55 protein-coding genes (2 of these 55 only partly in view) are annotated in these 56,359 nt (G+C 66.2%); 38 read left to right on the top strand and 17 right to left on the bottom strand.

Annotation, left to right across the window (positions count from 1 at the left end; genetic code table 11):
- The 3 genes in view from AB4Y75_RS14645 to AB4Y75_RS14635 are tightly spaced (at most 57 nt apart) and all read left to right on the top strand, a layout consistent with a single transcriptional unit that may run on beyond the window.
- On the top strand, window positions 1-196 hold the 3' end of the coding sequence (locus tag AB4Y75_RS14645) for an SDR family NAD(P)-dependent oxidoreductase (RefSeq protein WP_441436609.1). 539 nt of this gene lie to the left of the window's left edge; only the last 196 of its 735 coding nucleotides appear in the window; its start codon lies beyond the left edge, outside the window; it ends in the stop codon at window positions 194-196.
- Window positions 197-253: 57 nt separating this feature from the next.
- Window positions 254-1,078 carry an aldo/keto reductase gene (locus tag AB4Y75_RS14640; RefSeq protein WP_441436608.1) on the top strand — a complete coding sequence of 275 codons (825 nt, stop codon included), beginning with the start codon at window positions 254-256 and terminating at the stop codon, window positions 1,076-1,078.
- A 46-nt stretch (window positions 1,079-1,124) separates the two neighbouring features.
- A complete protein-coding gene (locus AB4Y75_RS14635) occupies window positions 1,125-1,892 on the top strand; it encodes a glucose 1-dehydrogenase (RefSeq protein WP_441436607.1) in 768 nt (255 codons plus the stop codon).
- Between the two features lie 71 nt (window positions 1,893-1,963).
- Here AB4Y75_RS14635 and AB4Y75_RS14630 read toward each other — a convergent pair whose 3' ends face one another.
- Window positions 1,964-4,126 carry a beta-glucosidase gene (locus AB4Y75_RS14630; RefSeq protein ID WP_441436606.1) on the bottom strand — a complete coding sequence of 721 codons (2,163 nt, stop codon included), beginning with the start codon at window positions 4,124-4,126 and terminating at the stop codon, window positions 1,964-1,966.
- 306 nt (window positions 4,127-4,432) lie between these two features.
- Here AB4Y75_RS14630 and AB4Y75_RS14625 point away from each other — a divergent pair, with 306 nt between their 5' ends.
- The 6 genes from AB4Y75_RS14625 to AB4Y75_RS14600 all read left to right on the top strand — a co-directional run bounded on the left by AB4Y75_RS14625 (window position 4,433) and on the right by AB4Y75_RS14600 (window position 10,414).
- Window positions 4,433-5,701: an extracellular solute-binding protein gene (locus tag AB4Y75_RS14625; protein ID WP_441436605.1), complete on the top strand. Its 1,269-nt coding sequence runs from the start codon at window positions 4,433-4,435 to the stop codon at window positions 5,699-5,701.
- A 5-nt stretch (window positions 5,702-5,706) separates the two neighbouring features.
- A complete protein-coding gene (locus AB4Y75_RS14620; RefSeq protein WP_441436654.1) occupies window positions 5,707-6,651 on the top strand; it encodes a carbohydrate ABC transporter permease in 945 nt (314 codons plus the stop codon).
- Window positions 6,652-6,654: 3 nt separating this feature from the next.
- On the top strand, window positions 6,655-7,503 hold the full coding sequence (locus AB4Y75_RS14615; protein ID WP_441436604.1) for a carbohydrate ABC transporter permease: 849 nt from the start codon (window positions 6,655-6,657) through the stop codon (window positions 7,501-7,503).
- Window positions 7,504-7,609: 106 nt separating this feature from the next.
- On the top strand, window positions 7,610-8,665 hold the full coding sequence (locus AB4Y75_RS14610; RefSeq protein ID WP_441436603.1) for a LacI family DNA-binding transcriptional regulator: 1,056 nt from the start codon (window positions 7,610-7,612) through the stop codon (window positions 8,663-8,665).
- 349 nt (window positions 8,666-9,014) lie between these two features.
- Window positions 9,015-9,914: an ROK family protein gene (locus AB4Y75_RS14605; RefSeq protein ID WP_441436602.1), complete on the top strand. Its 900-nt coding sequence runs from the start codon at window positions 9,015-9,017 to the stop codon at window positions 9,912-9,914.
- On the top strand, window positions 9,911-10,414 hold the full coding sequence (locus AB4Y75_RS14600) for a hypothetical protein (protein ID WP_441436601.1): 504 nt from the start codon (window positions 9,911-9,913) through the stop codon (window positions 10,412-10,414). The genes AB4Y75_RS14605 and AB4Y75_RS14600 overlap by 4 nt, the downstream gene beginning before the upstream one ends.
- A gap of 471 nt (window positions 10,415-10,885) precedes the next feature.
- On the opposite strand, the gene AB4Y75_RS14595 is transcribed toward AB4Y75_RS14600, so the two are convergent.
- Window positions 10,886-11,824 (bottom strand): hypothetical protein, encoded by a 939-nt coding sequence (locus AB4Y75_RS14595; RefSeq protein ID WP_441436600.1) that lies wholly within the window; start codon window positions 11,822-11,824, stop codon window positions 10,886-10,888.
- A 509-nt stretch (window positions 11,825-12,333) separates the two neighbouring features.
- Here AB4Y75_RS14595 and AB4Y75_RS14590 point away from each other — a divergent pair.
- Both AB4Y75_RS14590 and AB4Y75_RS14585 read left to right on the top strand, forming a co-directional pair.
- Window positions 12,334-13,377 (top strand): helix-turn-helix domain-containing protein, encoded by a 1,044-nt coding sequence (locus AB4Y75_RS14590; protein WP_441436599.1) that lies wholly within the window; start codon window positions 12,334-12,336, stop codon window positions 13,375-13,377.
- On the top strand, window positions 13,374-14,507 hold the full coding sequence (locus AB4Y75_RS14585) for a hypothetical protein (protein WP_441436598.1): 1,134 nt from the start codon (window positions 13,374-13,376) through the stop codon (window positions 14,505-14,507). Before AB4Y75_RS14590 ends, AB4Y75_RS14585 begins: the two co-directional genes overlap by 4 nt.
- 6 nt (window positions 14,508-14,513) lie before the next feature.
- On the opposite strand, the gene AB4Y75_RS14580 is transcribed toward AB4Y75_RS14585, so the two are convergent.
- The 3 genes from AB4Y75_RS14580 to AB4Y75_RS14570 all read right to left on the bottom strand — a co-directional run bounded on the left by AB4Y75_RS14580 (window position 14,514) and on the right by AB4Y75_RS14570 (window position 16,423).
- Complete coding sequence (locus AB4Y75_RS14580) at window positions 14,514-15,128, bottom strand: hypothetical protein (protein ID WP_441436597.1); 615 nt, start codon at window positions 15,126-15,128, stop codon at window positions 14,514-14,516.
- Window positions 15,125-15,400 carry a helix-turn-helix domain-containing protein gene (locus AB4Y75_RS14575; RefSeq protein WP_441436653.1) on the bottom strand — a complete coding sequence of 92 codons (276 nt, stop codon included), beginning with the start codon at window positions 15,398-15,400 and terminating at the stop codon, window positions 15,125-15,127. Before AB4Y75_RS14575 ends, AB4Y75_RS14580 begins: the two co-directional genes overlap by 4 nt.
- A 492-nt stretch (window positions 15,401-15,892) precedes the next feature.
- Window positions 15,893-16,423: a hypothetical protein gene (locus AB4Y75_RS14570; protein WP_441436596.1), complete on the bottom strand. Its 531-nt coding sequence runs from the start codon at window positions 16,421-16,423 to the stop codon at window positions 15,893-15,895.
- Window positions 16,424-16,519: 96 nt separating this feature from the next.
- On the opposite strand from AB4Y75_RS14570, the gene AB4Y75_RS14565 reads away from it, so the two are divergent.
- Window positions 16,520-16,921: a hypothetical protein gene (locus AB4Y75_RS14565; RefSeq protein ID WP_441436595.1), complete on the top strand. Its 402-nt coding sequence runs from the start codon at window positions 16,520-16,522 to the stop codon at window positions 16,919-16,921.
- 53 nt (window positions 16,922-16,974) lie between these two features.
- On the top strand, window positions 16,975-18,444 hold the full coding sequence (locus AB4Y75_RS14560; protein WP_441436594.1) for a DUF222 domain-containing protein: 1,470 nt from the start codon (window positions 16,975-16,977) through the stop codon (window positions 18,442-18,444).
- Window positions 18,445-18,699: 255 nt separating this feature from the next.
- Here the strand turns inward: AB4Y75_RS14560 and AB4Y75_RS14555 are convergent, their stop codons facing one another.
- Complete coding sequence (locus tag AB4Y75_RS14555; RefSeq protein ID WP_441436593.1) at window positions 18,700-18,909, bottom strand: hypothetical protein; 210 nt, start codon at window positions 18,907-18,909, stop codon at window positions 18,700-18,702.
- Between the two features lie 34 nt (window positions 18,910-18,943).
- Between AB4Y75_RS14555 and AB4Y75_RS14550 the strand changes: the two genes are divergently transcribed.
- From AB4Y75_RS14550 to AB4Y75_RS14525, 6 genes are all read left to right on the top strand, one after another.
- Window positions 18,944-19,288 carry a hypothetical protein gene (locus AB4Y75_RS14550; RefSeq protein WP_441436592.1) on the top strand — a complete coding sequence of 115 codons (345 nt, stop codon included), beginning with the start codon at window positions 18,944-18,946 and terminating at the stop codon, window positions 19,286-19,288.
- Between the two features lie 131 nt (window positions 19,289-19,419).
- Window positions 19,420-20,214, top strand: a complete 795-nt coding sequence (locus AB4Y75_RS14545; RefSeq protein ID WP_441436591.1) for a helix-turn-helix domain-containing protein — start codon at window positions 19,420-19,422, stop codon at window positions 20,212-20,214.
- Window positions 20,215-20,295: 81 nt separating this feature from the next.
- Complete coding sequence (locus AB4Y75_RS14540; protein WP_441436590.1) at window positions 20,296-21,306, top strand: proline dehydrogenase family protein; 1,011 nt, start codon at window positions 20,296-20,298, stop codon at window positions 21,304-21,306.
- A 178-nt stretch (window positions 21,307-21,484) separates the two neighbouring features.
- Window positions 21,485-22,348: a hypothetical protein gene (locus AB4Y75_RS14535; RefSeq protein ID WP_441436589.1), complete on the top strand. Its 864-nt coding sequence runs from the start codon at window positions 21,485-21,487 to the stop codon at window positions 22,346-22,348.
- A gap of 46 nt (window positions 22,349-22,394) precedes the next feature.
- Window positions 22,395-23,426, top strand: coding sequence for an exonuclease domain-containing protein (locus AB4Y75_RS14530; RefSeq protein ID WP_441436588.1), 1,032 nt, complete (start codon window positions 22,395-22,397; stop codon window positions 23,424-23,426).
- 115 nt (window positions 23,427-23,541) lie between these two features.
- Window positions 23,542-24,834, top strand: a complete 1,293-nt coding sequence (locus AB4Y75_RS14525; RefSeq protein WP_441436587.1) for a lytic transglycosylase domain-containing protein — start codon at window positions 23,542-23,544, stop codon at window positions 24,832-24,834.
- A gap of 38 nt (window positions 24,835-24,872) precedes the next feature.
- Here the strand turns inward: AB4Y75_RS14525 and AB4Y75_RS14520 are convergent, their stop codons facing one another.
- Window positions 24,873-25,721: a LysR family transcriptional regulator gene (locus tag AB4Y75_RS14520; protein ID WP_441436586.1), complete on the bottom strand. Its 849-nt coding sequence runs from the start codon at window positions 25,719-25,721 to the stop codon at window positions 24,873-24,875.
- Between the two features lie 167 nt (window positions 25,722-25,888).
- Between AB4Y75_RS14520 and AB4Y75_RS14515 the strand changes: the two genes are divergently transcribed.
- Both AB4Y75_RS14515 and AB4Y75_RS14510 read left to right on the top strand, forming a co-directional pair.
- Complete coding sequence (locus AB4Y75_RS14515; RefSeq protein ID WP_441436585.1) at window positions 25,889-27,223, top strand: MFS transporter; 1,335 nt, start codon at window positions 25,889-25,891, stop codon at window positions 27,221-27,223.
- 78 nt (window positions 27,224-27,301) lie between these two features.
- Window positions 27,302-27,556: a hypothetical protein gene (locus AB4Y75_RS14510; protein ID WP_441436584.1), complete on the top strand. Its 255-nt coding sequence runs from the start codon at window positions 27,302-27,304 to the stop codon at window positions 27,554-27,556.
- A gap of 34 nt (window positions 27,557-27,590) precedes the next feature.
- Here AB4Y75_RS14510 and AB4Y75_RS14505 read toward each other — a convergent pair whose 3' ends face one another.
- Window positions 27,591-28,727: a transglycosylase domain-containing protein gene (locus tag AB4Y75_RS14505; RefSeq protein WP_441436583.1), complete on the bottom strand. Its 1,137-nt coding sequence runs from the start codon at window positions 28,725-28,727 to the stop codon at window positions 27,591-27,593.
- A gap of 108 nt (window positions 28,728-28,835) precedes the next feature.
- On the bottom strand, window positions 28,836-29,093 hold the full coding sequence (locus tag AB4Y75_RS14500) for a mycoredoxin (RefSeq protein WP_066212886.1): 258 nt from the start codon (window positions 29,091-29,093) through the stop codon (window positions 28,836-28,838).
- 133 nt (window positions 29,094-29,226) lie between these two features.
- Between AB4Y75_RS14500 and AB4Y75_RS14495 the strand changes: the two genes are divergently transcribed.
- The 7 genes from AB4Y75_RS14495 to rpsA all read left to right on the top strand — a co-directional run bounded on the left by AB4Y75_RS14495 (window position 29,227) and on the right by rpsA (window position 36,188).
- Window positions 29,227-29,994, top strand: a complete 768-nt coding sequence (locus AB4Y75_RS14495) for an alpha/beta fold hydrolase (RefSeq protein ID WP_441436582.1) — start codon at window positions 29,227-29,229, stop codon at window positions 29,992-29,994.
- Between the two features lie 79 nt (window positions 29,995-30,073).
- The gene (locus AB4Y75_RS14490; protein WP_441436581.1) at window positions 30,074-30,577 is read left to right on the top strand and encodes a DedA family protein; all 504 of its coding nucleotides are present in this window, start codon (window positions 30,074-30,076) and stop codon (window positions 30,575-30,577) included.
- Between the two features lie 54 nt (window positions 30,578-30,631).
- On the top strand, window positions 30,632-31,447 hold the full coding sequence (locus tag AB4Y75_RS14485) for a thioesterase family protein (RefSeq protein ID WP_441436580.1): 816 nt from the start codon (window positions 30,632-30,634) through the stop codon (window positions 31,445-31,447).
- Window positions 31,444-32,199 carry a lipoate--protein ligase family protein gene (locus AB4Y75_RS14480; RefSeq protein ID WP_441436579.1) on the top strand — a complete coding sequence of 252 codons (756 nt, stop codon included), beginning with the start codon at window positions 31,444-31,446 and terminating at the stop codon, window positions 32,197-32,199. The genes AB4Y75_RS14485 and AB4Y75_RS14480 overlap by 4 nt, the downstream gene beginning before the upstream one ends.
- 90 nt (window positions 32,200-32,289) lie before the next feature.
- The gene (locus tag AB4Y75_RS14475; RefSeq protein WP_441436578.1) at window positions 32,290-33,597 is read left to right on the top strand and encodes a GNAT family N-acetyltransferase; all 1,308 of its coding nucleotides are present in this window, start codon (window positions 32,290-32,292) and stop codon (window positions 33,595-33,597) included.
- A 26-nt stretch (window positions 33,598-33,623) separates the two neighbouring features.
- Window positions 33,624-34,589, top strand: coding sequence for a polysaccharide deacetylase family protein (locus AB4Y75_RS14470; RefSeq protein WP_441436577.1), 966 nt, complete (start codon window positions 33,624-33,626; stop codon window positions 34,587-34,589).
- Between the two features lie 129 nt (window positions 34,590-34,718).
- Complete coding sequence (rpsA, locus tag AB4Y75_RS14465) at window positions 34,719-36,188, top strand: 30S ribosomal protein S1 (RefSeq protein ID WP_441436576.1); 1,470 nt, start codon at window positions 34,719-34,721, stop codon at window positions 36,186-36,188.
- Between the two features lie 91 nt (window positions 36,189-36,279).
- Here the strand turns inward: rpsA and AB4Y75_RS14460 are convergent, their stop codons facing one another.
- Window positions 36,280-37,074 carry an MBL fold metallo-hydrolase gene (locus tag AB4Y75_RS14460; protein ID WP_441436575.1) on the bottom strand — a complete coding sequence of 265 codons (795 nt, stop codon included), beginning with the start codon at window positions 37,072-37,074 and terminating at the stop codon, window positions 36,280-36,282.
- Between the two features lie 120 nt (window positions 37,075-37,194).
- Here AB4Y75_RS14460 and AB4Y75_RS14455 point away from each other — a divergent pair, with 120 nt between their 5' ends.
- A complete protein-coding gene (locus AB4Y75_RS14455) occupies window positions 37,195-37,593 on the top strand; it encodes a hypothetical protein (protein ID WP_441436574.1) in 399 nt (132 codons plus the stop codon).
- Between the two features lie 37 nt (window positions 37,594-37,630).
- Here AB4Y75_RS14455 and AB4Y75_RS14450 read toward each other — a convergent pair whose 3' ends face one another.
- The 6 genes from AB4Y75_RS14450 to AB4Y75_RS14425 all read right to left on the bottom strand — a co-directional run bounded on the left by AB4Y75_RS14450 (window position 37,631) and on the right by AB4Y75_RS14425 (window position 43,266).
- Window positions 37,631-38,029, bottom strand: coding sequence for a RidA family protein (locus AB4Y75_RS14450; RefSeq protein ID WP_441436573.1), 399 nt, complete (start codon window positions 38,027-38,029; stop codon window positions 37,631-37,633).
- Between the two features lie 99 nt (window positions 38,030-38,128).
- On the bottom strand, window positions 38,129-38,989 hold the full coding sequence (locus AB4Y75_RS14445; protein WP_441436572.1) for a S8 family peptidase: 861 nt from the start codon (window positions 38,987-38,989) through the stop codon (window positions 38,129-38,131).
- Complete coding sequence (locus AB4Y75_RS14440; RefSeq protein ID WP_441436571.1) at window positions 38,986-39,633, bottom strand: hypothetical protein; 648 nt, start codon at window positions 39,631-39,633, stop codon at window positions 38,986-38,988. Before AB4Y75_RS14440 ends, AB4Y75_RS14445 begins: the two co-directional genes overlap by 4 nt.
- Before the next feature lie 156 nt (window positions 39,634-39,789).
- Window positions 39,790-40,485 carry an IMPACT family protein gene (locus AB4Y75_RS14435; protein ID WP_441436570.1) on the bottom strand — a complete coding sequence of 232 codons (696 nt, stop codon included), beginning with the start codon at window positions 40,483-40,485 and terminating at the stop codon, window positions 39,790-39,792.
- A 131-nt stretch (window positions 40,486-40,616) separates the two neighbouring features.
- Window positions 40,617-42,044: a carboxyl transferase domain-containing protein gene (locus tag AB4Y75_RS14430; RefSeq protein ID WP_441436569.1), complete on the bottom strand. Its 1,428-nt coding sequence runs from the start codon at window positions 42,042-42,044 to the stop codon at window positions 40,617-40,619.
- Entirely contained in the window at window positions 42,037-43,266 is a 1,230-nt protein-coding gene (locus tag AB4Y75_RS14425) for a CaiB/BaiF CoA transferase family protein (RefSeq protein ID WP_441436568.1), read from the bottom strand. The genes AB4Y75_RS14430 and AB4Y75_RS14425 overlap by 8 nt, the downstream gene beginning before the upstream one ends.
- A gap of 65 nt (window positions 43,267-43,331) precedes the next feature.
- Here AB4Y75_RS14425 and AB4Y75_RS14420 point away from each other — a divergent pair, with 65 nt between their 5' ends.
- The 3 genes from AB4Y75_RS14420 (at window position 43,332) to AB4Y75_RS14410 (ending at window position 46,888) form a co-directional block, all read left to right on the top strand.
- Window positions 43,332-44,024, top strand: coding sequence for a FadR/GntR family transcriptional regulator (locus AB4Y75_RS14420; protein ID WP_441436567.1), 693 nt, complete (start codon window positions 43,332-43,334; stop codon window positions 44,022-44,024).
- A 151-nt stretch (window positions 44,025-44,175) separates the two neighbouring features.
- Window positions 44,176-45,582 carry a TIGR00366 family protein gene (locus tag AB4Y75_RS14415; RefSeq protein ID WP_441436566.1) on the top strand — a complete coding sequence of 469 codons (1,407 nt, stop codon included), beginning with the start codon at window positions 44,176-44,178 and terminating at the stop codon, window positions 45,580-45,582.
- Complete coding sequence (locus tag AB4Y75_RS14410) at window positions 45,572-46,888, top strand: amidase (protein ID WP_441436565.1); 1,317 nt, start codon at window positions 45,572-45,574, stop codon at window positions 46,886-46,888. Before AB4Y75_RS14415 ends, AB4Y75_RS14410 begins: the two co-directional genes overlap by 11 nt.
- Here AB4Y75_RS14410 and AB4Y75_RS14405 read toward each other — a convergent pair whose 3' ends face one another.
- Window positions 46,889-47,809, bottom strand: coding sequence for a LysR family transcriptional regulator (locus AB4Y75_RS14405; protein WP_441436564.1), 921 nt, complete (start codon window positions 47,807-47,809; stop codon window positions 46,889-46,891).
- Between the two features lie 126 nt (window positions 47,810-47,935).
- Between AB4Y75_RS14405 and AB4Y75_RS14400 the strand changes: the two genes are divergently transcribed.
- The 6 genes from AB4Y75_RS14400 to uvrB all read left to right on the top strand — a co-directional run.
- Window positions 47,936-49,363, top strand: a complete 1,428-nt coding sequence (locus AB4Y75_RS14400) for a M20/M25/M40 family metallo-hydrolase (RefSeq protein WP_441436563.1) — start codon at window positions 47,936-47,938, stop codon at window positions 49,361-49,363.
- 25 nt (window positions 49,364-49,388) lie between these two features.
- The gene (locus tag AB4Y75_RS14395) at window positions 49,389-50,699 is read left to right on the top strand and encodes an MFS transporter (RefSeq protein ID WP_441436562.1); all 1,311 of its coding nucleotides are present in this window, start codon (window positions 49,389-49,391) and stop codon (window positions 50,697-50,699) included.
- Window positions 50,700-50,856: 157 nt separating this feature from the next.
- Window positions 50,857-52,347, top strand: coding sequence for an NAD-dependent succinate-semialdehyde dehydrogenase (locus tag AB4Y75_RS14390; RefSeq protein WP_441436561.1), 1,491 nt, complete (start codon window positions 50,857-50,859; stop codon window positions 52,345-52,347).
- Window positions 52,348-52,600: 253 nt separating this feature from the next.
- Window positions 52,601-53,908: an MFS transporter gene (locus AB4Y75_RS14385; protein ID WP_441436560.1), complete on the top strand. Its 1,308-nt coding sequence runs from the start codon at window positions 52,601-52,603 to the stop codon at window positions 53,906-53,908.
- A 46-nt stretch (window positions 53,909-53,954) separates the two neighbouring features.
- The gene (gene coaE, locus AB4Y75_RS14380; protein WP_441436559.1) at window positions 53,955-54,551 is read left to right on the top strand and encodes a dephospho-CoA kinase; all 597 of its coding nucleotides are present in this window, start codon (window positions 53,955-53,957) and stop codon (window positions 54,549-54,551) included.
- A 20-nt stretch (window positions 54,552-54,571) separates the two neighbouring features.
- Window positions 54,572-56,359, top strand: the 5' portion of a protein-coding gene (uvrB, locus tag AB4Y75_RS14375) for an excinuclease ABC subunit UvrB (protein ID WP_441436558.1). 309 nt of this gene lie beyond the right edge of the window; 1,788 of the gene's 2,097 nt are visible here — the first part of the coding sequence; it begins with the start codon at window positions 54,572-54,574; its stop codon lies beyond the right edge, outside the window.

Genomic DNA, 56,359 nt, shown 5'->3' with positions numbered 1-56,359 from the left:
CGACGACCTGGCCCTCGGCCACGTGACCCAAGCCTGGCTCGCCTCATCCGCAGAACTGGAGGCGACCGTCTCGGGGGAGTACTGGCATCACGGTCGCACTGAGAAGCCGCACCGCGCCGTGCACGACGAGGCGTTCCAGGATGCATTGCTGTCGGCGCTGGCCGAGCACACAGAAGTCGAACTTTCACGGCGCTGAAATCCATGCCTGCCACTCCCGTGACATTCGGGATCCAACGAAGAATCGAGTACGGCCATGATCCTGAACGAGAGATACACGCTGGAGAACGGCGTCGAGGTCCCCAAGCTTGGCCTGGGCACCTGGTGCATCGATGACGAGCACGTCGCCGACGTCGTCCGGGCCGGGATCGAGATCGGATACCGCAGCATCGACTCTGCCCAGGCCTACGCGAACGAGCGCGGAGTTGGCGAAGGTATCCGCACCTCTGGCGTGCCGCGCGAGCAACTCTTCGTGACCACCAAGCTTGCCGCTGAGATCAAGGACTATCACCAAGCCGTTGTGGCAATCGAAGAGTCCGCAAAAACTCTGGATCTCGAGTACATCGACCTGATGCTCATCCACGCTCCGCAGCCATGGCATGACTTCCGTGGTGGGGACTACGCCGAGGGCAATCGTCTGGCGTGGAGAGCACTGGAGGAGGCCTACCGTGCTGGCACGGTTCGCGCCATTGGAGTATCCAATTTCCTGCAGGAAGACGTGGAGAACATCCTGGAGTCCTGCACGGTCAGGCCGATGGTGAATCAAATCCTGGTCCACTCTGGCAACACCCCGACCGAGTTGATCGAATACTGCAAGAGCCAGCGGCTCCTCATCGAAGCGTACTCGCCCATCGCGCATGGCCAGATCCTCACCAACGGCGACATCGTCTCCATGGCCGCCTGGTACGGGGTATCGGTGGCGCAGCTATGCATCCGATACACCCTCCAGCTCGGCGCAGTCTCACTCCCGAAAACCACCAGTCCCGAACACATGCGCAGCAATTCCGAACTCGATTTCGAGATCTCGACCGAAGACATGGCTGCGCTGCGCGGACTGCGCATCACCCCGACGCGTTCTTGATCCGCACGATCTTTCACCTCAAAATGCCAGAAGGAGCAACCCCGCCATGAGCATCACCTATGATTTCACCGGTAAGACCGCTTTCGTCACCGGCGGGAGCGCCGGAATGGGCGCGGCCACCGTCGTAGCCTTCGCCGAGTCCGGAGCCAATGTCGCGATCGTGGACAGGGACGCCGAAGCTGCGCGAGGGCTCGCAGCAGAACTCACCGAGCGCGGGCTCTCAGCGCTGGCCGTACCGTGCGATGTTTCCGTCGAAGAGCAGGTGGCCGCTGCAGTCGCGGCCACGGTGGATGCGTTCGGGAGTCTTGACATGGCATTCAACAACGCCGGTATCATGCTCCCGCCGGTCGACTCGGCCGTCGAGACTGCTGAAGCTTTCGACAGGATCGTGGGGGTCAACCTCCGCGGCGTCTGGGCGTCGATGAAGCACGAACTGGTACAGATGCGAAAGCAGGGTTCCGGTGCCATCGTGAACTGCTCCTCTCTGGGCGGCCTTGTCGGCGGGGACGGACGCGCCACGTACCACGCAACCAAACACGGTGTGATCGGTCAGACGAAGAGCGTTGCCCTGCAGTACGGCCGGCACGGCGTTCGGGTGAACGCTGTGTGCCCGGGAACCATCGCAACTCCGATGGTTGAGCGTATGGCCGCCGGGGGCGAGTTCGACCCCGAGGCCGCTGCTGCGGGAGTGGCGTTGGGCCGCATCGGCAGGCCTGAAGAAATCGCGGCCGCCGTGCTCTGGCTCTGCAGCGATGCTGCCAGCTACGTCACGGGGGTGGCTCTGCCCGTCGACGCCGGCTACACCGCGCAGTAGTTCCTCCGAACAAGCCCGAAGCCCCGATGACGCCGGTCGACGCCATCGGGGCTTCGCGTTCACCCGAAGTATCAAGAACGCGAGGTGCGTTCCTTCCACGCATCATGGACCCGGTGGACGGAGTCAAAGTCAAGACTGACCCCGGTGAACGTGCTCAGAGTGACCAGTGGCATGCTGGCCAGCACCTCACCGACCTCAGGATCGAGAATCGTTCCCGGCTGCCCATCAGCCACTTCACGCTCGATCAGGGAACGGCCAAGAGGATCGGTCAGCCATTCACCGAGCGTCGACGTCGGAGTCAACGGCTCAGCCAGGGGTGGGGCCGTCACCGTGACGGTCTGAACCAATGGCAGATTGCGCGAGTGGTTTCCCGCTTCGATAGTGAACTCGCCGGCTTCCACCACCCAACGGGCGCATCGCTGGGACCAGTACGAGAAGGCCCGCTGATCCAGCCGGATGCTGACATCTTTCGACGCGCCGGCGGGGAGGAACACCTTCTGGAAGCCCTTGAGTTCGCGCGGCGGCCGAGCCACACTCGCGTCCGGATCCCCGACATAGATCTGCACGACCTCTGCCCCGTCCAGGTCGCCGGTGTTGGTGACCGTGACGGTGATTGCGGCGTTTAGCGTTCCATCCTCGACGGCTCCGGAAAGCTGCACACGCAGGTCGGACATCTGGAAGGTCGTGTACGACAAGCCGAACCCGAAGGGGAACGCCACATCCTGAGAGGCGGCGTCGTACCCGCGGTACCCGATGAAGACGCCCTCGCCGTAACGCACGATCAGGTCTTCACCCGGGAAGTTCAGGTAAGAGGAGTTGTCTTCGAGCCTGACCGGGAACGTCTCGGCCAGTCGTCCGGAAGGGTTGACCTTTCCGGTGAGAACGTCCGCGATCGCGCCGCCGGCAGCCTGCCCTCCGAGCCATGCCTCGACCAGGGCATTGGCGTGCGGGGTGACTTCGTCGAGCTCGACTGCGGAGCCATTGACGAGGACCACGACGACATCCGGGTTCGCCTCAGCGACCCGGCGCAGGAGCGCGATCTGGTCGGCGGGCAATCGCATGTGCTGTCGATCGAATCCCTCGGATTCGAAGGAGCCGGGCAGCCCCAGGACGACCACTGCCGTGTCCACCGTCCGGGCGAGTTCGACAGCTTCATGCATGAGCAGTTCGGAAGAGCATCCGTCCAGGGTGTAGCCCGGCGCAAAAGCCACATCTCCCATGACGGCTTCCAGTTCCTCAACCATGATCTCGACCTGGGTTGCGTGGACCTGAGAGGAACCGGCCCCCTGATAACGCGGGCTCCGAGCAAATTCGCCGATGACGCCGACGCTGCGCATCGTGGCAAGTGGCAACAGGTCTTCATTCTTCAGCAGGACGATCGATTCTGCGGCTGCTTCCCGCGCGAGGGCATGGTGTTCCTCAGAACTGTAGGACTCGTCGAGTTCGAGGACGTGCATCCCTCTGGACACCAGTTCGAGCACTCGCCGGACCCGTTCGTCCAGTATGGACATGGGCACTTCGCCGTTCTGAACAGCAATGATGATCGCCTGGGCGCTGCGTCCCTGCGTCGGAGGCATCTCGAGATCCGTTCCAGCCTGCAGCGCCGCGACCGGATCGTAGACAGCACCCCAGTCCGAGACGACCACACCCTCGAACCCGAACTCCTCGCGGAGCACCTTGGTCAGCAGATAGTGGTTCTGGGACACCGAAGTGCCGTTGACTTTGTTGTACGAGCACATGACTGTCCATGGCTGGGATGCGCCGATGACGCGCTCGAAGGCGGGCAGATAGATCTCCCGCAGGGTGCGTTCATCGATCTGAACATCGATGCGAAGCCGCTCGGTCTCCTGATTGTTCGCGACGTAGTGCTTCAACGAGGTGCCGATGCCGCGCTCCTGGACGCCATCGACCATGCCGCGAGCCATCTCGCCTGCCAGGAAAGGGTCCTCGGAGTAGTACTCGAAGTTCCTCCCGCCCAGAGGGGAGCGCTTCATATTGATCCCCGGCCCGAGGACCACGGATATCCCGGCAGCCCTGGCCTCCTGGCCCAGGGCACGGCCGATCCGATGCAGCAGTTCAGGATTCCAGGTCGATGCCACTGCAGCGGCTGTCGGGTACGCCGTCGCCGGCGTCGAATCGCCCACTCCGACATGATCGGTCACCTCTCCCGGCTGCGGCCGGAGACCGTGGGGCCCGTCGGAGAGCATCAGTTTCGGGATGCCCAGCCGCTCCACAGGCTGGGTGTACCAGAACGAGGACCCGCTGAGCAGGGAAGCTTTCTCCTGCAACGTCAGCTGGCCCATCAGGCCGTCAATATCGAGCATGTCTCCTCTTTTCAGTGGCAATGGGGCAGATGTCCAGGGCCGGATTCTGACCAGCCGACCCGAGCACCCGGATCGGCTCGCCGGAGGGTGCCGACGGCGCTGGGCTTGAGAAATGAACTGTTGCGCGGATCACATCTATGCGCATAAACTTCAATCCAAGCGCAAGTCTATGCGCATAGATTGCCTTCGGGCAATGCACGATTCGAGGAGGAAAACGTGAAGTTGAGCAGAAGGTCTTTCAGCGCGATGGCGCTCTCCGGGGCGGCCGCCATCGCCCTGAGTGCCTGCGGGCGCAGCACCACCCCGGAGCAGGGTGCGAGCAAGGCGGTGGCGCTGGACGGTAGCCCGGCCACTGGCCAGCTCACCGTATGGGTCATGGGCGTGGAGGGCGAGACCCTGCCCGGTTTCGTCCAGGACTTCAAGAAGCAGAATCCCGGTGTCGACGTCGCAGTCACCGCGGTGCCGTGGGAGGCCGCGTACAACAAGTTCCAGACTGCGATCGCCGGCGGGACGACACCGGACGTAGCCATGCTGGGTTCAACCTGGATGGCCGACTTCGGCGATGCTCTTGCGACTGTGCCTGACCAGATCGAGATGAAGGACTTCTTCCCGGGTTCTCTGAGTGCGGCCCGTATCGGCGACCGCGTCGCCGGGGTGCCCTGGTACGTCGAGACCCGTGTTCTGCACTACCGCACCGACATCGCCAAGCAGGCCGGGTGGGACAAGGCTCCGGCGACTTGGGACGAGCTGAAGAAGATGGCCTCCGACATGCAGAAGGTGCCGGGGGTCAAGTGGGGCCTCCGCCTGCCTGTCGGAGCCGATTCGTTCCAGAGCGCACTGTGGATGCCGTGGTCCGCCGGTGCAGAAGTAACGGACGGAAAGTCTTGGACGCTGGATACTCCGGAGATGAAGAAGGGATTCGACTACTACCGGAGCTTCTTCGCCGACGGCATCGCGGATCCGAGCGCCTCCACCGCGGCGGGCGCCGTCGAGGCGGAATTCGTGGCTGGAACGACGCCGATGTCCATTGAGGGACCGTACCTTCGCGGCCAGCTGGCCAAGCTGGGCGGCAAGGATTTCGAGAAGAAGTACACCACAGCCGTGCTGCCGACCGACAAGGCCTCGATCGCGCTCAGTGGCGGCTCCAATCTGGTTGTATTCAGCAAGAGCCGCAACGTTGAATCCGCCTGGAAGCTCGTCAAGTGGCTCAGCCAGCCTGAGACCCAGGGATCGTTCTTCGCGCGAGCTGGTGACCTGCCTGCCTCGGTGTCGGCGTGGAAGAACCCTGCCTTCGCCAACGACCCGAGCCTGACAACGTTCCGCAAGCAGCTGGACACCGCCAAGGCACCACCCGTGTCGACCCGCTGGACTCGTGTCGTGTCTGAAGGTGACAAGGTGCTGGAGCAGATCCGCCGCGGCACGGTCAGTGTGACCGACGGGTTGTCCAAACTCCAGTCCCAGGCCAGCAGCATCGGGATGGGGTGACAAGCATGTCGCATGCTACTCAGGAGGTGGTCGTGGCCCGCACCGGGCCCGGCCGCCGCCCGGGCGCGATCCAGCGTGGACAGCGTCGCCAGACGATGGTTGCCTGGGCATTCTGCCTGCCGTTCATCGCAGTGTTCTCGGTGTTCATGCTGTTCCCCATCGTGGGATCGTTCGCGATGTCGTTCACCGACTTCACGGCCCGGGACATCGAGAATCCGTTCTCCGTTGGCTTCGTTGGGCTTCAGCAGTACTTCGCACTTTTCGCCGACGCCCAGTTCCTGTCTTCACTGCGCGTCACGGCCATCTTCGTCGTCGTGGGCATTCCCCTGACGATGGCCATAGCACTTGCCCTGGCGTTTGCCCTCAACAGCGGCAAAGGCCGATTCGTCTCCTTCTTCCGCGTCGGGTTCTACGCACCAGTCGTGACCAGCATCGTGGCCGTGTCAGTCGTTTGGCGTTACATGCTGCAGCCCGACGGCCTTCTGAACACCGCCCTCGCGGTGTTCGGAATCAAGGGCCCTGACTGGCTCAACGACCCCTCGTTCGCATTGCCCTCCCTCATCATGCTTGCCGTGTGGAGGAACGTCGGGACGCTCATGGTGATCTTCTTGGCCGGCCTTCAGGCGGTGCCCGAAGATGTCAACGAAGCCGCCACCATGGACGGGGCCTCGGCGTGGCGTCGGCTCTGGTCGATAACCCTGCCCCTGCTGCGTCCCACCTTGCTGCTGGGCTCAGTGCTCATCTCAGTGGGCTATCTGCAGTTCTTCGAGGAGGCGTTCATCATGACCCGCGGCGGACCCCTCGACTCGACGCTCTCAGTGGCCTATTACACGTACAACCAGTTCGGATTCGGAGAATACGGGATGGCCTCCGCCGCCAGCTACGTACTGTTCCTCGTGATCGCACTGATCAGCCTCCTGCAGTTCCGGCTGCTTCGCACAAAGGACTAGCTCATGTCCAGGAAAATCTCAGTCACCAGCGGCCGCAACGGTCGCGGCCGAGTCCTCAGTTACACGGTCCTGGGCATCGGTCTGATCCTCTGGCTCATCCCCTTCGTCTGGATGATCCTCGGCTCGGCCAAGACGCAGCAGGAGAACCTGCAGCGACCACCGACATGGTGGCCCCAGAATCCGACGGGGGAGAACTACAGCACATGGTTCGGTCAGCTTGATTTCGGGCAGTTCTTCACCAACAGCCTGTTCGTCGCGGTCATCACTGTGCTCGGGAACATGGTGTTCTGCTCCATGGTTGGCTACGCCCTGGCGAAAATGGAATTCCACGGAAAGCGGTTGCTGTTCGCGTTGGTCATGATCACCCTCATGGTGCCTGGCGTGGTGACGTTCGTGCCTCTGTTCGTCATGGTTTCCAAGCTTGGCCTGGTCAACACCTACGCTGGCTTGATTCTCCCGTTCGTGACCGCACCCATTGGCGTGTTCCTGATGCGGCAGTTCATGCAAGGCATCCCGGACGCTCTGCTGGAAGCGGCTCGCATCGACGGGGCCGGGGAGTGGCGGATCTTCGCTCGCATCGTCGTCCCGCTGTGCGGGCCGGCACTCGCCACGCTCGGCATCCTCACCTTCTTGTCGTCGTGGAACAACTTCCTCTGGCCGCTCGTGGCAGCGCAGACCCAGGACAAGTACACCCTCCCCATCGCCTTGTCCCTCTACTCGACCGGCCAGAATGCGACCGACTACGGTCTGCTGCTGGCAGGATCGGTACTGGTCATCGCACCCATCCTCGTGTTGTTCGTATTCCTCCAGAAATGGTTCATCCGGGGTGTGGCAACCACCGGCTTGAAGTGATGACCCGTCACCAGCCCGAGCACATTATCTCGGGACAGTGCCTCCGCCAGCTGCAAATCCTGGCGGGGGCACGAACCGGTAATCTAAGAGCAGAAAGCGAGGTTTCATGACAAGCGGACGTCCCACGGTCTACGACGTCGCCGAGCGAGCCGGCGTGTCGATCGCCACCGTGTCTTTCGCCTTCCGCAAGCCTGACAAGGTAGCCGCAAAGACCCGGAAAAGCGTGCTCCTCGCGGCCCAGGAACTGGGATACCTCCCCAGCGGAGCTGCGCGAGGCCTTGCCAGCGGCAGAACCGGAGTCCTCGGCCTCCACCTCTTCGACCTCGCCGCAACCAAAGGCACGTCGACTGGCACGGCACCGAGCCGGACCGGTCGTCCCGAACCCGATGCTTTCCCGATTTTCGATGACGAAGTGCAGCACGGCTTCGTCGCTGAATGCCGGGAGAACGGTGTGGCCGCCCTGCTCAGCTCAGGGGGACCAGCCCTTGCTGATGTCGTCGACACCGCCGGACGCGTCGACGGCCTCGCAGTCCTCCCGACCAAGACGGCCCTGGACACCCTCGCTACTGTCAGCTCGACGATCCCCGTCGTGATGATCAGCAGCCACGGAGGAGAAGGGCATCGGGTCCTGGTGGACAACGCCGAGGGCGAACGGAAGCTCGTCGAGCACATGGTCCAAGAGCACCAGGTGTCTTCTCTCGGATGGGTCGGCCCCGATGACATCGACGACTTCGCCGACCGCAAGGACGCCTTCCTTCGCACGGTGGCGAGCCTCCTCACCCCTGATGCAGCGGAGTTATTGGACTCCGAGCCGATCACCAGCACCAAGAGGTTCAGGTCCGTACTGGCACGAGCACGGGCTGGGACCTTGCCCGATGCCATCGTCTGCGCGAATGACATCTTCGCCATTGCGCTCATCGATGAACTCAATGCCCACGGATTCTCGGTGCCGCATGACGTTCGGGTCGTCGGGTTCGATGGGCTTCTTGCCGGCCGATTCTCCACCCCGCCCCTAACGACGGTCCGCCAGCCCATGGAACTCATCGGGCGCACCGCCGCCCGCTTGCTCCTCACGGATCCGCGGGACGGCACCGGGACGGCCCAGACCAGGATACTGCCCGTTGAACTGCAGATCGGGCAGAGCTGCGGCTGCCCTGCCTGACCGGCAATAATCGCACGCGACCCTTGCTCACTGCTTCCGTGCGCATTCCTATGCATGTCTGCAAGCTCGAACCGACGCACAACCTTTCCTCAGCGAAGTGCGACCCGTGGGATCAAGCACGTTCGCAGATTCGGACCTCGTCGTCTCTGACGGACTGTTGTGAAACGCTCCAACAAGTCCAGGTTCAAGTGGAAGCCGCTCCGCACCATCTGGATCGACAGCGCACTCTGCTCCTGGGTCTAGCCATGCTCGATCTCCAGCTCTTTCGCACCCAGAGACACGTGGCCCGGAAGTTGCAGCTACGTGCACGCACGACCCGCCATCGCTGGCCTTCAACTCAAGGAACCCCATGACTCTCACTTTCGGAATCGACGTCGGAGGCACAAAGATCGCCACGGCCGTCCTGAACCAGCACGGCACCGTTATCGAAGAATCCGTGGTACCCACCGCCGGGCAAGGTACTGCCGTCGTCGCCCAGATCTGGAACCTCATCGACGACGCCTCCTCCAGGCACACTCTGCACGGCGTCGGCATCGCCGTCCCGGGGAACGTAGATCCTAAGACCAGCACCGTGATCGCCGCAGCGAATATCGGCTGGAACCATGTAGATCTAGAGGCCCTCGTCGAACCAGCGCTGCGAGGTTCGGCGCGAGTGGTCATCGTGAACGATGCCAATGCAGCTGCCTGGGCCGAGTACAGATTCGGCAATCATGATCCCGGGGACTCCTTCGCGATGATCACAGTCGGCACGGGCATCGGAGGCGGGTTCATCCTCAACGGCCGTCTCCTCGAAGGAGCCACCGGAGCCGGAGGAGAAGTCGGACACCTCACCCTCGTTGAAGGTGGCGAGGTCTGCAGCTGCGGTTCAAGAGGTTGCTGGGAGCGCTACGCAAGCGGCAGCGCCCTACATCGCTCAGCAGCCCGGACGGGATGGGGGCCAGAAGGCGCCTCCCGGATCGTACTGGAGCGCGCCGGCGAACAGAATGAAGCAACCGAACTGGTCCAGGCCGTCGTCGATCACCTCATTCGTGGTCTCTGCCTGGTGAGTTCCGCTCTGGACCCATCCATAATCGTCCTTGGTGGCGGCCTGGGATCCGATCCGAAATTCCATGCCATGGTAGGTGAGAGTCTCGCAAGCACGGTGATCCCGTCACCGCGTGCCAAGCCACGCCTCGGGATCGCCAAACTCGGAGCTGTAGCCGGCGCTGTTGGCGCTGCTGACTTGGCCGTGAACAAGAGATCAGCATGACCAGTGAAACTCAGGCCGAGCGTTTCCGCACAATGAATGGCCGCGCGACCACGGGGCCTACCTACTCGAGGACGTTGAGCAATGCTCTCGAACAGGAAATGATACCCAATTCTACGCTCCCAGCCGCCCGTCACTTCGTTGAAAATCTGCTGGCAGCGATCGCTCGATCGATCAGTATCAATGACCGAGAAGGGTTGTCCTCGCTACTTCATGGAGTCCAAATCACAATCGATCACGACGAACCCACTAGCGGGCCGGGAACAGCAAGCCTCCTGCTCGACGTGTTTCGTGATGTACGCCCCATTTCCTGCATGACGATCGGAAACTTAAGTTTCAGCTTGGCTGGTCCAGACATTACCTACGCCGGCTCCTACCAATTATGGGGTGCAAGTGCTCCATACATATGTGTGGAGATCGGAGTCGTCGACGGCAAGCTAGAAGCCGGTCCGCAGGTTTGGTACTGGAAGGAACTCAACATCATTCGGAGCACGCAGCCATGACCATCTCTGTTCTCCAAGCTGCCACCCAGGTTGCTCAGCCAAAAATGCCCCATCCAATCCACTCGGTCGACTGCCTGTCACCGGGGAGCCGGATTCAAGCATCGAGGGTCGGACTCATGCAGCTACAAGGGACGGTTGATGTAATGCACCTGACGCTGGAACTTTTTTGGATGGTGGACGATCTAGGAGAACGAAGAATCATCGATCTGGACACCTACCTCGTAGAACTCGTGGTCTAAGTTAGCTGTCGCGGCGAGTATTCACTGTCCAGGTTATGGCTTCACGGGACGCCTCATACTCGCCTACCCGTGTGCCAGCCCAAAACGGAACACTCTCTCAAACCTACCGCCTTGATATTCAGGAGCCTTTCTGAATGCGTCCACCGACGGCTTCCTCCGTGCGGCTGAGTGTTCGCCATGAGGTCGGCGCTAACAGCATTGAAAAGCGGGATCTGCTCGGCAGTTCTTCAGCTTAGTGCGGGGCTGACCTCCCGTGTCCGGGGGTAATGGCATGCCACGGCTGAGCGTTCAGTACGTTCTGGACGTCTGCAGGGCGGAGCATGAGAGAGGCGACCGCGGCAAACTTGCCCAACCAGCGCAGGTCAGTCTCGTAATCTCCGTCAGGTTTGGGACGGTCGATCGACCGGACCAGATCTACTCTAGCGACCGGTGAGAGTCCGCGCAGATACATGTCGGAGGCATACTCCTCCATGGCGCGAAGGAGGTGGTTTGCCACCAATGGAGGCACAGGTCGGTCCGAGGTGACAGCCAGATGACCGTACTTCTGCCTGAAGAGTTCAAGGCGTGTCGGGGGTGCCTCGGAGGTCGTCTCGATGACTGCTCGCACCTGATCTCTTAGGGATCTCAAACGCGCTCTACTCTCCTCGTCGGGCTGTGGTGAAAGTGACGGCACTGGAATTGCGATGCATTGGGTGGACTCGATTGCGGTCCTGGTGACAGCGAGGGAGATGCTGCCAATCGCTTCGTGTGCGTTCAGGTATCGGATGCCATCGACACGTTCGGCCGTCAACGCCGACATGGTGATCTTTGCAGCAGGTTGACAGTTTTCATCACGCCAGCCAGGTTCAATTCTTAGGTCGGTGCGCAGGCGGACGCGATGGAGGTAAAACGCGGAGGCCTGGTCACCTTCGGATCTCATTCGCCTTAGCATCGAGTCAATCGCGGCCTCGTAAGTTCCGAGATGGAGGGCGAAATCTTCGTATACGGCCCGGCGTTTCGCAATCTTTTCTTCTGACCAATGGCACCGGTCTGTATAGTGTTTGAGGAGAGCCGGGTCTAGCGGCTTCTCGGTACGGGGCCATTCGGGATCGGTCGTTGTGTGGTACCAAGCCAGATTTGATAGCACGGAATCGTCGAGGGCCGAGTCTTCAGGATCCTTGAGTGCGATCATTGCGGGACCGAAGTTGAAATCGCGGGAACAGCTTTCACAGGCTGTCATTGCTTCCAGATCTGCGTACTCGTCGGCCGTCAACCAATTTGAAGCTTGACAGTGTACGCACCTCATCCTGAATCCATTTGCGAATTCGACGGCACGTTCTACTAGCACCGATTGCCTCCCTTGAGGACTCTGGGAACATTTGGATGACTGTACGAGCGGTTCGATGACCCTACCAGGCATTCGTGGCTTCGGGTTGGCGACGTTTGAAGCAACTAATATCGCACACGGACGGCAACCTGCACTGCAGGACAGGGGGAGGGTGCAGTGCGTGGCCGTGCTCGCTGTCAAAACACCCGTGCCCTGTTGGCCCGGGCACCCTGCGAACGACCCAGTCTGAGAGGGTTCTTGGGAGCGACTCGGATGTTCCGAGCAGCGCTCTCAGGTTCCCTTCAGGAAACATCCAGGAATATTTATGCAGATCAGATGTTGAATCCGTCGACATCAGTTCATAAACTTGGAGCATGTCACTACTGGGAGCTATCGAAGTGCCGCGGAAGATTCTGCTCGGCACGGTGCGGATTGCCCGTGGGTTGACGCAAAGCGAGCTGTCAAGGCGGAGTGGGGTATCTCAGGCGTTGCTCTCCAAGCTGGAGAGCGGGGTTGTACCGGTTGATCCGGAGCGGCTCGCGGTGTTGGCAGCAGCCCTCGACGTGCCGGTGGACTTGCTCACCGTTGCCTCCGATGAAATTGGGGCGTCGTCGTATGTATTCCATCGGAAGCGGTCAACCCTTCCGGTCTCGAAGGCGAACCAGCTCCGCGCCGAGCTTGATCTGACTCACCTGCAGGTCGACGGGATTGTGGGGGATCGCTCGCCAAAGTTACAGCTACCTCGGAGACCCCTTCCTGAGGACGGGTTTGATAGCCCTGAAGACATCGCAAAGGAGATCAGACAGGCACTCGGGATCGGCGAGGGGCCAATGGGCAGGCTTGTCCAAGCGCTCGAGGGGGCTGGTGTGGTTGTCGTTTCCCGTCCGCTGGGGTCCACCAAGATCGATGCGATGGTCAGTTGGCCCGACGGTCGTCGGCCGGTGGTCCTGTTGGGCGATCACGCTCCGGCAGATCGTCAGCGGTTCACCCTGGCGCATGAAATGGCTCATGCGGTCATGCATCAGATTCCCACCGAAGACCAAGAGACTGAAGCGGACCGGTTCGCCAGCGAGTTTCTGATGCCGGCCCGGACGATCCGTGCTCAATTGGACGGGCTTAGCGTGCCCAAGCTGGCCAGGCTCAAACCGGTCTGGGGCGTTTCGATGGCGGCGTTGTTGCGTCGCGGACGAGACCTCGGGGTGACGAGCGAGGCGCAGTACCGTTCGTTGAACATCGAACTTTCACGTGCCGGGTATCGAACGAACGAGCCAGTTGAAATCCCGCGTGAGTCACCGACAATGCTGGACGCGGTCATCAATGAGCGTTTGACCGCCGGCGAGTCCATCGCCGACATCGCCGCCTCCGCGCGAATGACAGCGCGCGAGTTTACTGAGCTGTACATGGGAGGGGACGCATGAGTATCGAGGAAGTATTCAGTCCGAGCGGATCGGCTGCTCAGACCGCGACTATTGGGAACCCGGCTGAAACGGCGGCCGCACGGAAGCTCGCGGGGAGGCTGTTGACGGTCACGAGCAAGGAGGCCGAGGCTACCGCGCCCCACGTATCGCACGAAGCGGGTGGCCTCATCGTGGCTGGGGCGTCGGCCAACGCGACGGTTGCCAGTCTGCGACGCCGTTACGCGGACATGGTACTGCTGGCTGAACCGTCGTCGATCAGTGATTGGGCCACTGCGGACCGGCCATTCGTCCTTGACGAGGGCGGGATCATTCCCGAGACACTCGAGGCTGTCCTGAATGGGCAACTGCACAACGGTGCATCGGCCGCCGTGACGCCCACCGGCGTCATCAATGTTGGCGATGCCGAAGCGCTCAAGGCCGCCCTGAAGAAGGTCAACGAACTTGAACGGGACGATGTTCTCTTTCTTGTGCCGGTCCATCACCTCTGGCTCGCCGCAGCCAACATCAAACAGCTCACTGCGGTTCTTCGCAGAAGCCGGCATCCGGTCGCTATCGCACTGGCAGACAGCGATGCGAGCCCTCTCCGTCACACGGGCGCTGTTGCGGGCTATCGGGCGCTGTTTCAGGCAGTGCCCTGGGCCATGTCCTGGCGTGCTGACCTCGCGGCATTCGATGCCTTCGCCCACGGTGCCCGAGCGGGCTCAATCGGCCAGCTACCCAGCCTGCGACGAGTGAACTTCCCTGGAAAACACGGGTTCTCCTCCAACAAGCTGGACAACTCGCCTCACGTCCTTGTGCCGGGGCAGCTGCGATACCGCCGATCAAGCCTGATGAGGACGGAGTGGTTTGCCAGCGCTCTACCCGATACGTGTGACTGCACTGAATGCGCAGGCCGAGGCATAGATCGCTTCAACGCTTCCGATGCACAGCGGCTCTCGGCGCATCTGCACAATCTCCACTCGACAAATTCCATGAGGCAGGAGATCGAGGGTATGGACACGTCGCATGTTGCCAAGTGGTGGATTGGACGCCTGCGCAATGTCGAGTACGAAGTGCAGGCACTCAAAGGCAGGATCGGTGTGAATGTGAAGCAACCCGCCGAGGTCAAGGACTGGCTCCAGGAAAGCTAGGGACGCTCAGTTGCTCAGAGGAGTTCGCTGAGCGAGCAGTCGTTCCACGAACAACCACGAGGCGCCGGTGTAGCGGGCTGGTGAAAAAGGCGCAGGCGGAACCACCAGCCGTACTCCCGCTCGATCCGTGTCATCCCGAACACTCACGCCGATGCCCAAATAGTCGGCCTCGAGCCGCATCTCCAACTCGTCGGATGGGAAGCGATCGAGAATCAGCTCCCGTGACGCATAGGGTGCGAACTGGGACGCGACATTCAAGCCCGTACGCCAGCGACCGGAGCGAACCTTCACGTGCCGAACTGCCAATGGAGGTTCAGCGATTCTGGTGACGTGACGTACTCCACCAATCGTCGACATCTCCACCGCTCCCGCACGTTGGCCGCTGGAGAGACGCCGTCGGTCATAGTCCTCGAAGCGCCCAAGTGGCACCGCTACGGATCGCGGCATCATCACAAGAACACTGAGTAGATCGAGACTCAAGAGGGGCTTGGTGCCGGAGCTCCTCCGGCGAGACAGTTCGCCGATATTCTCATCGACAAGAACCTCGATCTCGTGGCCTCGTCTCGACGTTCCTTCGAACGGAATGGTTTTTGTTGTGTCGTCAATAGCAAGGCGAGTCATGGTGCGCTTCCTTCTCGCACCGCCAGTGCGTCTTCCGCCCCGCGGGCGCTTTCGGTCAACAACAACATCGCCTTCCAAAACGGATGCCGCACGCGACGATACGTTTGGATCCGCACTCCGGCCTTGCGGCTCAGTCGCGAAAGCAGTCCAACCGAGCAAAGGGTGCTCAGCAAACGATGGACGCTGCTTGGGCTCAACCCAGTCTCACGTTCGAGCTCAGGAGCAGTGAACTCGACACCAAAGTCTGCGATTGAGCTCGTGACCTGAAGCATGTGTTGGTTTCCAAACAGTTCCTTCGACCACGTGCGCCCCACAGATATTCCGTCCGCCATGACGTTACCATATCCCAGATACCGGAATCTTGAATCATTCTCAGCTCCACGAGACAGCGAGTTGTCCACGCTGGTCGTACTGTTCGGGATCGTCTAGTCACCACGTCGCGTCGCCGGAAGTGTGTCGCTTGTGGTGCCAAGCGCATCCAATGTCGGTCGGGGGCCGACGAGGTCTCTGGCTTGGAGATTCCTCGTGTCGCGCCGCCGCTGGCTTCCCCGTAGCTGGGAGAGGCTTTACCTGACTGGCCTTGACAGAAAAGGTGCCAACAAACTTGGCACGGCAGTTCAGAACGAGAACGAGATCGCCCGCGGAATGTCAGCTATCTTGAGGTGGCAATGATGCCAACTGCCGCGGCATCTCACACACGACGGCGGCCGGTCACCTGGGGTGGGCGGCCGCCGTCGTCGTGCGCGGGGGACCGGTGCCCGCGGCTAGAGGTTCAGCGACCACACGGTGATGACGACCACCAGGACGACGACGAGCACCCCGGCGCCGCAGCCGATGGCGGCGAGTGCTCCGTAGCTCAGACGTGAGACCTGGCTTCCCGAGGCGCGCATCGCGGCGAGGAACTCGTTCCCGCCCCCGGCCGTGAACGCCTGGGCGGCGCCCACCTGGTTCATGGCCCTCCCGGCCGTGCTCATGGTGCCGAGAACCTGGTTCCCGGTGATCTCCCCGACGACGTTCGCCGCGCCGAAGTTGAGCGCCTGGTACACCGCGCCGGGATTGGCGAGAATCGGGTAGTTCCGGCCCTCCACCGAGAGCGTGATGCGCTGGGCGGCCGACTTCACCGTGACCTGAGCCGCAGGGACGCTGAAGTATTGCATCCATCCGGTGGGCGAGGCGACCCAGAGCGTGACGATTCCTTGCTCGACCACTGCTTGCGCCGGGTACCAGCTGTTCGTGGCGGTGTCGCCGTAGGCGCCGGCGAAGGTGGCATGAGGAAAGATGTATGGCATCGTCACGCTGTGAGTGTATCCGTCGCCTTGTCTGGACACATCACTCCTGGCTGGACACATCACTCCTGGCTGGACACATCACTCCTGCACGAGAGGAAACCCATGGTGAAGAAGAAACGCAGTACTGGCCGAGCCGGCACTGCTGCCCAGGACGAGCAGGCGCTGCGCGGCAAGGCACGGCGCGCCGTCGACGTCGTGACGCCCGCGTTTGTGGCGTGGTTCGCGGAGCACGAGGAGCCGGTGGGCCTCTGGAACGCCGCGGCGGTGCTGGACGTGGTGCAGGACTTCGTGTTCGCGCACGCTGAGGGGACTGGAATCATCTCGGCCACGGGATTCACGCCCGATGGGTTCGTCGGCGCGTACGACGTCCTGGCCGAGAGCGTCGAGGGCAAACAGGACCTCAGCGACTTCCTCGGCGCGGCGATGCACACCTACCTCGACTTCCTCGAGGACAGCGGCACCTGGGACGGCGACCCGGAGGATCTGGCCACTCTTCAGGGGTGATTTCCCGCTACGGAGTCGGAATTAATGTCAGACCCCGGGCGAAGAATGGGGTCATGGAAGGCAGCGCACAGTCTCTCGGATCCCCGGCCTCGGTGGCCGCGATGGATCCCTCGGACGCGCTCGGTGCGCTGACTGAGGCCATTGTCGCGGCGGATCGGCTCATCGCCCAGATGCAGGCGAGCCGCGAGATGCTGCTCGCTCTTGCCCTTGCTCTGGTGCCCTCCCTCCTGAACGACGACGGCGTGCCCACCGGCGCCGACGCCGTCCAGGCTGACTCACGGGCGGCTGAGCTCGCGGAACGCTCCGTGGCTGCGGAGATCGGGACGGCGACCCGCACGAGCGACCGGACCATTCAGCGGCAGATGGCCGACGCCGTGGATCTCGTGGTGCGGTTCCCCTCGACGCTGCAGGCGCTGAGCGAGGGGCGGATCAGCCTGGCCCAGACCCGGATCATCCGCGACGCTGCTGCTGATCTGGACGATGACAGCGTCCGCACAGGATACGAGGCCCGCGTGGTCGCCCACGCCGAGAACTCGGCGCCGCAACGGCTGAGGCGGTTCGCGGTGCGGGAAGCCGAGAGGGTCCGGCCAGAGGCCATCGGCCGCCGTTTCGAGCGTGCCCGAGCCGAACGACGGGTCTGGGTGTCGCCACTTCCTGACGGCATGGCGGAGCTGACCGCGGTCCTCCCGGCTGCGGTGGCTCACGGTATTCATGGCCGTCTGACGGAGATGGCTCGAGGCCTGAAGGACGAGACCAGGAGTCGCGCTGACAACGACCGTGGCGACAGCTGTGGCGAGGTGCGCACCCTGGACCAGCTCCGGGCCGACCTTCTGGCGGACCTCCTGCTGACAGGTGCGCCCCGAGGTGTGGACGATCCGGACGGCCAGCTCGCGGCGATCCGTGCCCGCGTCGACGTGACGATCCCGGTGGAAGTGCTGCTCCGATCGTCGGATGAGCCCGGCGCGCCGCAGGGGGATCCTGGGCGGCGGGGAACGAGACGCGGCGAGCTTGGCACTGAACGTGACAGTTCGGTCCGGAACCACGGCATCGGCCGGCATCAGGGTCCGGTCCCAGAACTCAACGGCCAGTTCTCTCTCGATCCTGACACCGCGCGTCGGCTCGCAGGAGCGGAAAGCAGCTGGAACCGGGTCCTGACCGATCCGCTGTCCGGGGCAGTACTGGCCGTCGACCGATACCGTCCGAATGCCGACCTTCGCAGGCACCTTTCCTCCCGGGACAGTCGATGCCGGTTCCCTGGCTGCGGCATCCGGGCTCCCGAGCTGGACCTCGACCATACGGAGGACGCAGCGCTCGGAGGCGCCACGGCGGCCGGCAATCTGGCTGGACTCTGCCGCAGACACCACGTGCTGAAACATCACTCCCGCTGGACGGTGCGCCAAATGGGCAGAGGATTCCTCGAATGGACCAGCCCCACGGGCCGCATTCACCGGGACGACCCGCCGGTCCCGGCGACGCGGACGATGACTCCGCCGTCGCGAGACCTGGACCCGCCACCGTTCTGACGAGGAGGGTTGTGTTCCGAGCACGCAATCTTTCGGCATCGGATTCAGGCCTGCCTGTTGCCTGTTTGGTTCGGCGGCCGGCGTCGTCGGACTCTCGCCGTCGGATCTGCGCGCGCCGTGTTCCGACCTGGGCCGTGTTCTGACCCGTGCCTAGTTCTGATGCGTGGACCTTTCTGCTGCGCCCCAGTACTGCCGCGTGCCTCGGCTGTCACGCGCGGCACTCCGGACCGCTCCCGTCCGGATACCTCTGTGCCCTCAGGACTCGACCTGCATCACGTGCACGACGCCGACGGCGGCCGCATCCGCTACCAGCGCCGCTGCGAAGTGTGCGGCAAGGTGCTCGAGTACGAGGACATCGACAAGGCGCACGGGGACGATGAGCAGACGAGCGGCCTGATGAAGAAGGGCTTCACCGCGATCGTGCTCTTCGCCCTGCGGCAGAAATCCCGGTTCGCTGCTCCCCACGTCAGGGGCCACCCGCTGCTCGTGCAGACCCCTGTTGCCGGACGAGGTCCGCGAGCCGGACTTCCCGGCCCTGGAGGAGAAAACACGCATCGGCGCCAAGGAGATGCAGCTGTCCGCCGCACTGGTGGAGAGCTTCTCGGAGGACTACGACCCGGCGGCATTCCACGACGAGTACCGGGAACAGCTGCGCACCCTCAGCAAGTCGAAGCGGAAGGCGGGGAACTCCCTCGACGCCGAGGAGCCCTTCGGGCGGGAGCAACTGGGCGGAGGCGAGGTCATCGACCTCATGGAGGCGCTCAGACAGAGCGTGGATCGCTCGCGGGTACGGAAGAAGGGCGTTCCGGATAGGGAGCCGGGACGAAGGGCCCGGCCGGGATGAGCACGGCGGGAGGAGTGGCGGAACACGGACAAAGGCGTTCGCACGCAAGGGAACGTGATCGTCGGCAGGGTGCGGGTCCATGTCGGCGGGGTACGGTCTAAGTCAGCAGACCACCGGCCCGGAGGAGAGACATGACCGAATTCTGGCGCAGCCCCGACATCCCACAACTGGAATCCCGGCGTTCCTGTCAGGCCGTCTCCTGCTACCGGCCCCACACCCACGACCGGTTCTCGATCGGCCTGATCGATGCGGGGAGGGCCGTCTTCGCCGGCGCGGGGGACACTCGATACGAGCTTGAACCCGGCGATGTTCTGCTGATCCCCGCGCATTCCGTGCACTCGTGCAATCCGGAGGCGGGGCGCTGGACGTACCAGATGATCCACGCCGACCAGGACTGGATCGCGGACCTGCTGCCGGACGAGCAGGACGACGCCGGGGAATTGCTCCGCGGGGTGGCCGTCTTCCGGGAGCCCGGCCTTCACGGGGAGTTCAGCCGGCTCAACGACGGACTCTTCGGCGGAGCGGAGCCGGCCTGGGTACGGGCCAGGATGTCCGAGGCTCTGGCCGCCTGCGCAGGTCTCACTCCCGGCTACCGCGGGGCGCGGAGTCCCGGACCGGGTCCGGAGGGTCCACTGGCACCCGTGCTCGACCGGCTCCGGAGCGACGGGCCGGCACCGAGCCTGGAGGAGCTGGCCGGGCTGCTGGGGATGGACAAGTACCGCCTGATCCGCGCGGTGAAGGAGGCCACGGGGCTGCCTCCCGTCGCGTGGCGTCAGAACGACCGAGTGATCGAGGCCCGGAAGCTGCTGCGGGCGGGGAACTCGCCCGCGGAGACCGCGTACGCCCTCGGGTTCGCGGACCAGAGCCACTTCCACCGGGTGTTCCGCGCCCATGTGGCGGCGACGCCCGGCGCCTACCAGGCCTGAGGTGCACTCTCGTCCGGGGGTGCACCACTGTCCTGCAACTTCGTACAAGACGGTGAACCTGGCGCGCCGGAGACTGTCCGGATGGAACTTTCTTCTGCAACGCTTCAGACCGCCTCCGACACCCTGCGGCAATGGGCCCTCGACGAGGATCTGAAAGCCCGCGTCATGGCGAACCCGGCCCTGTCCGCCGCTGCGGGGCGGATCGCCCGGCGGTACACCGCGGGACCGGATGCGGACCGCGCGCTGGATGCGCTCGACGCCGCCGCGCACCGTGGGCATCGGGGAAGCATCGAATGCGTCGGCGAATCCGTGCGGGATCCGGAGGTCGCCGATCGGGAGACCCAGGTCTTCGTGGAGCTGGCGCAGCGCCTCGGAATCCGGAGCGTCGATGCCGGACAGACGGTCGATCCCGGACAGGCGGTCGATGCCGGACAGGCGTCGGCGACCATCTCGTTCGACCTGTCTCATCTCGGATCGCTCGTCTCACCCGAGCTGGGCTTCGCCAACGCCTCCCGGGTGGCTCAGGCGGCCCGCGACGCCGGAACCTCGGTGATGATCTCGGCCGAGGGGTTGGGGCGGACGGATCTGGTGCTCGACCTGTGGGAGCGCCTCTCCCGGGATTTCCCGGAGACCGGTGTCACCCTCCAGGCCCGCCTGCACCGCACCCCGGATGACCTGGAACGCGTGCTGAGCAGGCCCGGACCGGTCCGGCTCGTCAAAGGCGCCTTCCACGAGCCGGCGTCCCTGGCCCACGCCCGGGACTCGGAACCCCTGAACGTGGCGTATCACCAGCTCGCGGACCGGCTGATCGCCTCCGGCCACCGGGTCAACCTCGCCACCCACGACGCCGCCCTCATCGGTGAGCTGCGAGACCGGCACGGCGACGCTCTTCACCAGGAGCACCTCGAATTCGAGATGCTGCAGGGACTCGGGACCGAGCTTCTGGACTCCCTCCGCTCCGATGGATTCGTCACCCGCGAATACGTCGTCTACGGGCCGGAATGGTGGCTCTACGTCCTCAACAGGATCGCGGAGCACCCGGAGCGCGCCCTTCTCGCCCTCGCCGATCTGGCCGGGCCGCCGACGGCCTGAAGGGCACGTCGGCGGACCCGTCCGCCGTCGTGACACGCGGCACACTCCCATCATGGAGCGCGGTTCCTCGGGGCACCGGGGCGGGAAGGGCACTATCATGGAAGCTTCCCCGGACGGCTCGTGTGAGTTCGCGCGTGCCCGGAACCGGGGGACAGTAGCTGAACGACAACGGAGGACCATGAGCCGGAACCGGAAGAAGCCGCGTCAGGACAAGAAGCAGGCGGCCGCTCTCAAGCAGAGCGAAGCCCTGTACAAGACCGCCGATCGTGCTGTCGACACCCAGGCGCTGGCGTTCGTGCGCTGGTACGAGCAGTCGGACGGGAACACCGGCGCCGAGGCGCTGCAGGTGCTCCAGTCGGTCAAGCAGTTCCTGTGGCTCTACGGCGCCAGTGGCGCCCCGGTGTCCGCCACGGCGTTCGAGGCCGACGCCTTCCTGCAGGCCATGGCCCAGCTCCAGACGCTGAGCGAGGCGGGGGAGAGCCGCGTCTTCCAGGTCATGACGGACGACCTCCAGCTCTACATCGGCTTCCTGGATGCCACGGGCAGCTGGACCGGCACGGCCGAGGACCTGGAGGTTCTGCTGGAGGACTTCGTGCTCGCCGAGGGCGACGACGCGGCGCAGGAGGAAGCTGCGGTGGATACCGACTCTGACGACGTCCGTCACGCCGTCGCTCTCCTGGAGTGGCTCGGGGACGGCAAGGAACTCACCGCCACCGGTTCGCTGCGCCTGGCCGACATCGAAGGTGCCGCGGCGGCCGTCGGCGTGCGTGCTGTCGGCTCGCAGAAGCGACTCTCCGAGGACGAACTGGCCGCCCTGGCCGATGCGGACGGCGACGTTCCGCTCGTGGTCCGCTCCATGGCTGAACTCGGGCACCTGAACGAGCTGTGGCTGAGCCTGCGCGCCCTGGGCTTCCTCGAGGTCTCCGGCAAGAAGGCGCTCGTGAGCGACGCGGGCCGCGCCCTGCAGAACGGCGGGGTCGGCGAGCGCGAGGCCCTGCTTCAGGCTCTCGCCGGCGACGCCGACCTCCCCGCCGCGGTCTGATCCCGGCGTCGCGAATCCTTCCCGGTCGCCCCAGGGTGTGTCAGCCGTGAGCAGGGGTTTCGCGGTGGTCGACGTCGAGACCACCGGTCTGTTCGCCGGGAAGGACCGCGTGGCGGAGGTCGGCGTGGTCCACGTCGACCCGGACGGCACGGTCGGCGACCGCTGGGAGAGCCTCGTGAACCCCCGCCGGGACCTCGGCCCGCAGCGCATTCACGGGATCCGTGCGGAGCAGATCCGTGACGCCCCGCTGTTCGCGGACATCGTGCCGGAGCTCGCCCGCCGTCTTGAGGGACGGGCCTTCGTCGCCCACAACGCGTCCTTCGATCACCGGTTCCTGACCGCGGAATTCCTCCGTGCGGGTCACGAGTTCCCCGTGGCCGTCGACGACGTGCTGTGCACCATGCGCCTGGCCCGGACCTTTCTGCCCGGGGCGGGCCGGTCGCTTCAGGACTGCTGCAACGCCTTCGGGCTCGTCCTGGAGGACGCGCACACGGCCGGAGCCGACGCCGAGGCGACGGCGCACGTTCTGAGTGCCTATCTGAGCATGGCGCCGGAACACCCGGCCTGGGCTGCGGCCCTGAGTCGGGCGGCCGCCGCCGTCTGGTCCGTGTCGTCCCACGCCGGGCATCCGGGCCTGCCCCGCTACAGCAGCGGCCCTCTGGCGCGGCTCCGGCTGCAACTGGCGTCTGCCTGGACCGACGGGATGCTTTCCCCGGAGAGCGTGGCCGGGCTGTATCGGGAAGCCGCCCGGCTCGGAGTGGCCGAGGAGCACGTCGACGCGCTGCTCCGGGAGCCGGCTCCCGCGGCCGCCCCTGTGACGCCGCGGTCCGAATTCGCTTCGACCGTGAGGCCCGGTCAGAAGCTCGTGCTGACAGGGCAGATGCGGCGGCCCCGGCATGAGATCACTGAGCGGTTGGGAGCGGCCGGATATCCGGTCCATCCCGCGGTGACCCGTGCCGTGACGCTGGTGATCGCGGCCGATCCGGACAGCCTGTCCACGAAGGCCCGCAGGGCACGGGCCTACGGGATCCCCGTGGTCGGGGAGGACTTCCTGCAGACGCTGATCGGCGAGATCTGAGAACGAGATCTGAAAAACGGGGCCGCGCTCGGATTCTGCGATTACCCTGTGAATCCGGCCCCGGGGGCGGCCGGCTCCGCGGAATCCCGCCGGCGGAGCGGTAATCTCTGGCAGTATGTCGAGCCTTGTCCGCCGTGTCTCAGCCCCGATGCTCGCCGCAGCACTCACTCTGACTCTGCTCAGCTCTGGCCTCCTGCCCGGCGCGGTGGCCGACGACGACACCCCGCCGAGCGGGTACCCCTCCTGGAGCGACGTCCAGAAAGCGAAACAGAGCGAAGGTTCGAAGGCCGCCGAGATCACCCGCATCAACGGCCTGCTGGGGCAGCTGCAGAACGAAGCGGAGAAGCGCGGCAGCGCCGCCGTCGTCGCGTCCGGCGACTACGCCGTGGCTGACGCTGCCTTGAATCTCGCCAAGGCGAAGGTGGACGGGCTGTCAGCACAGCTGCGTCAGGCCACCACGGAGGCCACCCGGTACCGCAAGGAGTACGGTGCGCTGGCCGTCCAGGCGTACAAGAACGGCAGCCTGGACCTCCCGGGCATCCCGGATCTGCAGTCCGTTCAGCCGGACCGGCTGCAAGGACTCAGCGTCCTGGAAGTGGTGACGGGCCGGGCCTCCGCACTCCTCGCGAAGTCCTCCGCCGCGCAGAACACGGTGCAGTCGCTCACTGCTCAGGAGCAGAGCGCCGAGGCGGAGCGGCAGCGTCTCGCGGACGACGCGAAACTGAAACTCGACACAGCGCAGGCCGCGAAGGCCGCCATGGACACACAGCTCGCTCAGCAGAAGCAGCACGGCCAGGAACTCACCGCTCAGCTCGCCTCGCTGAAAGGCACCACGGCGTCCGTCGAGGCCCGCTATCAGCAGGGGCAGGAGGCCCTGGCGGCGTATGAGGCGGCGCAGGCCGCCAAGCGGGCCGCCGCCGAAGAACGGGCCCGGCAGCAGGCTGCCGCAGCCGCTGCGGCTGCGGAACAGGAACGTGAGCGGGAACAGGCCGCAGCCAACGCACAGCAAGCCGGTTCCGGGAGCGACCCGGCGCCGAGTACACCCGATCCGGCGCCGCAGCCGCCCGTCGTCGTCCCTCCGGACAGCGGGGGAGCGGTCAATGATCCCGTCGGCGCCCAGTCCTATGCCGCGGGGCGTCTGGGGTACTACGGCTGGGGACAGGATCAGTTCCAGTGCCTCCAGTTGCTGTGGACGCAGGAGTCGAGCTGGCTCACGACGGCGACCAACGCGTCCTCCGGCGCGTACGGCATCGCCCAGGCCCTGCCTGCCGGCAAGTACGCCAGCGCCGGTCCCGATTGGCTCACCAATTACCGCACGCAGATCGAATGGGGACTCGGCTACATCCGGGACCGCTACGCCTCACCCTGTGGCGCCTGGGCCCACGAAGTCTCGAACAACTGGTACTGAGACGCTCCGGGTACTGACGCGACCCCGACCGGGACCCGTCACCACTTGAGCCCGCGCCCCACGATCGCCCGGATCAGGGCGTCGCTCACCTCGGCGTTGGCCAGGGGATTACGGATCAGGGTGAAGTCGACGTCGCCGACGGGCGGGAGATCGAAGCGCCGCGTGATCACGGTCAGATCCTCGGGGATCAGTGTGGACGGCATGACCGCGACGCCGAGCCCGGCCCGGACCGCCGCCAGCACTCCCGCGATCTGCCGGGTGGAGCACGTGACCTTCCAGCGCCGTCCCTGCGCCTCCAGGGCGTCGATGGCGAGGCGGCGGCTCAGACTCGGGGCCGGATAGGCCACCAGAGGAACTGGCGCGTCCCGGGGGAGTGCCGTCTGCTCCAGCCCGACCCACGCGAAGGTGTCGTGGCGGGCCACTTCGCCCTCGGCCGTTCCCGCGACCCACTTGACGAACACCAGGTCCAGCTGGCCGGCCTTCAGGCGACGGTGCAGCTGATCGCTCTGGCCGACCGTGAGTTCCAGATTGATCTCCGGATACAGCTGCCGGAATTCGCGGAGGATCTTCGGCAGGCTCGTGTTCGCCAGATCATCGGCGGCGCCGAAACGCAGCCGCCCCCGCATGGCGGAGCCGGCGAAGTACCGGGCTGCGGCGTCCTGCTCGGCGAGGATGCTCCGCGCGAACCCCGCCATCGCGTCCCCGTTGTCGGTCAGCCGCACCTCCCGCGTGTCCCGGGCGATCAAGGATCGCTTCGCGGCGGCCTCGAGCTTCTGGACGTGCTGGCTCACGGTGGGCTGGGCCAGGCCGAGCCGTTCCGCGGCCTTGGTGAAGTTGAGCGTCTCGGCCACCGCCAGGAAGGATCTCAGGTGAACAGGATCGAACATGGGAGGCCCTTCCTCGGAGCGGGTCAGTGGTGCCGAAAACCCGGGATCACGGGCATCCGCAGTCATTGCGATACGCAATGGCACTTATAGCCATAATTCCCTTCTGCAATGAAATACCGCAAGCCTACGGTGGACTCACACCCCGAGAACCTGAACCGAGGACTTCCGTGACGCCCCCACCGGCCGCAGTGTCGCCCGCAGCCAGCCCCGCAACCCAGCCCCTCACCGTCATCGCCGAGAAACTGCCGTGGCGGCAGACCTTCAACTCGCTGTCCGTCCCAAACTTCCGGATCTTCACCGCGGGCCATTTCGTGGCCGTCGTCGCGGTGTGGATGCAGCGCATCGCCCAGGACTGGCTGGTGCTCCAGCTGTCCGGATCCGTCACCGCGGTGGGCATCACCGCGGCATTGCAGTTCCTCCCGTCGCTCGTGCTGGGGCCGTGGGGCGGCGCGCTCACGGACCGCCTGCCGAAGCGGAGGATCCTTCTGGCGACGCAGAGCGCGGCGGCGCTGCTGGCTGCGATCCTCGCCGTCCTCGCCCTGAGCGGCCGGATCGAAGTCTGGCACTGCTACGTGATCGCCCTGATCCTGGGACTCGTCACGGTGCTCGACCAGCCTGCGCGGCAGGTGTTCGTCAACGAACTCGTGGGACCCCGGCACCTGCGCAACGCCATCAGTGTGAACTCCACCGTGTTCCAGCTCGGTGGTCTGATCGGCCCTTTTCTGGCAGGCGTGCTGCTCAATGCGGTCGGCGCCGGCTGGGCCTTCGCGCTGAATGCTCTGGCCTGCTGCTGCACGGTGGCGAGCCTGACCGCCATCAACCGGGACCGCTTGCACCTCAGCGCCCCGGCGCCGCGCCAGAAGGGCATGGTGCGGGAGGCTGTCCGGTACGCCTTCCGCAAACCGACCATCCGCTGGCCGTGGCTCATGGCGGCGTTCGTGTCGCTCTTCGCTCTGAGCCTGCCGGTTCAGCTCGCGGCCTTCGCGGACCGCGTGTACGACGTCGGCGCGGGAGGCTACGGTCTGCTGAACGCGATGCTGGCGCTGGGCGCGCTCGTGGGCGCCATTACGTCGACGCGCCGCCGACGGCTCCAGATCCGGACCGCGGTGTTCGCTGCCGGGGCCTATGGGGCGATGCTGTGCGTGGCATCGCTGGCGCCCGGGCTCGTGGCCTTCTGCGTCATGATGGTCTGCTCCGGATTCTGTTCGCTGCTGTTCCTGACCGCGGCCAATCAGCTGGTGCAGACGAGCTCCAACACCGCCATCCGGGGGCGGGTCATGAGCCTGTACCTGGTGGTGCTCATGGGCGGGCAGGCCCTCGGCGGCCCGCTGATGGGCTCACTCGCGGAGCATCTCGGGCCCCACGTCTCGTTGTTCGTCTCCGGGGTGGTGCCGGCCGTGGCTGCGGCGGTCGTGTCGGTGATCCTGGCCCGGCAGGGCAAGCTGCGTCTCCAGGTGCGGCTGCGCGGCCACCGGCCGTCGTTCCGGATCGCGGCGCGGTGAACGCGGGCCGCCGGCCGCTGAGAGCGCACTCCCGGCTAGGCTGAAGGAGTTCCTCGCATCCCGACAGAAGGCAGGCCCATGACCGAGTCACCCAATCCGCTGATCCCCACCGGCTGGGAGCTGGGAGCGGTGATCGTCGGCGCCCTCATCGTGGTGCTGGCGATCGTCGCGTGGGTGCTGCTCCTGGTGCGGAAGCCGCTCACTCCGGCGTACCGGCTGGTGCTGGCTCTCGCGGTGCTGATGTTCCCGGTCCTCGGCCCGCTCGCGGCGATCCTCATCTCGCTCCGGGCGCCGCGTCCGGGGCGGGATTCCCTGTCAGGCCCATCTGACTGACGGGACCCGCTGACTGACGGACTCAGACCCGGAATCACCGCCCGGCGGCGTCCTCGGCGATCCGCTTGGTCACCGATGCCGGCATGGTGGAGCAGGAGTCTCCTGAGGTCCGGTCCGCCGCGTGGTCGCTGGCCATGTCGGTGATCCCGACCGTCGAGACGACCGCTTGCCACCCGCCCATGCCCTCGATCTGGCGCGGCACCCACACATTGGCTGCGCCGTTGATGAGATCCCAGGCCAGGGGGTCGGCGCTGGGACCGAGGTCGATGCCACCCTGGGGAGCCCTGCGGACCCGCTCCGGCAGAGGCAGGACACCCATGAGCTGACCGGCCTGATGCTCGGTCATCGCCCACGGCGGGGTGTTGAAGTAATACCAGCTCGCGGCGCAGATCCCATACAGCTTGGGTGCGAACTGCGCGTAGTTCAGGTACAGCTCCAGGACGCGCTTGGACGGGACCGTGAGACTGAGCTCGGTGGCAAGGCCCGCTTCGAGGCTTTTGCGCAGGGGATCCTGGCTCGGCCAGAGGTAGATGTTCTTCACCAATTGCTGAGGGATCGTGGAGCCGCTGGGGTCCTTCTCACCCTTCTGCCAGGCCTCGGCCCGCTGGGTCAGTTCCTCCCACGTGAACGCCCCCACGCGGGTGCCCAGCTGCTGGTCCTCGTGGGCGATCGTCGCTGCCAGAGTGAAACGGCTGATGTGATCGATCGAGACGTACTGGTACACGATCGGCTCGCCGCTCTGGAACATGTAGGAGGTGCGCGGGGGCGTGAACCAGTTGTAGCTCAGCACCGAGAGGAACTGCACCACGAGCAGCACGGCCATTCCCACCGTGACGCGTTTGAGGACCTTGCGGCGACGTGGTCGGGCTGGCGTTCCCGGCGTCGGTGAGCCCGGCTGATCCCGGCCGGGCGGTCGGGAAAGTGGCAGGGGGCCGGGAACCGGAACGGCTCCGCGTGACCGCTTCTCGCGGCGGGGGCGACGGCCACGGGCCGGCGCGGCCTGTTCCGGCCAGGTCCCGTGTGGTTCCGGCGCTGCGGCGTAACCGTAGGCGCCGGGTTCGTCGGACGGCAGGCCCCGCTGGGCTTCGATCCGCCCGGTGCGCGCGGTCGGCCGGAAATGATCCTGCGCGGAACGGCCGGGCTCGGAGTGGTTCGGTGGTTCGGAGCGCATGGCGGGAGTCTAGAGGAGCTTTCTTGGAGGCCTCTGACAGCACGACGGCGGCCAGGCACCTCAGGTGCCCGGCCGCCGTCGTCGTGTGGCAGTCAGAGATGCTCGGTCTCAGACGCCGAGGCGTTCCTTCACCTCGGCCGCGCTGGGGTTCGTCGCGGCGGAGCCGTCCGGGAAGAGGACGGTGGGGACGGTCCGGTTGCCGCTGTTGAGCTGCTCGACCAGTTCCGCCGTGCCCGGGACCTCCTCGATATTGATCTCCTGGTAGCCGATGCCCTGGGCGTCGAGCTGCTTCTTCAGGCGCTTGCAGTAGCCGCACCATTCGGTGGAGAACATGGTGATGCTGCCGGATTCGGGGGTGAAGTCCACGGGTTCCTCTCGGGGTCTGTGTCTGTGGGTCTGTTCCCCACAACAGTACGGGGTGCGCCTTTCTTCCCGCGGACGAGGGGGGAGCGGGACGACCCGGGGTGACATCCGGCTCCAATGCGGGTAGACAAGTCACATGACCTCCTTCGTGACCTCGGCAGACGGCACCCGGATCGCCTACGAAGCCCAGGGGAGCGGACCGCCGCTCATCCTGGTGGGCGGGGCGCTGAACGACAGGAACTCCGCCGGCGGCTACGTGCCGCTGCTGGAGGACGCGTTCACCGTGGTCCGCTACGACCGGCGCGGACGCGGAGAGTCCGGCGACACCCGGCCCTGGTCCGTGGAACGCGAGATCGAGGATCTGAAGGCGGTCGCGGCGGAGTTCGACGAACCCGTCTCCGTCTACGGTCATTCCTCCGGCGCCATTCTGGGTCTGGCCGCGGTGGCCGCCGGCCTTCCGGCCCACCGGGTGGTCACCTACGAACCTCCGTTCCTCACGGAGCAGCCCGAGGACTGGCGGGCCTTCGCCGAGCAGCAGCGCGATCTCGCCGCCGCGGGACGTCCCGGGGATGCGGTGGAGAACTTCATCCGGCACGTCGGCGCTCCCTGGGACCCCGCCATGCGCCAGATGCCGTTCTGGGCCGGGCTCGAGGCGCTCGGCCATACCGTCACCTACGACCTGCAGATCGTGGGGGACAGCTCCGTCCCCGTCGAGGCGCTGGGCCGCATCGAGGCCCCGCTGCTCTCGCTGTACGGGGGGGACAGCCCGCAATGGGCCGAGACATCCGCCGAGGCCGTCGCCGCCGCGGTCCCCGGGGCCAGGGCGCTGTCCGTCCCCGGCCAGACCCACAATTCGGACCCGGCGGTGCTGTCCCCGCATCTGAAAGCCTTCCTGCTCGGCTGAGTTCCGGACTGAGTTCCGGACGTCTTTGCTGACGTTCCGTCACCATGTCCGGCTGGCCCGATGCGTCACACTGGAAGAGATGGACTTCCTCCTCAATCTCCCGTTCCACGTGGCGTTCCCGGTGCTGTTCGTGATCGTCATGTGCCGCGCCAACGCGACCTATTGGATCGGTCGCGGGGCGGTCAACGGGCTGGAGAAGACCCGGCTCGCCGCCCGCCTGAGCGGGTCCGAGGCGGGCACCGCCAAACGCTGGATCGCGAAATGGGGGCCGGGCGCCGTCGTCGTCTCCTTCCTCACCATCGGCATCCAGACCGCGGTGAACTTCACGGCCGGCGCCGGGCGGATGCCGCTCAAGCGCTACCTTCCCGCCGTCACGCTGGGTTCCATCATCTGGGCCCTCCTCTACGCCACGGCCATCCTCGCGCTGATCGACACCTGGCTGGGCCTGATGGCCGGGTCGCCGTGGGCCTGGGTCGCAGCGGCGCTCGTGGTCCTGGCCGTTGTAGCGTTGGTACTTGTACGACGACGGCGACGCAGCCTGCGCCCGGCCGTCACCCCGGTGGATGCCGACGTCAAGCCCTGACCGCCTCGGTGAGCCCACCCCCACGCGCTGGGCTCCAGCGAGGAAGGACCCGGTGTGAACCTGCCCGAACTGGCCGGAGGGGATTCCTACTACGTCTCCCTCGGCAACGGCCGATACCAGTCGACGATCCACGCGCAGGGCGCCTGGAACCCCCACGAGCAGCACATGGCCCCGGCGAGCGGTCTCATGGTCCGGGAACTGGCGGAACACGCGCCCCGGTCCGAGCTGCGGACGGCCCGTCTGTCCTTCGAGATACTGGGGCTCATCCCGGGAGGGGAGTTCTCGATCCGGTGTGAGACGGTCCGGCCGGGCAAGACCATCGAGCTGGTCCAGGCGGAGCTGCTCGCCCCCGACGCGAAGGGCGTCGAGCGCGTCGCCATCCGCGCGTCGGCATGGCGTCTGGTCACGACCGACACCTCGTCCATCGCCGCCGTCGAGGATGAGCCCATGCCCTCGCTGGAGGACTGCGAGCCGTTCGACGTGGCGACGCTCTGGCCCGGCGGCTACATCGCTTCGATCGACGTGCGGGTGGCCCGCCATCACCGGCGCGGCAACGGATGTGTCTGGGTCTCCACGCATCACCCGCTCGTCGCCGGTGAAGAGACTCCCGAGTGGGTGCGGCTCATGGGGCTCGTGGACACCACCAACGGCATCGCGGCCCGGGAGAAGCCGGGTCCCGGGGGCTACGCGTGGCCGAACACCGACCTGCAGATCCACATGTACCGGCGGCCCTCCGGCACGTGGCTGGGGCTGGACAACTCGGTGTCCTTCGGCACGGACGGGATCGGACTCACCTCCACCGTGCTCCACGACATCCACGGCCCGTTCGGACGGGCTGAGCAGATCCTCACCATCCGGGCCATCGGATGACCGGGCGGCACGCGGCCGCCGCCGCGCCACTGACGGTGGTGCATCAGGAACGTTCCCTGGGACCGGCGGAGGACCTCGATGTGGCGCTCCGACTGCTTCGCCGCGCCCAGGACGGGCTGATCGGGCCCACGCTGCGGCTGTACCGGCCCGGGCCGACCGTCGCCTTCGGACAGCGCGACGCGAAGCTGCCGGGATTCGACGCCGCGGCGCAGGCGTGCCGCGACCGAGGCTTCGAGCCGCTCATCCGCAAGGCCGGCGGCCGGGCCGCGGCGTATCACCGTGGATGCCTCGTGGTGGACCACATCGAACCTCGTGCGGACGCGATCGCCGGAGCGAAAGCCCGGTTCTCGCATTACGGGGACCTGCTGGCTGAGGCGCTCCGCTCCCTGGGCGTGCTGGCCGCGGTCGGGGAGATCCCGGGGGAGTACTGCCCCGGAGAGTTCAGCGTGCACGGCGACGACCCGGTGTTCCCCTCGCATCAGGTCAAACTCATCGGCACGGCTCAGCGGGTGGTCTCCGGCGCCTGGCTGTTCAGCTCGGTGATCGTGGTGGAGGACTCCGCTCCCTTGCGGGAGGTCCTGACGGACTCCTACGCCGCCCTCGGCCTGGACTGGAGCCCCGCGACCGCCGGGAGTGTCCAGGATCTGTCTCCGGCCCTACGGGTCGAGGACGTCATGGGCGCCGTCGTGGCGCGCTACTCCCAGGAGACCCCACTGACACGTGCCGGCCTGGACGACCTGCTGGGAGGCTGAACCGCGGCCGGCCGAACCGGTGCCCCCTCATGTCAAACACTGCTTTCAGGACCCCTCGAAATCACCGGGAGTCCGGGATAGGCTCGAGTCATGACGCAGTTGACCGGGGAATACACTGTCCAGACCTTTGACACCGCAACCCTTCCAGAAGACCAGATCTCCCGCTTCGCCGAGTGGTGCAGGGCCGTCAAGCTGGGATTCCACGACTCGATGCCGGGCGACGACCTGATCGCCAAGATCCTGCGCAACGCCCGCCACGACAACCGGGTCCTCACCGGCGTCTACCAGGCGGCCACCCCGGAGTACGGACTTCCGCTCGAAGCGCCCGTGGCCACCTTCGGGACCCTGACCAAGAACCTCAACGTCGGACGCGGGCAGGAGATCCCCGCGCACCTCATCACCGCGGTCACGGTCCGGCCCACGCATCGCCGCAAGGGCCTGCTGACCCGGATCATGACGGAGGATCTGCGGCGCGCCCAGGAGAACGGGCTCGCGATCGCGGCGCTCAACGCCTCCGAGGGCGGCATCTACGGCCGTTTCGGGTTCGGCGTGGCCACCTACGAACGCTCCCTCACGGTGGACGTCACATCCCGCTTCCGCCTGCGCAAGGCCCCGGCCGGCCGGGTGGAGCTGACCGATCCGCGTAATCTGCTGGAACTCGCCGAAGGCATCTTCGACCGTTTCCACGTCCTGACGCCGGGTTCGCTTGGCCGGGCGCGCTTCTATCCGATGCTGGCCTCCGGCTTCATGGACGAGAAGGGCGAGGAGAGCAAGGACCTGCGGGCCGCCCTGCACTACGACGCCGACGGCATCCCGGACGGCTATGTCTCCTACCGCTTCAAGGGCTGGAACACCGAGCCCTACACCATGACGGTCGTCGACTTCGTGGCGGCCACGCCCGAGGCTCATCTGGGCCTGTGGGGATTCCTGGCGAGCCTGGACCTCGTGGAGCGGATCGAGATGGAGTCCGCGCCGGTTCAGGACCCGCTCGAATGGGCCCTGGAGGACGCCCGGTGCGTGGAGGCCAAGGAGCCCCGCGACATGCTGTGGCTGCGCCTCCTGGACGTCAAGGCGGCGCTGGAGGCGAAGCGCTACCCGATGGACGGCAGTCTGGTGTTCCGTGTGGAGGATCCGCTGGACCTGGTCACCGGCACTTACCGCGTGGTCGTGGTCGGCGGGACCGCCACCGTGACCGAGGTGGCCGACGACGACGTGGATGACGCCACCGTGGAGCTCACGCTCGGCGTCAGTGAGCTGAGCTCGGTCTACCTGGGCGGAGTGCCCACGGCCACGCTGGCCGAGGCCGGCCGGATCGAGGAGCACGTGCCCGGCGCGGTGGAGCGGCTGGGCCTGTTCCTGGCCGCCGAACGCCCGGTGCACTGCCACTCGCACTTCTGAGACGCCGCGGGGACTACACTGAGGCGGTGTATTCCCCGCGTCATCTCCGGGAGAGGCCCGGGGGCGGGCCTTCGGATCCCGGTCGTCGTGCCCTCTTCCTGGGCATCGCCGCCTCCGTCGGACTGGGCCTGGTGGCCTGCGATGAGGGCGATGCCCCCGAAGCGCCGCCGCGCGCCACGGCCGGTGCCGTTCCGGCGCCGACGCGCGTGCCCGCCGTCGTGCGAGCGGCGCCTCGTCCGGCCACTCCGCCCGCGCTGAGCCGGCGGGAGATCCTCGCGGAGTTCCGCGGAAAGATACCCACGCAATGGGGGCTGGACGTCACCGGTGTGGCGACCGGCAGCCGCAGCCGTTCGGTGGCGCTGACCTTCGACGCGTGCGGGGGACCGGGCGGCTCCGGGTTCGACCGCAAGCTCATCCGGTCCCTGCGCCGGCACCACGTGCCGGCCACCCTGTTCATCAACCTCCGATGGGCCCGCAGGAACCCCGGGCTGCTGCGGGAGCTCGCCACCGATCCGCTCTTTGAGATCGCGAATCACGGCGTTCATCACAGCCCGCTCTCGGTGAACGGCCGGAGCGCCTACGGGATCCCCGGAACGTCGAGTCTGCGGGAGGCCTACGACGAGGTCATGGGCAATCAGGAGGGCCTGTCCGCGCTGACCGGGCGCGCACCCCTGTCCTTCCGCCCGGGCACCGCCCACTATGACGAGATCGCGGCAGCCATGGTGCGGCGCTGCGGCCTCCTGCCCGCCAATTTCTCCGTGAACGCGGACGGCGGCGCCACGTTCACCCCGGAGATGGTCGCCGGCCAGCTGGATGGCGTGAAGGCCGGCGACGTGGTGATCTCCCACTTCAACCAGCCCTCCTCGGGGACGGGTGAGGGGTATGTGGCGGGGCTTCCGGGCATGATCGGCCGCGGCCTCCGTTTCGACCATCTGAGCGCGGTGTTCGGTCTCGGAAAAGCGGCTTTGACCGGCGTTGCCGCGGGGCGGTAAACTAGAGGGGCGTGCGTTACGCGTACGCGCGAATCAATCCAACACATCAGGATGGTCCCTTGTTGTCCGCGCCCTGAGCGTGGCGGATCTGCCTGACCGACTAACTATCCACATCGGAGCCCCTACTACATGACCATCACCTCTACCGAGAAGTCCGGTACCCCCGTCGTCGCAGTGAACGACATCGGGTCCGAAGAGGATTTCCTCGCCGCCGTCGACGCCACCATCAAGTACTTCAACGATGGCGATCTCGTCGAAGGCATTGTCGTCAAGGTCGACCGCGATGAGGTCCTTCTTGACATCGGATACAAGACCGAAGGTGTCATCCCCTCCCGCGAACTCTCCATCAAGCACGACGTCGACCCCGGTGACGTCGTCGCTGTTGGCGATGAGGTCGAAGCCCTCGTTCTCACCAAGGAGGACAAGGAAGGCCGCCTCATCCTCTCCAAGAAGCGTGCTCAGTACGAGCGTGCCTGGGGCGACATCGAGAAGATCAAGGAAGAGGACGGTGTCGTCACCGGTACCGTCATCGAGGTGGTCAAGGGTGGTCTCATCCTGGACATCGGCCTCCGTGGCTTCCTCCCGGCATCGCTCGTGGAGATGCGTCGCGTCCGCGACCTGGCTCCGTACATCGGTCAGCAGATCGAAGCCAAGATCATCGAGCTCGACAAGAACCGCAACAACGTGGTCCTGTCCCGCCGTGCCTGGCTCGAGCAGACCCAGTCCGAGGTCCGCTCCACCTTCCTCAACAAGCTCGAGAAGGGCCAGGTCCGTACGGGCGTCGTGTCCTCCATCGTCAACTTCGGTGCCTTCGTGGACCTGGGTGGCGTCGACGGCCTCGTGCACGTCTCCGAGCTGTCCTGGAAGCACATCGACCACCCGTCCGAGGTCGTCGAGGTCGGCCAGGAGGTCACCGTCGAGGTTCTGCTCGTCGAGCTGGACCGCGAGCGTGTCTCCCTGTCGCTGAAGGCCACCCAGGAAGATCCGTGGCAGACCTTCGCCCGCACTCACGCGCTGGGCCAGGTCGTTCCGGGTAAGGTCACCAAGCTGGTTCCGTTCGGTGCGTTCGTTCGCGTCGAAGACGGCATCGAGGGCCTGGTGCACATCTCCGAGCTGGCCGTCCGCCACGTGGACCTCGCCGAGCAGGTCGTGTCCGTGGGCGACGAGCTGTTCGTCAAGGTCATCGACATCGATCTCGAGCGTCGCCGTATCTCCCTCTCCCTCAAGCAGGCAAACGAGGGCGTGGATCCGGAAGGCACCGAGTTCGACCCGGCGCTGTACGGCATGGCCGCCGAGTACGACGAAGAGGGCAACTACAAGTACCCGGAGGGCTTCGACCCGGAGTCCAACGAGTGGCTCGAGGGCTTCGAGACCCAGCGCGCCGCATGGGAGCAGCAGTACGCTGACGCCCAGGCCCGTTGGGAAGCTCACAAGAAGCAGGTTGCTCAGCACCTGGCCGACGACGCTGCTGCCGCCACCGCGGGCTCTGCAGACGCCGCTCCGACCAGCTACTCCTCTGAGGCCCCGGCCGCCGAGTCCGGCACCCTGGCTTCCGACGAGGCTCTCGCCGCTCTGCGCGAGAAGCTGACCGGCAACTGATTGCCTCCCGCGTGACCTTCTGATTACGTGAACGACTAGGGCCGCCACGGATTTCCGTGGCGGCCCTAGTCGTCTCTCCAGAGTGCTGCCGTCAGAGGGGCAGGAACTCCCGGCGCCCGCGGGAGGTGATCACACGCCCGAACCGCATACCCGGGAAATGCGCGGCGGCGAGCAGCTCCGGCGTGTCGGCGGCCCCGTCCGCGATGCGGTTGCGCAGGGCAGAGGCGGCCTCCGGATCGTGGTCCCACACCACTTGCCAGTCCCGCTCACCCAGCTGCACCTCGGAATGGGCGACGTCCCCGAGTAGGGTGGCCTTCAGCCCCTGGGAGGACACCACATACACGGTGGAACCAGGCGTATGACCGGGCACGTGCACCGCGTCGATGCCCGCTGCCAGGGTGAAGTCCCTGGCGAACGGCTCGAAGCGGTCCTGCACGGGCAGCAGCTTCTCCACCGCATCCGCCGAAGCCTGTGGCCCGCTCACGAAGTGCTCCCAATCCGCCTGATGCACCCGGTACGTGGCCCGAGGAAACACCGCCTCGCCCCGAAGGCTCGCCCAGCCGATGTGATCGAAATGCAAATGCGTGAAGACGACGTCGGTCACCTCCTCGGGCGTCGAACCCGCCGCCCGTAGCGCTTCCGGCAGCCCACCGCCGCGGTACTTGCCGTCGTCGAACGCGCCGACGCCCGTGTCCACCAGGACCGTCCGGTCCCCGGTGCGTACCAGGAAGCCGCCCAGCGGGATCTCCCAGTGCCCGTCCTCGCCGAAATGCTCGGGATGGCAGGCCCACGCGTCCGGGACGCCCGGTCTGCTCAGGATCTCTCCCGCCTTCTCGGTTCCCGTCCCGTCCAGGAGCGGGAGGATCTGGATGTCTCCCAGAATCATGTTTTCCACCTCGTCATCAGGCCCGTCGGAAAGCCGGTCCCCCGGCCCTCCGGACCTTATCGCAGCTGGATGTCATGACGCGGTCACGCGGTCTGGTCGTTGCTGTGGCATGATGTCGGGATGATCCCTGAAAGCTGGTTCCTCGCCACCCGGCCAGACGACGGCGAGACCGTCGGCTACCTGGACATGGTGGGGGAGGAGTTCCAGCCCTACGACCTGCTGGGCCGGCCGCACGGCGCGCCGGCCGAGTACCTCGAGGCCGAGGAGCGGCTGGCTGAGCTGGGCCTGTCCTACCTGGCCCGGCGGTGGAGCTTCGCGGTGCAGGACCATCCGGAACCCATCGCCGTGGTGATCTCGGAACTGAACCGAGACGCCGTCGTCGTCCTCAGTGACGACGCCGGCTACCACCGGGACTTCGGCACACCGTTCAGCGTTCCGCTGCCCCTCGATGTGTCCGTGCTCTGGGAGAACCCGGATGGCACCGGCCCGCGCTTCACCCAGGGCGTGCCGAACCGCTGAGCTCGCCCACCAGGACCACGGCGCGGAGCGGCCGTGGTCAGCGCAGGACGGCGGCCACCGCGCTGACCTCGATGAGTGATCCCGGCACGCCCAGCCCCGCGACCAGAGCCGCCGTGACCAGGGGAGGAGCGCCCTCCCGGGCGAGCAGCGGGGCGATCGCGCCATACGCGGCGTGCAGATCGGCGTCGGCCTGGATCAGGACGGTCCACTGGACCACGTCGCCCAGTCCGACTCCGGCCGCCTCCAAGGCGACTCTGGCGTTCTCCACGGCGCGGAGTGCCTGTTCTGCGGCATCATCCGAGACGACGCGGCCGCTCTCATCCACCCCGTTCTGACCACCCACATAGATCGTGGTCGCTCCGGCCGGGACGATGGCGACATGGCTGAAAGCAGGGCTCTTCACGAGCCCCTCGGGCTGCAGGAGAGTGATGTCCATGGCCACATCCTGCCACGTGCGGCAGGCAAAAGGGAGGCCCGGGAGGATCGCCCGACGGCGATGCTCCCGGGCCTCCCTGCCGCGTTGGTCAGACGACCGTCACTGGACCGCCTTGAGAGCGTTGACGATGCCGTAGCCGTAGAAGCTGTTCAGCTCCGTGGTTCCCACGCAGGCCGGGCCGATATTGGCCTGCGGCGCTGAGCACGGAGTCGGGGTGGCATCCGCACGGAGCTTGGCCTCCATCTGTGCCGGGGTCAGTTCGGGATGAGCCGACTTCATGAGCGCCAGCACACCGGCGACGTGCGGCGATGCCATGGAGGTGCCACTCTTGAGGCCGTACTTCCCGTTCGGGATCGTGGACAGGATGCTCGATCCGGGTGCGGCGACGTCGATCTCACCGAGGCCGCGGTTGGAGAAGTAGGACAGCTGGCCGGTCTTCATGATCGACGAGACCGTGACGACGCCCGGCAGCTGAGCCGGGATGTCCTTGCAGCCCTGGTTGATGGTGCGATCGATCGGCGCCGGCGCATCATTGGGGCTGCCGTCGTCCTTGGTGTTGAGGGTGAAGTCGACGCTCGAGTTGCCGGCGGCCGCCGAACTCACCACGCCGCGCTTGACGGACCAGTTCACGGCACGCGCCACGGATTCCCGGACGGCAGCCTGATCGGGCTGGTCGTCACACCAGAACTCGAAGGGGTCGATGTAGTAGCTGTTGTTCGTCACGTCCATGCCGCGCTGCGCGGCCCACATGAAGCCGCAGATCGCGTATTCCGGGTAGATGAACCCGGCATCGTTGACGACCTTGACGGCGGCGAGCCTGACGTTCGGAGCGACGCCCACGATGCCGGTGCCGTTGCGGGCGGCCGCGATCGTGCCCGCGACGTGCGTGCCGTGGTCGGAGGTGGTCGGGTACCAGCCGCCGGCTGTCTGGTCCGGTCGGCCGCCGGTCGTGCAGTTCACCGAGTCCGGGACGGAGATGTTCGCGGCCAGATCGGGGTGGGTGGGTCGATGCCGGAGTCCAGCACGCCGACCAGCACCTTGCGGCTGCCGTCGGTGACCTTGTTCGCCTGGTCGGCCTTGATCTGGGTCATGTCCCACTGCTGGGACTCCAGGGCGTCAGCCGGTCCTGCGGGAACCAGGGTGGTGGGCTCGTCGCCGTTGACAGGCTTGTTCTTCCCCTTGTTCCAGCCGGAAGCTCCCGGGCCCCACGGCACTTGCGGCCCGGTGACCTTGTCGGTGACCTCGGCGGTCCGGGTGGCGCCGACGGACTGGACGGCGTTCTTTCCCGCCACCTTGACGCGGTCACGGAAGGCGGACCGGTCGGACTGGGCGATGACGACGCCGATTTCGGGCCAGCTCTGGACGACGACGCCGCCCGCGGCGGTGACGGCCTGCTCGACCTTGCGGGTCTGGCCGGGGTTGGCCTGCCCGGCGTTGACGACGTAGCTCATGACGGTGCCGTCCGGCGGGTTCACCGGGACGGGAGTGGACGTGTCGGTTCCGGCTGCCTGGGCGGAGACCCCGGAGCCGACCAGGACCAGTCCGAGTGACGCGACAGCGCAGGCGACCGGGCGCAGCGGTCGGCGGAAGGTGTGCAACCTCATGGGTGAGGGTCCTCTCGATGAGTGGAGGCCGGAGGTACCGGCAGCAGGCGATTGCCTTCCCTCGTTTCTAGTCGGCGTTCCCAGGGTTTTCAATGGCTACTGAAAGATTCCCTTCAGAAATCGGGAAAATCGCCGGCGTCTCATGCGTCCTCGGGGTCAAGCTCGGGGGGTCAGATCGACCCATTCCGTGCCGCCGGGGCGCGCCTCGCAGGTGCCCGCGCTGAGCGACAGGACGGTCCGCCGCACCCGGTCCAATGACTCGGCGTCGTCCTCGAAGGCCACCTTGAGGGTGGCGTGGCCCGCACCGTACTCCGTGCCCACCACGTGCAGGCCTGCGGACCGCACGTCGTTCTCGAGCTTGCCGACCTCGGCGAATCCCACCGGAACCTCCGCCAGGCGCAGTCGCTGCCGCGTCACCCACGGGGCGCGGTCCGCGGCCTGCGATACGGAGTCGGAATAGGCGCGGACCAGGCCGCCCGCGCCCAGCAGGATTCCCCCGAAGTACCGCACGACCACGGCGCACACATCACTCAGATCGGCCACCCCGTTCGCCGTCTCGCGGCGGTTCAGGGCCTCCAGCATCGGGATGCCGGCCGTGCCGGACGGCTCGCCGTCATCGCTGGACCGCTGGGTCGTCCGGTCCGGACCGAGGATGAAGGCGCTGCAATGGTGCCGGGCATCGTGGAATTCGCGGCGGAGCTCGGCGATCAGGGCGCGAGCCGCCGCTTCGTCCTCCACCCGGCGCAGCACGGTGATGAATCGGGAGCGCTTGATCTCCAGTTCATGACGGAAATCGGGCCCCGGGGCGAGCGTCGTGTAGCGCGTCGCGCGGCTGTCTTCGGCTGGGGGCACTTGGCCATTCTAGCCAGCATGCTGGTTTGCGAGTGCGGGAAGTGGGCGTCGATGAAGCTGCCGACGATGACGGTGCGACCGCCTGCCGTGACAGGCTGCCGCGCCGTCGTCGTCGCGATGGGCCGTGGCGGTCAGCGGGTGAACGCCGAGCTGCGGCTGAAGAAGTCCCGGACTTCCGCCTGCACCGAGTCCAGCAGGAATCCAGCGGCGGGGCCCTCCGCCGCGATCCGCTGCACTGCCCCGCTGTGGAACAGTTCCTGGGCGGTGATGCGCTGTTCGTGGGCCAGCTGGGCGGCGTGCCCTATGTCCCGATGGACGATCATACTGGCCCCTTCGAGGGGGAGCGGTGACATCCAGGCGTGCTCCGCGGCGATCGTGTACCGCCCGGAGAACAGTGCCAGGGCGGCTCCGCCGCATCCCTGGCCGAGAAGGACGGTGGCCACGGGGACCGTGAGAGACCGGAGCAGTCCAACGCTCCGGGCGATCTCGCCCGCCAGCGCGCCGTTCTCAGCCTCTGCCGAGAGTTCGGCGCCGACGGTGTCCACCACGGTGATCAGGGGCAGCCCGAGTTCCTCGGCCAGTCGCATGCCACGCTGGGACGCTCGGAGGCCCGCGGGCCGTGTGGCGTGCAGTACGGAGCGGTCATGCCCCACCAGCACACAGGTGGTGCCGTCCAGATGGCACAGCGCCACCAGCACCGAGTCGTCCCGTTCGCCGGCTCCCGTGCCGCTCAGCCGCATCGACCAGTAAGCGCGCCGCAAGAGGTCCTGAACCCCCGGCCGGTCGGCGGCCCGGGTCAGCTGGACCGCCTCCCAGGCGCTGAGCGGGGTGCCGGGCTCCTCCGGGGCGGAGACCATGGCACCGCGCTCCGGCGCGGGCGCGGTGGTGTCACCGAGGACCCCCAGGAGTTCGGCCAGATGGCTGCGCAGATCCTCATCGGGGACCAGGACGTCGACGATGCCCCGGCGCTGAAGGTTCTCCGCCGTCTGAACGTCCTCCGGGAAGGGGGCGCCGTTCAGGGCTTCCGTCACGCGCGGTCCGAGGAAGCCGATGAGGGCGCCCGGTGCGGCGGAGGTGAGCTGCCCCAGGGAACCCCAGGAGGCGAGGGCCCCGCCCATGGTTGGGTGGCGGAGATGTACCAGGTACGGCAGACCGGCGGAGCGGTGCTGACGCACCGCATCGGCCACCTCCAGCATGTGCAGGAACGCCGGGGTGCCCTCCTGCATCCGGGTGCCACCGGAACAGGGCAGAGCGATCACGGGCAGGCGGTGAAGCGTGGCGTATTGCAGGGCCGCCACGATCCTGCGGGCGGCGGCGGCCCCCAGAGAACCTCCCAGGAAGGTGAACTCGCTGGCGATCACCACGGCACGGTGTCCCCGCAGCCGGATCTCGGCGGTCAGCACGGCCTCGTCGCAACCCGAGTGGAGGGCGGCCTGGCGGAGCTCCTCCCGGTAGGCGGCGTCCCAGAGGGAGAGGTCGACGTCGTGGTCCAGGGAGATCCGGGTTCCCGGATCGGCCAGCAGTTCCAGGAGCTGCCGGGCTCCCAGACGGCTACGCATCGCCGTTCCCCTGGGCAAGCCAGTCCCGCACTGACTCACCGTGTTGGTTCAGGGCGGGCGGCGCGGTGTGGGCGGTCCGGGTGACCTCTGCGCCGTCTGCTGCGAAAAAGCGCAGGGGCGCCCCGGGGAGCTGTACGGTTCCCAGAGTCGCGTGATCCACGTCGATCAGCAAGCGCTGGCTGAGGGTCTGGTCCCAGGAATAGACCTGGTCCAACGACCGGACGCGGCCCGCCGGGATACCCAGCGTCGCGAGCTTCTTCAACAGGTCCTCGGTGTCCCAGGTGGAGAAGGTCTCTTCGATGTGGCGGATGAGCTCCTCCCGGTGAGCCACGCGGGCGGCATTGTCCGCGAAATCCGGTGCCGCGGCGTCAAGGGCGAAACCGTTGCAGAAGTCCTGCCAGAGTTTCTCGCTGCCCACGGCGATCTGGACCAAGCCGTCCGCGCAGGCGAAGGAACCGTAGGGTGCGATCGCCACGTGATGGTTCCCTTCCGGCTCCGGGACCACTTGGGCCACGGTCCACCGGGTTCCCTGGAAGGCATGCACACCCACGGTGGCGGCCAGCAAGGAGGTGCGGACCACCTGGCCCCGCCCGGTCTTCTCCCGTTCGTGCAGTGCGGCCAGCACGCCGAAGGCGCCGTACATGCCTGCGAGGAGATCGGAGATGGGGGTACCGGACTTGATGGGGGTCCCCACGGGACCGGTGAAGGACATGAGGCCTGCCTCGCCCTGGGCGATCTGGTCGTAGCCGGCGCGGCCGCCTTCGGGACCGTCGTGACCGAAGCCCGTGATCGAGAGGGCCACCAGTGCAGGATTGCGCTCCAGCAGCGAGTCCAGTCCCAGGCCGAGACGTTCCAGGACACCCGTCCGGAAGTTCTCCACCAGCACATCGGCACGGTCCACCAGGTCCAGGAGGATCTGGCGGTCCTTGGGGGACTTCAGGTTCAGAGTCAGGGATTCTTTGTTGCGGTTGGCCGAGAGGAAGTAGCTCGATTCGCTGCCCGCGGTGGCCTGGGGGAGCAGTTCGACGCCGTCCCCCGTCTGCCGCACGAACGGCGGGCCCCAGCCGCGGGTGTCGTCACCGTTGCCCGGATTCTCGATCTTGATGACCCGGGCGCCCAGGTCGCCGAGCATCATCGTGGCATGCGGTCCGGCCAGTGCGCGGGAGAGGTCGACGACTAGCAGGCCGTCGAGTGGGCCCAGGGAATTGTCTCGGTGGATCATTGGACTAGCCAATCGCGAAGTGTGACGGCTGTCAAGTATTCTGAGAGCCTGCGAAGGGGAGGAAAGTGAAGGACAGTCTCAAGCCGGTGGTCAGGCCGCGGCTCTATGAAACCGTCGCGCGCCAGATCGTCGCCTGGATGACGGAGAATGACGTCCAGCCCGGCGATCGCCTTCCCCCGGAGCGCGAACTCGCGGTCAAGCTCGGTGTCAGCCGGGCCACGATCAGCCAGGCGCTCGTCGCCATGGAGGTGGTCGGAGCCGTTACCGTCCGTCATGGCGACGGTGCAATCGTCACCTCCCTCTCCGCTGACATGAAGCTCGTGGATGCCATCCGGGAACACGCGCAGCGGCTCCCTGACATCCTGGACGCCCGGGATGCGTTGGAGAGCAAGCTGGCCGCTCTTGCGGCTGAACGCCGGACTCCCGCGGACATGCGGCTCATCGATGACGCCCTGGCCTTCATGTCGGAGCAGCTGGAGTCGGGCGAGCGCGGCGTCGAGGGTGACGAGCGCTTCCACGCCGCGGTGACGGCGGCGGCACATTCGGAACTGCTGGGGCGCATGATGAATGAGATCTCAGGCCTCATCCGGGAGACGCGTGTCGAATCGCTGGGGCAGCCGGGCAGGCCCCAGGAATCCCTGGTGCAGCATCGCACGGTGACCGAAGCCATCCGGGCCGGCGATCCCGCGCTGGCGGCCGCTGCAATGCACTCTCATCTCGGCTCCATCAGGAAGGTCCGTCTTCTCGGCGACGACTGAGGGCCTTCTGAAATCAGCCCCGGGCGGACATGCCCGGGGCATTTTGTGTCCTTGACCACACTCTCGCGAAACGGAATCATATGTCCGGTGGACAGTCCACCGGGTCACTTGCGATCCGTATGAGGCTCCGGCCGGAATCTGAGGTCAAGCAATGTCAGCAGTCGCAGGAGAGGTCCGTGTTCGGCGCGGGCTTCTTGAGAGATTCACCGGGCTTTGCGTCCGGTACGTCGAACGGTTCATGCCGGACCCTTATCTGTTCGCGGTGATCCTCACCATTCTGGTGGGCGTCATGGTGGCCGTGGCCGTGCCGGGTGTGAACCCCGGCGGGATGATCGGCGCCTGGTACTCGGGCGTATGGGGTGCCAAGAACATCTTCACGTTCGCGTTGCAGATGGTCCTGATCCTGGTCACCGGGTACACGTTGGCCGAAGCGCCCGTGGTGAAGAAGGGCCTGCGGGCGCTGGCGGCCCGCCCTCGCAATCAGGTGGAAGGAGCCTTGCTCTGCTTCGCCGTGGGTTCGGTGTTCTGCCTGCTCAACTGGGGCCTCGGACTGGTGACCGGAGCCCTGGTGGCCAAGGAGGTCGCCAAGCGCCTGCCCTCGGCGCACTTCGGCTATCTGATCGCCTCTGGCTACATGGGCTACATGGTCTGGACCCAGGGATTCTCCTCCTCCATTGCTCTGGCGAACACGGACCCGGCGAGTCCCATCAACGTCATCTATCAGATGACGGGCAAGCTGGTTCCTTTGGGGGACACCATCTTCCAGCCGTTCAGCTGGGTCCCCGTCCTGGTCTCCGTGGCGGTTCTGGCCTTCATGATCCAGCGGATCGCACCGAAAGCGGCTTTCCCGCCCGATCCCCAGCTCTTCGCGGAGACGGAGATTGTGGAGAAGAAGACCGGCAAGCGCTCCTTCGCGGAGCGTCTGGAGAATCTCTGGATCCTCAACGTGCTGTTCTTCGCGGCGGGCTTCTGGTACTTCATCCAGAGCGGGTTCCAGCTGAACATCGGCTCCATGATCATGCTCTTCACCATCATCGGCGCCCTCTTGCATAAGACCCCCATCCAGTTCATCAAGGCCTTCACCGGTGCCGCGAAGACCTGCGGTCCGCTGCTGCTGCAGTATCCGCTCTACGGTGGCATCATGGCACTGCTGGGCTACTCACGGGTCAAGGACGGACCAGCCCTGGAGTCCATCCTCGCCCACGCCATCGTCAGCGGTACAGACGCGAACACGCTCCCGTTCATGACCTTCATCGCCTCCATCCTCATCTCCCTCTTCGTGCCGTCGGGCGGAGGACACTGGGGCGTCCAAGGACCGATCGCAGTGCAGTCGGCACTGGCCATGGGGCAGGATTCAGGCTCATATCTGGGCCTGATGTCCATGGCGGTGGCCTTCGGCGAGGCGATCGCCAACATGATCCAGCCTTTCTGGCTCTTGCCCGCGTTGGCGATCGCCAAGCTCAACGTCCGGCAGGTGATGGGCTACACCGTGGTCGCCTTCCTGGCCGGCTTCGTCATCTTCGGCATCGCGATTCTGGTGGCGCCCCATGTCATCTGAGCTGCTTCGCGCTGAGCGCGTCACCCCGGACTTCCCGGCGGTCGCGGGTCTGGCCGCCCGACTGAGGGACGGCCGGACCGGTCCTGGGCCCTTCCTGGAGCGGGTTCTGGACCGCATCCGGGAGCGCGACGGGGAGCTGCGTGCGTTCACCCGCTTCCGCCCGGAGACGGTGCGCCGCCGGATCGAGGATCTGGAGGGGCTCGGAGGAGACCTCCCGCTCTACGGTGTCCCGCTCGGCATCAAGGACCTGATCGATACCGCGGATGAAGAGACCGAGTACGGCTCGGTACTCCATGCCGGTCACCGGCCGGCCGAGGATGCCGAGGCGGCGCGTCGGCTCCGTGCAGCCGGTGCGGTGATCGTAGGCAAGACCGTGACCACCGAGTTCGCCCTCTTCCAGCCCCCGGTCACCCGGAACCCCCACCACTCGGGCCGGACCCCGGGAGGGTCCTCCAGTGGTTCGGCGGCCGCCGTGGCCGCTGGCCTGGTTCCCGTGGCGCTCGGCACGCAGACTGCGGGATCGGTGCTGCGTCCCGCCTCCTATTGCGGAGTTCTCGGTTTCAAGCCGGGGTTCGCCGTGGTCGACCGGACCGGGGTGCGGGAACTGGCGCGTAGTTTTGACACCCTGGGGTTGTTCGGCCGCCGGGTGGAGGATCTCCGCACGGTCTTGAGGGTGCTTTCGGACGCGCCGGAGTGCGAGACGGCGGACGAACGGCCCCTGCGGATCGCCATCGGTGCAGGCGGGGATTGGCGAGCCTTGGGGGACGGCACTGAAGCCGTCCTGCGGGGCGTCGGACGTCGGCTCGTGACCGCCGGGTTCGAGGTAAGGGACTCGGAGCTGGACGGGCTGCTGTCCTCGCTGGCGGACGAACAGGAAGTGCTCATGGGCTTCGAGGCGCACCGGACGCTCGGTCCCGAACTCCGGGCCCGTCCGGACGGCCTCTCGGCCAGACTGCGCTCATACCTGGAAGCCTCGGCGGCGATTGGCTCCGAACGGGCGGTCGACGCCATGGTGCGGATCTCCCGCTGGCAGTTCGAGTGGGAGGAGCGCACGAGCGGACTTGACGCCGTCGTCGTGCCCAGCGCCTTCGGTGAGGCGCCGGAGGCCTCCAGCACGGGCGATCCGCGGCTGTGCCGCGCGGGCACCGCACTCGGCGTCCCGGCGATCAGCCTGCCTCTCGGCACGGGGCCGAACGGCCTGCCCATCGGTGTGCAATTGCTGGGCCGGCGGCAGCAGGACCATCGCCTGCTGGACGTCGCGGCGATGGTCATACGCGCCGTCGACGGCGGCCCCGTGGCCATCTGATCAGCTGGCCGCCGTGGGCGGCGGGCACCGCGAAAGCACCTCGCTCAGATGCCTGGCGAACGCCTCGGCCCAGGTCCTTCGGCCCCGTCCCAGGGGAAGCTGGACCTGGGCCTGTCGTTGTCCGAGAACCGGGTGGTCGATGCTGCGCAGTACCGCGTAGTCGTCGGCCATCGGGTCCACCGTGAAATGGCTGAGGAGTGTTGCGCCGGCACTGGCACGGACGAATTCCATGAGCGGGCTCACGTGATCCGTCTCCAGCGCGATGCGCGGCTCCAGACGGTCCATCCGGACTGCGATGTCGAACAGCTCCCGCTGGGTGATGCCTCGGGAGGAGAGCGCCAGGGGGAGGCGGCACAGCTCGGGCAGGCTGATCGGTCCGGGTGTCTCCGCGGCTTCCGAGTCGTGCGGCAGGATGGCGTGGGCGGGCGCCGGGAAGGAGCCGGCGACGCGGACTTCGCGAGGCGGGGCGATCGCATAGACGGCGGCCACATCCGACTCGCCTTCCTGGAGCCGATGGGTGGACAGCGCTGATGCGAGGACCGTCAGCTCTACATCCACATCGGGATGCTCCTGCTGGAAGAGCGTCAGGGCTTCCGGCACCCGCTTGCGGGCCAAGCCCTCACAGCTGGTGACGCGCAGCACGCGCCTCCGGGGGTGCTGGAGGGTCTGGAGCTCGTCCAGCAGCGTCTCGCCCTCCATCTCGGTGCGGCGGACGTGGCTGAGGAGCATTCGGCCTGCGGGGCTGAGCTCCATGCCTCGCGCGTGCCGGGTGAAGAGCGCGACGCCGAGTTGGCGTTCCAGGGTTGCGATCTGACGCGAGATGGCCGATGAGGAGACATGCAGGGATTCGGCGGCCTCGGCGATCGTGCCGGAGCGGGCCACCTCGTAGAAGTACTGAAAGTTCGTGGGGAGGATGCGCATCGTGCCATTTGAACCCTGGATTGCATTTAATGCAAGTCGAATCAGTAAAACGGCACTGGTTCGCCGCGTCGCGCCACCTCTAATCTTGACTGCCAGAGACAGTGATACGAAAAGAATGGCGGACGCGTGCTCCAAGAATCCTGGGTAAAGGCTAAGGAATACCTCGAATCGGGGGAGTTCTTCTCCGATCTCGCTCGAAGGGTTTCCTATCGAACCGAGAGTTCCTTTTGGCGTTTGAGCATTGAACTGAATGCATACCTCGACGAACTTCTGGTCCCTGAACTCAACGGCATGGGCTTCCAAACGGAGGTCCACCGGAACTGGAACGCCAGCGGGAACAGCTTCCTGGTGGCCCGCCGTCTGGAGAACCCCGAGGCTCCCACCGTGCTTTGCTATGGCCACGCCGATGTGGTGGCCGGCATGGACGACCGGTGGCTGGACGGCCGTGATCCCTGGACCCTCAGCGATGAGAATGGGGTGTGGTACGGGCGTGGCACGGCGGACAACAAGGGGCAGCATCACGTCAACCTCAGCGCCGCACGGATCCTGCTCCAGGAGCAGGGGTCCCTGGGATTCAATCTGATCTTCCTCTTCGAATGCGGCGAAGAGATCGGCTCCCCGGCCCTGAACGAATTCGTGGACGCCCACCGTGACTCGTTGACGGCGGACGTGCTGATCGCCTCGGACGGACCGCGGATCGACGCCGAGACCCCGACGCTTTTCCTCGGAAATCGAGGCGCCTACACCTTCCGCTTGTCCGCGGACCTTCGGGAAGACTCCCTGCACTCCGGCAACTGGGGCGGCATCCTGCGCAACGCGGCCACCACGGTGGCCGCAGCAGTCCAATCCTTGGTGGATGGTGCGGGGCGGTTGCGCGTCCCTGCCCTGCAGGCACCAGTTCCTTCGCCCGAGACCGCGGCGGCGCTTGCCCGGCTTGAGTTCCGCCCGAGCGTCGGAGACCCCGACCCGGACCCAGAGTGGTTCGACCCGGGCCTGACCCCCGCGGAACGCCTGTGGGGTTCCAATGTGCTGGAAGTCCTGGCGCTCGGCGCCGGAGACGTCGATGACCCGGTCAACGCCATCCCCGGTGAGGCCTCGGCCATCCTGCAGCTTCGCTACGTCGCCGGTTCGGATACGGAATCGTTCGCCCCCGCGATCCGGGAGTGGCTCGCCGAGCACGGCCTCGGCATGGTGACCGTGGATGTGGTCAACCACTTCCCGGCCAGCCGGATCGAAGTGACCGATCCTTGGGTGACATGGGCTGCCGCGATCATGGACGAGGCCAGCGGAAAGTCGACGGCGGTGCTGCCGAACATCGGCGGTTCCCTGCCCAACGCGGTCTTCGCCGATACGCTCGGCATCCCGACCCTCTGGGTGCCGCATTCATACCCCGGATGCCGTCAGCACGCACCCAATGAGCACTTCCTGCCCTCGATCGGGGAGGAAGGACTGCGCATCATGTGCGCACTCTTCCACCACCTGGGCCACCCGGGGGAGCGCCCGGCACCCATGAAGCGGCAGGTACCGGCCCGGTCCCTGCCTGACCCCGTGTAAATTCACCATCCTTTCAGGAGAGCCCATGAAACACGATGATGTGAGCCTGGCTCCTTCAAGACGTGACCTGCGTCAGCCGGAATCCCGGCGGGATCCCCGGCAGGTGCGCGCCGTCGCTGCCGCGACCATCGGCAACGCCCTTGAGTGGTTCGACATGTCGATCTACGCCCTTCTGGCGATCTACATCGGCAAGAACTTCTTCCCGTCCGAGGACCCTGCCGTGGAGACGGTCAACGCGCTGGCGGCGTTCGGCGCCTCGTACCTCATCCGCCCCCTGGGCGGCCTGGTGCTGGGCTCCTACGCGGACCGCAGGGGATTGAAGAAAGGCCTGGTGCTGACCATTCGGCTCATGGTGGTGGGCACGGCCATTCTGGCGTTCATGCCGGGCCATGACAGCATCGGGATTCTGGCACCGCTCGGTGTCGTGCTGGCGCGGCTGATCCAGGGCTTCTCCGCGGGAGGCGAGTTCGGGGCGGCCACTTCGTATCTCGTGGCGCAGGATCCCGGTCGGCGGGGCTTCTTCGGAAGCTTCCAATTCGCCAGCCAGGGCCTGGGCACGCTGCTGGCCTCGCTGTTCGTCGCAGTCCTCACCGCGGTGCTCAGCCCGGAGGACATGACGGCGTGGGGCTGGCGCATCCCCTTCTTCTTCGGGCTGCTGGTGGGTCCCGTGGGCTACTTCGTGCGACGGCACGTGGAGGAGGTGCCCCTGGAAGGGCGTGTCCGGGAGGAGGCGCACGCTCCCGTCAGGGAGATCTTCCGGTCCCAGAAGGTCGCCACACTCATCGCGGGCGGGGCGATGGTGATCTCCACGGCCTTGAACTTCATGATCCAGTACCTGCCCACCCTGGGCATCCAGAAACTCGGCCTGCCGTCGTCGAGCTCCTTCTGGTCCCTGGTGGTCACGGGCGTCATTCTCACCTTTGCCACACCGCTGGTGGGCCACCTCACGGACCGGGTCGGGAGACTCCGCATGATGATCCCAGCGGCCGCCGTCATCGGCGTGGTGGTGGTCCCGCTCTTCCTCTGGCTCGACGTCGCCCGGAGCGTCGGCGTTCTGCTGCTGTGCATGGTGGTGCTCGGGGCCCTGAAGTCGCTCTACTTCGCCGCGCTGCCATCCGTCATGGGAGACGTCTTCCCGGCAGCGAGGCGCGCCACGGGGCTGGCGCTCAGTTACAACACCGCGGTCGCCGTGTTCGGCGGTTTCACGCCCATGATCGCCGCCTGGCTGATCGGTGCCACGGGGCAATCGATGTCCCCGGGTCTCTACCTCGCGGCGCTCGCGGTCATCAGCATCCTGTCCCTGCTCGCCGCCAGGAAGTTCCGGGCGATCCGCTAGCAGTCTCCGTGGGCCGCTCAGCGCTGACCGGCCCACGGCATCACCAGCCTGCCCATGACGCGCTCTGGGCATCGCCCCTCCTTCGGGGGCACCGTCAATGCACCATCGATCCGGACCTCGGCATTCCTGCCGGGAGAATCCGTGAAGGAGATTCAGCATGGAAACTGGAATCTACACCGAGCGCGAACGCGCGCTGCTGGAGTCGGTCCCCACCGGCCTGCTCATCAACGGCCAGTGGCGGCCCTCCGTTTCGGGCAGGACGTTCGACGTCGAGGATCCGGCCACGGGCGCGACGCTGCTCAGCGTTGCGGATGCCGGGCCCGAGGACGCCATGGCGGCGCTCGACGCGGCCTCCGCGGCGCAGGAGTCCTGGGCCAAGGTGGCGCCGCGGGAGCGGAGTGAGATCCTGCGCCTGGCCTTTGAGGGTGTGCTGGCCCGGGCCGAGGACTTCGCACTCCTGATGACCCTGGAGATGGGCAAGCCCCTGGACCAGGCACGTGGCGAGGCCGTCTACGGCGCCGAGTTCCTGCGCTGGTTCTCCGAGGAGGCGGTCCGCGTGACAGGACGCTACTCTACCGCGCCGGATGGCCGGAACCGTTTCCTCGTTCAGAAGCGCCCGGTGGGTCCTTGCCTACTCATCACCCCCTGGAACTTTCCGCTCGCCATGGCCACCCGGAAGGTGGCCCCCGCCGTGGCAGCCGGTTGTACCATCGTGCTCAAGTCCGCGAACCTGACCCCGCTCACGGCTCAGCTCTTCGCCCAGGTCATGCAGGAGGCCGGGCTCCCGGACGGCGTTCTGAATCTCATCCCCACCTCGACCGCGGGGGCGACCACCGGCCCGCTCCTGAAGGACCGGCGGCTGCGTAAGCTCTCCTTCACCGGTTCGACGCCGGTGGGGCAGCGTCTGCTGGCGGACGCGTCGCAGCGTGTGCTGCGCACGTCGATGGAGTTGGGTGGCAACGCACCCTTCATCGTCTTCGAGGACGCCGACATCGACGCGGCTGTGGAGGGGGCGTTGGCGGCCAAGATGCGCAACATGGGCGAGGTCTGCACGGCTGCGAACCGGATGATCGTGCACAGAGACGTGTTGCAGGAATTCTCCACCAAGTTCTCCGCCCTGGTCGCCGCGCAGGTGGTGGCCCGTGGCACCGAACAAGGGGTGAACCTCGGTCCTCTGGTGGACGCCAAGTCCCGGAACAAGGTGCATGAACTGGTGCAGGACGCCGTGGACCGCGGGGCTACCGTGCTCACGGGCGGTTCCGCGGTGGACGGGCCGGGCTACTTCTACAAGCCCACCGTGCTGACAGGGATCGCTCCGGATTCGCGGATCCTGGCCGAGGAGGTCTTCGGCCCGGTGGCGCCCATCATCACCTTCACCGAGGAGGAGGAGGCCCTTCGGATGGCCAACGACTCAGACTATGGGCTGATGGCCTACGTCTTCACACGGGACGTGAATCGCAGTCTGCGGGTGGCCGAAGGACTGGAAACCGGCATGCTGGCGCTCAACGCGGGCGTCATCGCCAATCCCGCCGCGCCGTTCGGTGGCGTCAAACTCTCCGGCCTGGGCCGGGAGGGCGGCTTCGAGGGCATCGAAGAGTACCTCTACACCCAGTTCGTGGGGGTCTCGGACCCCTTCGCGGCTTCCTGACGGCCTCGCACCGTCGTCGTGCCCGGATAAGTGCGGAACACGCCGACGGTGCGCCGGCGAAGTGATTGACGCCACACTGTCACTTCGGTAATCTTGAATTGGTCCAGTGGCCAATCCAATGGTCATTTACGGCGAAGGCTTGAAGCCCGCCGCCCCTTACGCCAGACCTGGCGATCCTCCCGCGATTCTCCGACTTCCCGGAGACGACGCGGTTCTCGATACGCCATAGTGATCAGTAGGAATGAGGCTGTACATGACGACTATTTCCACCCCCGGAAGGCGCCGTGGGTATACGACCGACCGGCACCGGATGCCGGTGCGGACCATCATCGCTGCCAGCGTCGGCAACGCGGTGGAATGGTTCGACTGGACGGTCTACGCGACGTTCGCGGTCTTCTTCGCCGGGCAGATCTTTCCCGGAGATGCGACCGGAGCCCTCCTGGCAACCTTCCTGACCTACGCACTGGCCTTCTTCTTCCGCCCCCTCGGCGGCATCCTGATCGGACGTCTGGCAGATATCCGGGGGCGCAAGGCGGGCATGCTCTTGACCATCACGCTCATGGCGGGCGGCTCATTGTTGATCGCAATTCTTCCGACGTTCAGTGCCGTCGGCTGGCTGGCTCCGGCCCTACTGTTCATTGCCCGTGTGGCACAGGGTATCTCCCTGGGTGGGGAAGTCTCCAACGCTTCCTCCTACCTTGGGGAGATCGCGCCGCCGGAACGCCGGGGACGTTACTCGGCGTTCTTCTACATGTCCACGGGCTTCACCGTCCTTCTCGCCTCGTTGCTCGGAGCTCTCATGACCTCACTGCTGGGCCCTGAGGATCTTGCCGGCTGGGGCTGGCGTATCCCGTTCTTCATCGGTGCTCTGCTCGGTCTGGTCGGCCTGTGGCTGCGTCGAGACATGACGGAGTCGGACAAGTTCGAAGAGTCCAAGGAGAAGGCGCAGAGCGTCAGGCGCCCGCTCTGGACCACGCTGACCAAACATCCGAGGTCGGTCCTCATCCTGGTGGCTTTGACCATGGTGGGCACCCTGACCTACTACACGAACTTCTCTGCGCTGGCGCCGTACGCGATCACCTTCAAGGGTGCCCAGAAGTCCCAGGTCTTCTGGGCACTCTCCCTGGCGACCGCCATCTTCGTGGCGCTCCAGTACCCGTTGGGTGCCCTGTCCGACCGGATCGGACGGAAGCCGTTGCTCATCACGATGACGGCCGGCACCGCGCTGCTCATCGTTCCGCTGTCGGGACTGGTGGGACCGGGGTTTGGGAACATGTTCGCGGTTTACATGGTGGGCCTGGGGCTGTACGCCATGCACGCCGCACTCAACCCGGCCTTCGCTTCCGAGTTGTTCCCCACGCACCTGCGGGCTACGGGGATCGGTTCCTGGTACAACCTCACCGTCGCCACGTTCGGTGGGACGGCCACCCTGGTGGTGACGTGGCTCGGAGGTATGGGGATCGGGCACGTCTTCTTCTGGTACGTGTCCGTCGCAGCCGCGCTGGCCTTCCTGGTGGTGCTGTTCGTGATGCCCGAGACCAAGGGAAAGATCCTCGAATGAGTCCAGAGAACGGCACTCACTCGCGTTCAGCGGTTAATGTGGTGCTGTGCTGAGAATCGGATTGACCGGCGGTATCGCCTCGGGGAAGTCGGTGGTGACGGCGCGGCTCGCCGAACTGGGAGCCGTGGTGGTCGACGCCGATGCGCTGGCACGGGAGGTCGTGGAACCGGGAACGCCCGGGCTGGCCGCGATCCGTGAAGCATTCGGCGAGGGCGTGATCCGGGCGGACGGTTCCCTGGACCGGCCGGCACTCGGGGCGCTCGTGTTCGCCGACGACGGACGGCGCCGGACGCTGAATGCCATCGTCCACCCCCTGGTCCGGAGCGCTGCGGCGGCGATCGTGGCCGCGGCGCCGCAGGCCGCCGTCGTCGTGCAGGACATCCCGCTCCTGGTGGAGACCGGACAGCAGGGCGACTTCGATCTGGTCGTGGTGGTCGACGCCCCGGATGATGTCCGCGTGGCGCGCATGCTCGAACACCGGGGCATGACCGAGGAGGAAGCTCGGGCCCGCATCGCCGCCCAGGCGAGCCGGGACGAACGCAACGCCGCCGCCGACGTGATTCTGGAGAACACCGGAACCCTTGATCAGCTCCTGGAACAGGTCGATGCGCTGTGGGAGAACGTGGCCCGTAAAGTGTCCTAGCCGAGTAGTACATTTGTTCTATGAGCCTCGCCCAGGAGATCAACCGTGTCGTGGCGCCTTTCGAGGTCGTCTCCGAATACCAGCCCGCCGGGGATCAGCCCACCGCCATCGCGGAGCTGACCGAACGCATCACCAATGGTGAGAAGGACATCGTGCTGCTCGGCGCCACCGGCACCGGCAAGGGCGCGACCACGGCCTGGCTGATCGAGCAGGTCCAGCGTCCCACGCTCGTCCTGGTGCAGAACAAGACGCTCGCCGCCCAGCTCGCCAACGAGTTCCGTGAGCTGCTGCCCAACAACGCGGTCGAGTACTTCGTCTCCTACTACGACTACTACCAGCCGGAAGCGTACGTTCCCCAGACGGACACCTTCATCGAGAAGGACTCCTCCATCAATGAAGAGGTGGAGCGACTGCGGCACTCCGCCACGAACGCCCTGCTGACGCGGCGCGATGTGGTGGTGGTGGCCACCGTGTCCTGCATCTACGGTCTCGGCACCCCCGAGGAGTACATCGCCGGCATGGTCACCCTGCGCAAGGGGATGGAGATCAACCGGGACGATCTGCTCCGGCGTTTCGTCGCGATGCAGTACGCCCGCAATGACATCGACTTCCATCGCGGCACGTTCCGGGTGCGCGGTGACACCGTGGAGATCATCCCCATGTACGAGGAGCTCGCGCTGCGGATCGAGTTCTTCGGGGACGAGGTGGAGAACATCTACACCCTCCACCCCGTGACGGGCGAGATCGTCCGGGAGGAGAACGAGATGTACGTCTTCCCGGCGTCGCACTATGTGGCCGGCCCGGAGCGGATGTCCCGCGCCATCAAGACCATCGAGGACGAGCTCGCCTCCCGGCTGTCCACCTTCGAAGCGCAGAACAAGCTCGTGGAGGCGCAGCGTCTGCGCATGCGCACCACCTACGACCTCGAGATGATGCAGCAGATGGGCTTCTGCAACGGCATCGAGAACTACTCCCGTCACATCGACGGACGTGAAGCCGGGTCCGCCCCGCACTGCCTCTTGGACTACTTCCCGGACGATTTCCTGCTCGTGATCGACGAATCGCACGTCACGGTGCCGCAGATCGGCGCCATGTACGAAGGCGACGCCAGCCGCAAGCGGACCCTGGTGGAGCACGGCTTCCGCCTGCCGTCCGCCATGGACAACCGGCCCTTGAAGTGGGACGAGTTCCTTGAGCGCGTCGGTCAGACCGTGTACCTCTCCGCGACGCCCGGCAAGTACGAGCTCGGCAAATCGGACGGCGTGGTGCAGCAGATCATCCGTCCTACCGGTCTGGTGGACCCGGAGATCGTGGTCAAGCCCACCAAGGGCCAGATCGACGATCTCCTGGGTGAGATCCGGACCCGCGTGGAGAAGGACGAACGCGTCCTGGTGACCACGCTGACCAAGCGCATGGCCGAGGATCTGACGGAATACCTGCTCAGCCACGGGGTGAAGGTCCAGTACCTTCACTCGGATGTGGACACCCTACGGCGCGTGGAACTGCTGCGTGAACTGCGCCTGGGCGTCTTCGATGTGCTCGTGGGCATCAACCTGCTCCGCGAGGGCCTGGACCTTCCGGAGGTGTCGCTCGTCGCGATCCTGGATGCGGACAAGGAAGGCTTCCTGCGGTCGTCCACCTCGCTGATCCAGACCATCGGGCGCGCCGCGCGTAACGTGTCGGGTCAGGTGCACATGTACGCGGACCGCATCACGGACTCCATGGCGCTGGCCATCGAGGAGACCAACCGCCGCCGCGAGATCCAGGTGGCGTACAACAAGGAACACGGGGTGGACCCGCAGCCGCTC

Origin of the sequence: Arthrobacter sp. RAF14 (assembly GCF_052114185.1) — a bacterium.
Taxonomy (GTDB): domain Bacteria; phylum Actinomycetota; class Actinomycetes; order Actinomycetales; family Micrococcaceae; genus Arthrobacter_E.
The sequence above is the reverse complement of the archived record's forward strand: the minus strand, read 5'-3'. Positions and strand labels throughout refer to the sequence as shown.

Coding starts and splice junctions, on each gene's coding strand:
- AB4Y75_RS14640 (WP_441436608.1), top strand. CDS start 254: ATGATCCTGAACGAGAGATACACGCTGGAGAACGGCGTCGAGGTCCCC.
- AB4Y75_RS14635 (WP_441436607.1), top strand. CDS start 1,125: ATGAGCATCACCTATGATTTCACCGGTAAGACCGCTTTCGTCACCGGC.
- AB4Y75_RS14620 (WP_441436654.1), top strand. CDS start 5,707: ATGTCGCATGCTACTCAGGAGGTGGTCGTGGCCCGCACCGGGCCCGGC.
- AB4Y75_RS14615 (WP_441436604.1), top strand. CDS start 6,655: ATGTCCAGGAAAATCTCAGTCACCAGCGGCCGCAACGGTCGCGGCCGA.
- AB4Y75_RS14610 (WP_441436603.1), top strand. CDS start 7,610: ATGACAAGCGGACGTCCCACGGTCTACGACGTCGCCGAGCGAGCCGGC.
- AB4Y75_RS14605 (WP_441436602.1), top strand. CDS start 9,015: ATGACTCTCACTTTCGGAATCGACGTCGGAGGCACAAAGATCGCCACG.
- AB4Y75_RS14600 (WP_441436601.1), top strand. CDS start 9,911: ATGACCAGTGAAACTCAGGCCGAGCGTTTCCGCACAATGAATGGCCGC.
- AB4Y75_RS14595 (WP_441436600.1), bottom strand. CDS start 11,824: ATGATCGCACTCAAGGATCCTGAAGACTCGGCCCTCGACGATTCCGTG.
- AB4Y75_RS14590 (WP_441436599.1), top strand. CDS start 12,334: ATGTCACTACTGGGAGCTATCGAAGTGCCGCGGAAGATTCTGCTCGGC.
- AB4Y75_RS14585 (WP_441436598.1), top strand. CDS start 13,374: ATGAGTATCGAGGAAGTATTCAGTCCGAGCGGATCGGCTGCTCAGACC.
- AB4Y75_RS14580 (WP_441436597.1), bottom strand. CDS start 15,128: ATGACTCGCCTTGCTATTGACGACACAACAAAAACCATTCCGTTCGAA.
- AB4Y75_RS14575 (WP_441436653.1), bottom strand. CDS start 15,400: ATGCTTCAGGTCACGAGCTCAATCGCAGACTTTGGTGTCGAGTTCACT.
- AB4Y75_RS14565 (WP_441436595.1), top strand. CDS start 16,520: ATGGTGAAGAAGAAACGCAGTACTGGCCGAGCCGGCACTGCTGCCCAG.
- AB4Y75_RS14560 (WP_441436594.1), top strand. CDS start 16,975: ATGGAAGGCAGCGCACAGTCTCTCGGATCCCCGGCCTCGGTGGCCGCG.
- AB4Y75_RS14545 (WP_441436591.1), top strand. CDS start 19,420: ATGACCGAATTCTGGCGCAGCCCCGACATCCCACAACTGGAATCCCGG.
- AB4Y75_RS14540 (WP_441436590.1), top strand. CDS start 20,296: ATGGAACTTTCTTCTGCAACGCTTCAGACCGCCTCCGACACCCTGCGG.
- AB4Y75_RS14535 (WP_441436589.1), top strand. CDS start 21,485: ATGAGCCGGAACCGGAAGAAGCCGCGTCAGGACAAGAAGCAGGCGGCC.
- AB4Y75_RS14525 (WP_441436587.1), top strand. CDS start 23,542: ATGTCGAGCCTTGTCCGCCGTGTCTCAGCCCCGATGCTCGCCGCAGCA.
- AB4Y75_RS14520 (WP_441436586.1), bottom strand. CDS start 25,721: ATGTTCGATCCTGTTCACCTGAGATCCTTCCTGGCGGTGGCCGAGACG.
- AB4Y75_RS14510 (WP_441436584.1), top strand. CDS start 27,302: ATGACCGAGTCACCCAATCCGCTGATCCCCACCGGCTGGGAGCTGGGA.
- AB4Y75_RS14505 (WP_441436583.1), bottom strand. CDS start 28,727: ATGCGCTCCGAACCACCGAACCACTCCGAGCCCGGCCGTTCCGCGCAG.
- AB4Y75_RS14495 (WP_441436582.1), top strand. CDS start 29,227: ATGACCTCCTTCGTGACCTCGGCAGACGGCACCCGGATCGCCTACGAA.
- AB4Y75_RS14490 (WP_441436581.1), top strand. CDS start 30,074: ATGGACTTCCTCCTCAATCTCCCGTTCCACGTGGCGTTCCCGGTGCTG.
- AB4Y75_RS14480 (WP_441436579.1), top strand. CDS start 31,444: ATGACCGGGCGGCACGCGGCCGCCGCCGCGCCACTGACGGTGGTGCAT.
- AB4Y75_RS14475 (WP_441436578.1), top strand. CDS start 32,290: ATGACGCAGTTGACCGGGGAATACACTGTCCAGACCTTTGACACCGCA.
- rpsA (WP_441436576.1), top strand. CDS start 34,719: ATGACCATCACCTCTACCGAGAAGTCCGGTACCCCCGTCGTCGCAGTG.
- AB4Y75_RS14460 (WP_441436575.1), bottom strand. CDS start 37,074: ATGATTCTGGGAGACATCCAGATCCTCCCGCTCCTGGACGGGACGGGA.
- AB4Y75_RS14455 (WP_441436574.1), top strand. CDS start 37,195: ATGATCCCTGAAAGCTGGTTCCTCGCCACCCGGCCAGACGACGGCGAG.
- AB4Y75_RS14450 (WP_441436573.1), bottom strand. CDS start 38,029: ATGGACATCACTCTCCTGCAGCCCGAGGGGCTCGTGAAGAGCCCTGCT.
- AB4Y75_RS14440 (WP_441436571.1), bottom strand. CDS start 39,633: ATGAGGTTGCACACCTTCCGCCGACCGCTGCGCCCGGTCGCCTGCGCT.
- AB4Y75_RS14430 (WP_441436569.1), bottom strand. CDS start 42,044: ATGCGTAGCCGTCTGGGAGCCCGGCAGCTCCTGGAACTGCTGGCCGAT.
- AB4Y75_RS14425 (WP_441436568.1), bottom strand. CDS start 43,266: ATGATCCACCGAGACAATTCCCTGGGCCCACTCGACGGCCTGCTAGTC.
- AB4Y75_RS14415 (WP_441436566.1), top strand. CDS start 44,176: ATGTCAGCAGTCGCAGGAGAGGTCCGTGTTCGGCGCGGGCTTCTTGAG.
- AB4Y75_RS14410 (WP_441436565.1), top strand. CDS start 45,572: ATGTCATCTGAGCTGCTTCGCGCTGAGCGCGTCACCCCGGACTTCCCG.
- AB4Y75_RS14405 (WP_441436564.1), bottom strand. CDS start 47,809: ATGCGCATCCTCCCCACGAACTTTCAGTACTTCTACGAGGTGGCCCGC.
- AB4Y75_RS14395 (WP_441436562.1), top strand. CDS start 49,389: ATGAAACACGATGATGTGAGCCTGGCTCCTTCAAGACGTGACCTGCGT.
- AB4Y75_RS14390 (WP_441436561.1), top strand. CDS start 50,857: ATGGAAACTGGAATCTACACCGAGCGCGAACGCGCGCTGCTGGAGTCG.
- AB4Y75_RS14385 (WP_441436560.1), top strand. CDS start 52,601: ATGACGACTATTTCCACCCCCGGAAGGCGCCGTGGGTATACGACCGAC.